A 57,671-nucleotide genomic window follows, 5' to 3' on the forward strand; every position below is an offset into this window, starting at 1 on the left:
AGACGTGGCTGCCGGGATTAAATTCGCCAGGGAATCTCATGAATTATGAAGTTGTGTGTAATGAGATGCCATAAAGGCTGTACGCAAATCCTGCGTGCCCTTCGATGTCGAGCGCCAGGGTCGTGTCGGTGTAGACCAGGCGTTCTACGTCAAACAATTTGTCGTTCGCATCCCGCAATGGCACCAAATCCTGGGAGGAGAATTCCGCCAGATTCCCAGATCGCACATACTGATCAAATGCCCCTGAAAAGCTGACCCTGTCGATCTGCGCCGAACCCGTGATCTGATCGTCTGTCACTCGCGAATACGTCGATGGCTGTGCTTCGGTTAAGTGGATTTCATAGATTGGGCTCACCTCGAACGAGCTGTAGAAGATCTTTCCGTCCGGATCGATGTACTGATTGATTTTATGCCCAGTGCTCGTGTCCTCGACGGCCAGTCCCTGATTAGCCCCGATGGGCTGTCCAGTGATTGTGTTGCGCACGACCTGGCCATCGACTTCAACGTATGAGACGAAGGAGGCCGCAGTAAAATCATGCGTGATATCGACCGTCTGGTCCGAGCTGGGCACCGTGAAGGGTCCGCGAGGATTGTTGTCGGGATCGTTGCCGGGACCGCCGGGATTGTAGACTGGTGAATAGCCATCGCCTGAAGGCATCCGAACCGACTGAAGCCGCTCAATCGCGGCCAAATCACCACTCAAGATGATGTCGTACTGGTTGTCATGGTCTTCGATGTAGGCCGCGTTGTATGAATCCTGAGCCAATCCGGTGTCGGCGATGCCGAGAATACGGACCGAGCCAAACCCACTGATGACATAATCGACCCCTGTTTCCAGCAGCAGTTCGCGACCATCCTGGTCAAGCGCCGTCAACTGAAAGAAACGAGAAAAGTCATCCGGCGAAATGCTGGCGATGCCGTCCGGGGAAAACCCAGCGCTGGTGTAGATCCGCAAGCGATACATCGCTTGATCCCCATACAGATCATCCCCGCTATTGGCCGTCGAACTACCTTGCCAAGCCGGGCTGCCCTCGCCGAGATCAGAAAACGCATTGAGCTTGGCCGCCAGGATGCGCGGACCATTGCCCTCAACGTAAGGATTTTGGCTTTCGACTCTCAATCCGACTGCTGAGATCAATCCCGTGTCGGTCACAAAGCGCAAGGGCGACCCGTCATCCACGATGCTGACAGTGACCGGGTAACGCGCTCCAGGTTCTCCCGGAGCGATACGGTTGCCCCATTCACCCGAGATGACGACGGTCTGCCGTTCGTTGAACTCAAGGTTTGGCAGAAAGCTCGCGGTAATTGGCGTGATAACCTCGCCAGTGTTCAGTGTGACCAGGAAGTCTTCCGGGTTGAGTGTCTCACCCAAGACCGGATGGCTGAAAACCACGGGAATCGTATCCGCCAGCAATGCCGGAACGCCGTACACCGATAAAAAGGCGGCTGAGCCAACGGCGGAGTAGTACGCGCGTGCGGCAGCACCGAGCGCGGGATCGAGCGCCTCCCAGGAAACGTTGAACTGGTATGCCGCGGACTGTGCCGTCGTGTCCACGCCCACCAAGCCGGGCACACCCATGTATCCGTCAAAGCCAAAGTTGGCGGTCAGGATCTGAGGCCGCTTCGCAAAAAAATCCGCCGACAGCGTCAGGTCGACGTTCAAACTGTCCGACGTGCCCGATGCCTCGGCCTCAACCGCACTGACGTAATCCAACAAAGGCTGAGCCAAATCTGTGTAGATAATCATGGATATGATTTCCTCTTCATGCTGTTTTGCCTACGCCCTCTGAGGTTCCCTCAGCTTTTTCTTCCAAGAAAAGGAGGCATGCCGAACTCCGCCTGGACCGGAATGCGTAGGTCGATGGCGTTTGCACAGTCGCTCACGTGTGCGGCCAATTCCTCGGCGCTCGCGAGACAGTGGTGGTAGGCAAAGTCCTCGCGCAACCGCTGCCAAGGTGCTTCGACCGGCATGAAGTCTGGGGAGATTCTTGTCTGGATATCACCCAAGGTGAGGTTCTCCTGACATTCAGCCTTCCAAGACCGACCTACACGTTCAGTCTGACTCAACAGAACGAAGTGGTTGATCTACCCGATGCACAGGCTGTGCGCGTAGTTAAGAGGAGATCCGGTTACGACGGTTGGCTCAGTCCCGACGAAACTGGATCTCCAGCCGAACCGCAAAGGTCGGTTCGCCCCGGTAATCGAGACTCTCGGGCCAGGAGAACCCGGGCTCCAGCTCATAGAACAGCCAGGGGCGCAGGAAATTGCGCCGATAGAGAAACTTGAGCCAGCCCTCGCCCAGAACGCTGTTCGGCTCGGTCTGACCCTGGAAGCCTGCGCGCACGTTGATGGCGGTCTTGCTGTCCAGCCGTTTTGCCCATTTCGCCTGGGCGGACCACTCGAGACCACGGATCTCTTCTTTGTAATTTCCGAACAGCGTGGTGCGCCACAAGGTATCCGCATCGGGCGACCATTCGTAGTCGAGCAAGGTGCTCACGCCCGGCCCATCCTCGGACTTCCAATAGACGGTCGAGGTGACATGGGACGCCGTGTTCGTCGTCCAGTGTCTTGTATGGACATAGCGGCCGGCCAGCAAGAGGGCGGGCGACAGACCGCCCGAAAGGCCGCCGCCGAGAGAGAATTTGTGTCCGGGCCGATCGCGAAAGAGATAACTCAAACCGACGGCCCCATCCGTATCCTTGACATCGTCCTTGGCGGTGCCGGCCAGCTCGCGTCCGGTGACGGTGGAATCCGCATCGCTGGTGACCAGCAGACGCAGCCTGCGATCGAGCTTCGGAAGATCTACGCCACCGCGAAACCGGACTCCGTTTTCGCTTTGGTCCTCGACGCCGGAGTAGAATGCATCGAGCACGACATGCATGTAGGCGCTCGCCTGCTTTTCTTTCTCGGCCCGAGGGTCGCCGAAGAAATCGTCGAGCCAAACGGCCGCCCGCTGCAACCGGTCGGTGACATAGTCGTGTCCCCCGTCGTACCAGGACACCCCCACCTCATCGCCAGAGCCCTCGGGGAGCCCGTCGTCGCCCTGCGCAGTGCTCCAAGTAACCATCAGCAATAGAGCGACCGCCTGAAAGGCAGGCGCGGCCCACTTCCCAACGCGCGAGAACTCCCCCATGACCTCTCCCGATGTCACTCGAAACGCCCCGATCGGCCAAACATTCCGTTGTTTTCCGCTCCATTCCTTTCTATCTACTATCGGACGCAGACCCGATCAACCTCAGAGAGCGCATGAAAACTACAGACGCAGCACCATCAGCGCAGGATGCCGCCACCCCTGGAACAGCCTCTATTGCGACGCGCAGCCTGAAGGTTGCGGCCGGGCTTTTCACCGTGCTGATCGGCTTGACCCTGTGCACCTTGATCGATGGATCGGAGCTCCAGGCGGCAGAACCCATCTGGTCGAACCAAATCACCCCCCTGTCTCGCAGACAAGGTGCCGAAATCCGGCCGGTGCGCCTGCTCTACGAGGTCAGCTGGAGCAAATGGCTACAGGCCGGCACGATTCGGATGAATTTCGATCCGCAGCAGGGCGCCGCAGTGCAGGCAAGGGCCAAAACAAGGAGCAGCGGCCCGGTTCGTGCCTTTTGGCCCTATGAAGGCTCGACCCGAACGACGATTTCGGCCAAAACCCTCTACCCCTCTCGCTTCGAGCACACCCAGCGCGAGCACGACGAAAGGGCGGAATATCGGGCGACCTACCGGAACGACAGGATGCGCGTCGAATCCTCTCTCACACCAACGGATGGACGTGATACCGAGCATGAGACACGCGTCTATGAGCTTGGGCAGATCCGGGACATTCTATCCACCCTCCTCTACCTTCAGCAGACCGAGCTGCGCGACGGCAAGGACATCGTGCTCCTGGTGCAGCCCTTGGACCGTCTCTATCTGGTGACCTTCGAGGTGGTCGGCAGCGAGGCGCGCATGGTGTTCGACAAGACCTGGAAGACCAAAAAACTGGAGATCCGAATCCGCAAGATCACGGACGATTTCCAGCTGGCGCCCTACACCAAGATGCGTCGGGCCACCATCTGGCTCAGCGATGATGACTATCGCGTACCCGTCGAGATCCAAGCCGACCTGCGCATCGGATTCGTCTCCGTTCGGCTCGCGAGTCTCGATGCGCCGCAACGGCGCTAGTCGCGCCGCAGAACGGCCATTGGTGCACGATCAAGCAAAGGTTTCGGCGCGCTCCTCATCGAGTCATGTAGGCCCACCGACCGCCGCCACCACGCGATCCATGACCGCCCGATTCAATGCCTCGTAGCTGCGCTCTCCCGGCTCGACGGCGGGTAGAAAGCTGACCTCGATCGGCGCAAACATTTTGGGCAACCAGGAGCCGCTTCGCAGGGCCTGCCAGGCACCCTTGATGGCCACCGGCACGACCGGCACCCCCAGCTCGCGGCTCAAGATGGCGTAGGTCTTGCGGAACGGAGCCACGGCGCCGTCCTTGCTGCGGGTGCCCTCCGGAAAGATGATGATATTGCAGCCTTGGCGCAGCACCTCCGAGAGGTTCTGCAAGGCGTGGCGCAGATCGCGCTCCAGATCCAGCACGATGACATTGTTGCGCGCAGCGAGAAAGCGGAGCCATGGCCGATTGACATGCTTGGCCTTGGCGAAGAAATAGGTCCGCTTCATCGTGGCATTGTCCAGGAAGGCGGCGACGAACAGGCCGTCGAGGAAGCTCTGATGATTCGGCGCCAGGATGCAGGGGCCGACGGGAAGATTCTCCAGCCCCTTGGCGCTCAAGCGAAAATAGGCGCGGGCCAGCAGGGCCATGCCGTGACGCAGCGGATTGTGCGCGGCCCAGCTCCTCGGCAAGTGGATTTCACTGCGCTGCTTCAGGATCTCGGCCCATTCCACCACCGAGACGGCCATCTTCGTCTTCTTGTCCCGGATGAACTCGGCGATACGCCCCACCGTCGGGTGGTCGATGAAGGTCTCGTCGGACACGCCGACACCAAAGGTCGCGTTTAGGAAGGACTGCAGCCCGACCCTGTCGAGGGAGTCGAGTCCAAGGTCCAGCTCCAGGTGATCCCCGGCATAGACCGCGCATTCCTTCTGCTGCTGGAGGAAGTGCTGAATCGTCTTGTACTCGGGATAGTCCGGCTCCTCGCCGCCAACCGTTCGGGTCTGATTCGACGCGACCATGTCGGGCAACAAAAAGCGCTTCAGCTTGCCCAATCGCGTCTTGGGGAGTTCTTCTCCAAGCAAATGCAATTTCAAAATCTTCTTGTAAGGCGTGACCGCTTTGTTATAGGGCGCCAGCACCTGCTCGTTGAGGGTTTTCTGGAGATCGGCGATGCCCTGCTCCCGCACCCTGCGAAAGTCCGGTACGACAGCGGCCTCCAGGCTGTCCTGATGCTGGAACACGGCCACCTCGCTGATGAGGTCGGTCGACTCGAAGAGCTTCGCCTCGATCTCGACGGGATTGATGTTCTTGCCGCTGGGCAAGACGATGATCTCCTTCTTGCGACCGGTGACATGCAAAGCACCAGACGCGTCGATATAGCCCAGGTCGCCGGTGTACAACCAACCGTCCTTGATTACCGCAGCGGTTTCTTCCGGACGCTTGTAATAGCCTTGCATGACGTTGCGGCCACGGTTGAGGATCTCGCCATCGACAATGCGTACCTCATTGCAGGACATCGGACGGCCAGCGGCGCCGAGCGTGGACTCGCCAGGGCGGGTGAAGGTGATCATAGGTGCGGCCTCGGTCATGCCAAAACCCTCCAGCACCTCGAAACCCAGGGTGGTCAGATCCCGAAAGACATCCTCGTCCAGCTTGGCGCCGCCGCTGACCAGAAAGCGAACCTGACCGCCGAAACGCGCATGCACCTTGGCGAAAAGTCGTTTGGAGAAGGCCCGTGAATTGATCTTGGCGGCCAGTTGGAACAGCAGACGGGTCAGGCGGCTGGCATTGATCTTGTCTTTGATGGATTTGGTGATCAGCTGATACAGGCGCGGCACGCCGATCATGATCGTCACCCGATTGTCGTTCAGCGCCCGAAGCATGTCCTCCGATGCCAGGGATGGCGAAAAGACGCAGGTACCGCCGGTGTACAGCGGCGCTATGAGCGCGCCGACCAAGGGGAAGATGTGGTGCAGCGGCAGCAGTGCCAGGGTGCGTTGCCCGGGGACGTAGATGGGCACGTCCTTCGAGATCGATTCGATATTGGCCAGCAGATTGTCCCAGCTGAGCATGACCCCCTTGGGGCTGCCGGTCGTGCCCGAGGTGTAGATCAGCAGCAGGGTCTTGTCGAGCGCAGGTGCCGGTATGGGCTCCGCCTTGCTATCGGAGGCGGCCGGATCCAGCTCGTCCAGCACCAGAACCAGAGGCTGACGACTGCTGGCTCCGATGGCTTGAGCCAAGACCTCGCGGGTGCCGTTGGAGCAGAACACCAGCGAAGGTTCGCAATCACGCAGAATATGAGCGACATCCTCCGCCGAACTCATAAAGTCGATCGGCACCAGGGTGCAGCCCTGCTTGAGGCCCGCGTAGAAGGCATAGACCCAATCGAGCCGATTTTCGGCGAAGATCGCCACCCTGTCGCAAGGAACAGAGGGGAACTGACGCGACACGGCGTCGATACGCGCCAGCAACTCGCGATAGCCGACGCGTTGTTCTTTCCAAATCAGGGCGGGTACTTCGTGTTGTCCAAGAAGCATGCGTAGCGGTCTTAATCTCTAATAACGAGTAGCGGATGATAAGCCAAAAAGGCAATTTTCTACCCCATACCGCCCGCGCAACGCTGATTTCGATCGACCGGAGCCGCAGGATGCGAGAGTCTTCCACCAACCGCCTATGCGACGGCGCCAACCCTCGATGTGAGCTGAAGCAACATGCCGATCAGACCAGGCGATGCAAGCGGCGATCCTCGAACCGATCCAGTTGCCGCATCAACGCACCCTCGAAGCACGCCTTTTCACCGTGACTTGGCGGCCTTGCCGCAAGACCGAGGCGACACAATCATGGGAGACGTCGCGACACGACCCCTCCCTGCCACATGAGTGCATCATCACCGCATGCTCGAGATTTCCAACCTTCATCGCCAATTCAACGGCCGCCCCGTCTTGCACGCGCTCTCGATGCGCCTCGAACCGGGCGAGTACGTCGCCATCACGGGCGAGTCCGGGGTCGGCAAGTCCACGCTGTTGAATCTCATCGCCGGACTGGATCGGCCGGACAGCGGTCGGCTCGTGCTCGACGGCGCCGACTACGCGGGTCTCGACGAGAACGCACTGACCCGACTGCGCCGAGACAAGCTCGGCTTCGTCTTCCAGGCCTTCCATATCCTGCCTCACCTCACAGTGCGCCAGAACGTGGTCCTGCCGCTGTGGCTCAAGGGACGGGACGGCACGACGGCTGACCGCCAGGCCGAGCGGCTGCTGGACGCGGTGGGGCTGGCCGATCGCGCCGGGAGCTGGCCGCGCGAGCTTTCCGGCGGCGAGATGCAGCGCGTCGCCATCGCCCGCGCCCTGGTGCATGAACCGCGCCTGGTCCTGGCCGACGAGCCCACCGGAAACCTGGATCCAGCCAACGCGGCCAAGGTGCGGGAGTTGCTGGCCGAGAGCATCCGCATCTCGGGGGCCATGGGCATTCTGGTGACCCACTCGCCGGAGGCGGCCAAGAGTGCCGATCGCGTTCTGCATCTCACATCCGAGGGGCTTGTCGGATGAGGCTGGCGCCCGTCTTCCTGGGTTCGCTCGCGCGACGACGCACCGCGACGCTCTTTTCATTCGTCGCCATCCTGCTGGGGATCGCGCTCGGCATGGCGGTGCATGCGGTCAACCAGGCCGCACTCGCTGAATTCGGCCGAGGCATGCGCAGCATGGCGGGGGCGGCCGACCTCCAGGTCGTCGGACCGCGCAGCGGCTTCGACGAGGGACTCTACGCCGTCCTGGCCGCGCAACCCGAAGTGGCGCAGGCGAGTCCGGTGCTGGAGGTGCGCACCGAGCGCATCGGCAGCACGGACGCGCTGCGCATCCTGGGCGTCGATCTCTTCGCGATGGGCGCCGTCACACCCGCGCTGATTCCCAGACCAAGCGAGATCGCGGGCCGCTCCGACCGGGACATCCGTTTCGCCGCGCTCGCGGAGGACAGCCTCTTTCTCAGCGCCTCGGCCCAGACCGCGCTCGGCGTCGCGCCAGGCGACCGGCTCCGTGTCTATGCCGGTTCCCAGCCCTTGGAGTTGTGGGTAGCCGGCGACCTCTCCGGCGTGCCCGACGACCGCCAGCTGGCGGTCATGGACATCGCGGCGGTGCAGAAGCAATTCTCACGGCTTGGGCAGCTGACGCGCATCGACCTGCGACTGGCAGGCGGTGTGGACGAGCGCGCAGCCCATGCCGCACTCGATCCATTGCTACCGGCGGGCGTGCTGCTGGAGGCACCCGAAGCCGCCGTGGATCAGGCGGCGAATCTCTCCCGGGCCTATCGCGTCAATCTCACCATGCTGGCGGCGATCGCGCTCGTCACCGGCGGCTTCCTGGTCTTCTCCGCACAGGCGCTCTCCGTCGTGCGACGGCATACCGAGCTGGCCTTTCTGCGTGCCATCGGCCTTGCCCGCCGCCAACTGTTTTTATGGCTTCTGGCGGAAGGTGCGCTCGTGGGGCTGATGGGCGGAATCGCAGGTGTCGCACTCGGGCATGGCATCGCCTGGGGTCTGCTGAAACTGCTCGGCGGCGATCTGGGCGCCGGGTTCTTCGCGGGCCTGTCCCCGACCCTGAGGTTCGACCCTTGGGCAAGCACGGCCTACGTGCTGCTCGGCATCGGCGCAGGTGCGGCCGGGGCCTGGTTCCCGGCGCGCGAGGCCGCCGCCGTCGCGCCGGCCCAGGCGCTCAAGTCCAACGACGACTCAACCCTGTCCAGCGGGCGCGGATTTCCGATGCTCGGGCTCGCAATGCTGACCGCAAGCCTTCCTGCCTGTTTCATCCCGCCGATCCAAGGACTCCCGATCGGCGGCTATCTGGCCATCGCCTGTCTGCTCGCCGGAGGCGTCATGCTGTTACCGACGCTCGCCTCGATGCTCGCACGGGCCGTGCCGCTACGCGGCCCGGTCCCAGTGCGGCTCGCCACCGCCCGATTGGGTGCCGTCCCCGGACAGTCCGTCATCGCGGCCACGGGCGTGCTCGCCAGCGTAGCGCTGGTAGCGGCCATGGCGATCATGGTCGGCTCATTCCGCGACTCGGTCGATGTCTGGCTAGGCCAGATCCTACCCGCCGACCTCTATCTGCGAGCCGGACGCGCCCAGAGCGGCCTTCTGGATGAAGGTCTACAGTCACGGCTCGCGGCCGTGCCCGGGGTTGCACGGGTTCAATTCACGCGTCATGAGAGCCTTCGGCTCAAGCCAGGTCAGGCGCCAGTGGCGCTGCTCGCGCGACCGGTCTCTCCAGACGGCCGCGAGTTGCCACTGGTCGGGGCCGCACGACCGACGGCAAGCGGTGAGACGGGGATCTGGATCTCGGAGGCCATACGCGATCTCTATGGCTGGCGTCCGGGCGATCGCGTCCCGCTCCCGCTCGCCGGCACCGAGGTGCCCGTTCAGGTCGCCGGCGTCTGGCGCGATTACGCACGCCAAGGCGGATCCATCATGATGAACCTCGCCGACTATCGGCGCCTGACCAGCGATGGCTCGGTCCAGGACGCCGCCATCTGGCTCGCGCCCGGTGCGGACGGCATCCGCGTGGGCAAGGCGCTCAAATCGCTGGGCGGCCCCGGTGCACTGGAAGTGGCCTTCCCCGGCGAAATCCGTGCCCGCAGCCTGAGTATCTTCGACCGCACCTTCGCCGTGACCTACGTCCTAGAGGCGACCGCCGTGGTCATCGGACTGGCCGGAGTGGCGGCGAGCTTCGCCGCGCTCACGGCCGCGCGGCGCCGGGAGTTCGGCATGCTGCGCCACCTGGGTCTCACCCGCCGCCAGATCGGCGCAATGCTCGCGCTCGAAGGAATCTTGACGGCGGGTGTCGGCATCCTCGGAGGGATCGTCGCTGGGGGCGCCATCTCATTGGTGCTCATCGAGGTCGTGAATCGACAGAGCTTCCACTGGAGCATGGATCTGCACGTCCCCTGGGTGTCGCTCGCCTGGTTCGCCAGCACGCTCATCGCCCTGGCTGGACTGGCTGCAGTGCTCGCTGGCCGGCAGGCGATGCGCGAGGACGCGGTGCTGGCAGTACGGGAGGATTGGTGATGAATCGACGCACCTGCTTGCTCGCGCTCGCCGGCTTGCCCATGACCCGAATCTTGGCGGCAACCGAGCCCGCCGCTGGACCCTCGAATCAGGATGTCGTCTTCGACTCGGTGCTCCCAGGCCGCACCCTCATCTTCCCAAACGACGAGGGCGCGCACCCCGGATTTCGCACCGAGTGGTGGTACGTGACCGGCTGGCTCGCCCTGCCGGACGGCAGTCCTCTCGGCTTTCAGGTCACCTTCTTCCGCGTGCGCACGGGGATTGGCGAGGACAACCCGAGCGCATTCGCACCGCGCCAACTGATCCTGGCGCACGCAGCGATCGCCGATCCTCGACTGGGTCGCCTGCGTCACGATCAGCGTGCCGCACGGGTCGGCTTCGGACGTGCCGGATACGCTACGGAAGAGGCCAGCGTCTGGCTCGGCGACTGGTCGTTCGAGCAGACCGGCGAGCGCTATGAAGCCAGAATCAACGCCGATGACTTTGCCTATACACTGACGCTCGTCCCGGACGGATCGCCTCTGCTCAACGGTGACGGAGGGTTCAGCCTCAAGGCGCCCGACCAAGACAACGCCAGCTATTACTACAGCCGACCGCAGCTCAAGGTCGAAGGCAGCGTGACCCTCGACGGACATCGCGAGACCGTCAGCGGACGCGCCTGGATGGACCACGAATGGTCGAGCGCCTACATCCCCGAAGGCGCGGACGGCTGGGATTGGGTCGGCCTGAACCTGGACGATGGCGGCGCCATCATGGCCTTTCGGATGCGCACACCCGACGGTGGAGCGCTCTGGGCGAATGCCACCCTGCGCTCTCCCGAGGGCAGCACGGAGACGCTCTCGCCGGAGCGGATCGCCTTTACCCCTCTTCGCGAATGGCGCTCGCCGCGCACCGGGATCGCCTATCCGGTCGAGTGGCGTCTGCGCCTTGGCACCCGCCAATTCATCCTGCGCCCGCTTATGGACGACCAGGAACTCGAAAGCCGCCGGTCGACAGGAACCATCTATTGGGAAGGCGCGGTGCGCCTTCTGGAGGCTGGCCGCGAGATCGGGCGCGGCTATCTGGAAATGACCGGCTACGGAGACCGAATCCAGGTCGGTTAGCGGCGCCGAACGCTGTCGGGGAGTGGTCCTCGGAGAGACTGCGCACCGATCGCCAGATATACGGCCTCCCCGATCGGCGACCAATGGCGCCCCAGATGTCCACTGAAGGCGATAGCGGCTATACGCTCACTGGCCCGCCGTTCACGCGGCATCCGATTTGACCACCTTGGCCATGGCCTCGGAGAAGGCGATCGAGGCGGTGAAGAGTGCGTCACCGGCGCGGTGCGCCAGTTGGGCGGCGACCATCTGTTCGAGGCGCTGCTCGACGGTCGGGATCGACGAGGGCCACAACTCGGTATCCTCCGGGAAGTGGCGGATGTGATGACCCTCGTGCCGATAGTCCGCATGGCTGGCCGGGTGGCCGTCGCCGCCCCGCCAGGAGATCCGCATCCGGTCGATGTGCGGCGGCCCCTCGTCGCGGCGGTTCACCTCGATGCGGACCGGCCCTCCGGGCGAGCTGAACTGCCAGACCAACTGTTTGCCCGATTTGGGCACACCCTTCTGGGGTCTCCAGTCGAGACGCGAGGACAGCCAGCCGAGCAGCAGCCAGGCCAGCGGCAGCGCATGGGGGCCGTGATGCAGCTCGATCGCCTCGATACGCTGTAGCGCACCGGGAACCACGCTCGGGGCCAGGCTTTGGGACAGGATCCGCCGCCAGGGCTTCAGCCGACGCCAGGCCAGATTGAAGATCACGGTGCGATGGTTCTTCGACCATTGGGTCATCGCCAGCACGCCGCGCGGCGGATCCGCCCAGCCGATGCTGTCGTAGATGATCTGGTTGGCCATGGGGGCGAATGCCTCGAACACCGCGCCGGTCAGCGCTGGCGGCCGTGGGCTGAGCCACCAGAGCGCGGACGGCAGGTCGCTGATCAGCAGCGAGCGCACGATGGATGCCGTGCGCGCCGCGCCGCCGGCGCCGAAGCGCAGCTCGATGTGCTCGGCGCACAGCTGCTGGCGGTCGCCGACCCGCCGCGAATGCGCGGTCACCCAGGCCCGCACCTCGTCGCCGGATTGCTCGCCGATCAGCGCCAGCACCAGCACCCGCGCCGGATGATGCCGCACCAAACGCGGGATGCGGTCTGCGGCGTCCACTGCCTGGTCCTCGCCGTCGCAGAAGATCATCACGTTCGACATGGAGGCCCGGGTCACGGTGTGACCGTCCTTCTGATGACGGTTGATCGAATCCCAGATCGCGGCCAGCTCGCGCTCGATCTCGACCGGGTCGATGTAGTGCTCGTCGGAACGGTTCATGGCAGTCCCCTCGTCAGAGCCGACGCCAATCGTAGCCGTCGGCGTGGATCAGGCGATCGGCCTCGATCGGCCCCCAACTGCCCGCCGGGTATTCCGGCAGCCAGCGCTCCCCGCTCGCCGCCCAGGCGTCGAGGATGGGCTGGATCCACTGCCAGGACGCCTCGACCGCATCGTCGCGCATGAAGAGCGTGGCGTCGCCGGCCATGACGTCGAGCAGCAGACGCTCGTAGGCCTCCGGGGATTGGTCGCCGAAGGTCGAGCCGTAGCGGAAGTCCATCTTCACCGGATAGATCTTGACCTTGGGACCGGGCAGCTTGGTGCCGATGCGCAGGGCTAGGCCCTCGTCCGGCTGGATGCGCAGCGCGAGCACGTTCGGCTCCAGGGGATGGTCGGTGTCGGTGTTGAACAGCATGTGCGGCACCGCCTTGAACTGCACCGCCACCTCGCTGACGCGCTTGGGCATCGCCTTTCCGGTGCGGATGTAGATGGGCACGCCGGCCCAGCGCCAGTTGTCGATGAAGAGCCGCAGGGCGACGAAGGTCTCGGTCGTGGAGTCCGAGGCGACGCCCTCCTCGCGGCGATAGCCCGGGGCGTTCTTGCCGAGGAAGAAGCCCGAGGCGTACTGCGCCCGCACCACATGCTGATCGACCTCGTGGCGGCGCATGGGGCGCAGACACTGCAGCAGGTCGAGCCGACGGTCGCGGATCACGTCGGCGCGCATGCTCCAAGGCGGCTCCATCGCCACCAGGGACAGCAGCTGGAGGATGTGATTCTGCACCATGTCGCGCAGGGCCCCGGCGGTCTCGAAATAGCCGGCGCGAGTGCCGACCCCCTCCGCCTCGGCCACAGTGATCTGCACGTGATCGATGTGCTTGGAGTTCCACAGCGGCTCGAAGATGGCGTTGCCGAAGCGCATGGCGAGGATGTTCTGGACCGTCTCCTTGCCGAGATAGTGATCGATGCGATAGAGCTGATGCTCGGCGAAGCAGGCCTGCAGCGCCCGGTTCACCCCGCGCGCGCTCTCGAGATCGCGCCCGATCGGCTTCTCGACGATGAGACGGGTGAAGGGCAGATCCTGATCTGCGGGGGCGACCAGCCCGCCCTCCCGGAGACCGAAGACGCAGGTCTCGATGAAGCTCGGCGGGATCGCAAGATAGTAGAGCCGGCTGCCGCCGATACCGAAGTGCGGCTCGATCTCCTCGGCTCGCGCCTTCAGCGCGGCATAGTCTGCAGCCTCGCTGAAATCCCCTTGCTGATAGAACAGATGCTGGGCGAACTCCCGCCACTCCTCCTCGTCGATCTGGCGACGCGAGAAGCGCTCGATGCCGTCGCGCGCGAAGTCGCGAAACGCCTCGTCGCTCAGCGCATCGATAGCGAACCCGATCACGGCGAACTGCGTCGGCAGGAGGCCGTCCAGCGCCAGATTGTAGAGCGCCGGAATCAGCTTGCGTTTCGATAGATCGCCCGCACCGCCGAATATCACGATGGTGCAGGCCTGCGGAAAGGACTCCTCGCTCCGCTCGGTCATCAACGGGTTCGCGTCAGCGTTGGTCTCAGTCATGACTGGCTACCTGTTGCCTGGTGCGACCGGCGCCTCTGCACATCGACGGCGGCGTCGCGGTAAGGACGCTGACCTGAACCGCTGCATCGATCACGCCGACGGGCGCAACGCAGCCGGTTCAGGCACTCTCCAGTGGGCAGGTTGAGGCAGATCCTGTCGAGGCAAGGCCAAGGGACGCACGAAATACAAAAGACCGCAAAACGCCCATCAGGCTTCTGCGAAAGCACGTGTCGAAAAGGCTCATACCAGGTGGCACCGAATCGATGATGGCCACCAGGTACGCAAAGCCATACGCCAGACGGACATGGCCGGCGGCGATGGTCGGCCCGATCGGGCTGGTGATGCGAATGGCGCCCGATGCTCCGCCTGACAGGCCCAGGGAGCCTATTCCTTGTCGCCCACTTCCACCGGCATCCGCGAGATGTAGTCGATGACCTGCTCGATCTCGTCGTCCGAATAGGGCTTGATCGCCTCGACCATGTCTGGATTGGCGTTGCGACGCACCCCGTCGCGGATGTCCAGCGCCTGGCGCAGCAGATACTGATAGTGCTGGCCGTTCAGACGCGGATAGAACTGCTCCGCATCACCCTCTCCATGCGTCTTGTGGCAAACCCGGCAGTCCTTGCGATAAAGGCTCGCCGCTCGATCGAGGTCGACTCCAGGTCCCTGGCCATGCGACTCGGGAACCGGCAGGCTGTGCAGATAGGCGGCGATGTCCGCCACCTCCTGAGTGGTGATGACGTGCTGGCTGGCGAAGGGATACATCTTGGGATTGTCGCGCCGCCCCTCGCGCACGTCGGTCAGCTGCTTGATGAGGACCGAGGCATGCTGGCCCGCAAGCCGGGGATAGAAACCCGCTTCGTCGCCCAGCGCCTGGCTGCCGTGGCAGCCCTCGCAGACGATGAATGCCGCCTTGCCGCGAGCGGCGTCGCCCTTGGCGCGCAGGGCGAGCAGCTCCTCGCCCTTGAGGTCGTTCCAGATGTAGCCGGGCGACTCGATGCCGGGTGCATAGGGCTGCTCGGGAACATCGGTCACATGGTTCGCCGTTTCGTCGTCGGCATGGATGGAGCTGGCGATCAGCAGGAGTGTCAGGATCAGGTATCTGTTCATGGAGGTGACCTTCCTTCAGCGCGCAGCCGGGGGGACCGGCATGGAGGCGACATATTGAGCGACTGCCAGGATTTCGGCCTCGCTCAAACGCGACACCACGGTGCGCATGAGCCTGCCCAAATCGTTGGCGCGCTCGCCGTCACGAAAATTTTTCAACTGCTGAACCACATAGTCGGCATTCTGCGCCGCAATCATGGGAAACCGGGGCGCACCGCCACCATCCGGGGTATGGCAGCCAGCGCAGGCCGGCACACCGTGCTCCTTGTTGCCTTCCCGATAGATGCGCTCGCCCTCCTCCACCAGATTCGGATGGGTGACGATTCCAGGAGTGCGCGGCTGGCGCGCGAAATAGTCGGCCAGGGCATTGATCTGGCCACGTTCCAGCTCGGCCATGATCGGCCCCATGATGTCGCTCTTGCGCACCCCGCTGGCGACATCGCGCATCTGCTTGGCGAGATAGCTGGGGTCCATTCCGGCCAGCTTGGGAAAGGGCGGCGCGACGCTGTTGCCGCTCTGGGTATGACAGGCCGCACAGCTGTCCTTGACGATGCGCCCGGCATCGACCGTCTCGGCGGTCGCCGAGGTGACGCCCAGGATCAGGATCGGGGCCAGCATCGCCCCCTGGATGGCACGACCGAGCAGCGCTCGACCGCTGACGGCCCCGAACGGGCCGCCATGAGTCTCAACGAAATTGCGCACGATGGATCTCCCCGCGAAGTGCGACGACCAGGCCCGGACACCGCATCGGTCCCCGGACCCGCATCGCATGAGGTTCAGAAGTTCACCTGCACCAGCAGGCCCAAGGTGTTGTCGTGATAGTCCTGGGATCCGGCATCCAGGTAGACCGCCTGGCTTCCCGAGTCAGTGGGTACCGGGTTGGCGGCCACCCCGGCATAGTGCCAATCGTCGACGCTGCCCTGTTCGTAGCGGTAGATGGCGCGCAGGGCGACCGACTTGGAGATGGGGAAGACCAAATTCAGGCCTAGGGTGTGCTGGTTGTAGTCTGAATCGGGCATGCCGCCCCCGGCCAGCGCCACGATGGTGGAACTCAGGCCGAGCGCCGCATCGTTGTAGTTGTAGTCCAGGCTGGAGGTGCCGGTCACGTAGCTGTAGTCCAGTTCCAGCCGCGCGAAGCCGAGATCGTAGCGCCCACCGAGACCGATGGCATGATTGGTGTCGTCGTAGTCGACGGTCCACTTGCGGCTCTCCGTCCATAGCGGACTGTTGGCCGCATGATCGCCGCACTGAGCGCTCCACTCGCCGGACGACACCAACACCGTATCGACCAGGCTCGCGCCGCTGCGCGCCGGGGCGGTTGGAGTGGATCCACTGCCGACGGCGCCATCGCTGTAGAAGTAGTAGTAGTTGCCGATGACGCAGCCGTTCGGCTGGATGCTGGACTGGGTCATGGAGGAGCGCTGATAGCTGTAATAGCCATAGAGCCCCAGCTTGGCGGACGGTTGCCAGTTGACGTCCAGCGAGGCGGTGCCGAGCGTCTGATTGTCCTTGCGCCCGAAATCGGAGTCGGGAAAGCGGTTTTGGCGATACTGACCGCTGATCCCCACGTCCAGATCGTGCCGTGCGATGAAGTCCAGACGCAGGTCGAGCGCCAGACGATCGCGGTCGGCGAGATCGAACTTGCGGAAGGATTTCATGGCATGGATCCAACTGAAGAGATTGGTCGTGTCGGCAGTCGGCTCAGGCCCCAATGAGACACTGAAGAACTCTTTGTAGGGGTCGGGATCGTAGCTGTCGCCGCGCCGACGACCGACTTCGGCGGAGCCCCTGATGGTCCCCCATTGGTAGGCCCGATTCAGATAACCGATCTTGAGCATGTCCTCCCAGGTCGAATCGCGCTCGCGATACTCGCGATGGTATTGCTCGCGCTCGATGTGGCCGGTGATGGTCTGACCTCGGGCCAGCCGGTATTCGCCGCCGAACTCGACGTTGGTCTTGCTGTACTCATAGGGAACGTTGCGGATGTTGGACGCGCCCGAACTGGGGACCAGCCCCAACGCCTTGACCGCATCCAGGTTGCAACCGGCCGAGTCGTAAGCGGTGGCCAGGGTTCCCGCCGGATTGTTTCCAGCCGTGGTGTCGGGGAAGGCGAAGGCGCCGCCGGTGCCATCGTTCAGCAAGCGGCCCCACTGCCCGGTGAGCGGGTTGCAGGCCAGATACTCGGTCTTGTTGTCGGTCTCGTAGTAGCGGATTTTGGTGTCGAGCCCGAGCTTGTCGGTGGGACGCATCGAGAAGGCTACGTCGAACAGCCGGGTATCGATCTCGGCGCCAGAACGCTGACGACTCAGCGCGGACGTGGTGTTCCAATTGTTCTCGGCCGAAACGCCGTTGATCGAGATGCCGCTCAGATCGCTGGTCGTGGGCGCGATCAGATGATCATTCTGCTTCATCTTGCTCAGCGACACGGTCGCGGTGAGACGACTGTGGTACCACTCCGGCATCGAACGACCGTATTCGGCCTTGATGTTGTAGAAATCGTTATCTGGGTAGAGATCGTAGCGCCCGCCGGTGAAGCGGGTCGGATCCAGCACACCCGAGGATGCGGCGACCGTGTTGGTCGAAACGTAGAGCGGGTTCTCGAAGGTGAGCGTGTCGATATTGTTGCGGAACAGCGAGACGTTGGTCTGCAGATTGAGGCTGTTCTTGCCGTCGTCGAAACGCAGCATGGCCAGAATGTCGTGGGTGTCGTAATCGATCGATTCCGGGATCTCCACGCTTCCGCCGCCGCCACCGCCGCCGAACACGGCACCGAAGGGGCGCGAGCCGTCGCGATGTTCCAGGCTGTAGCGCCCGATGAAGCGCCACTTGCTGGAAATGTATTTGTCGAAGCTCACGCCACCGGTCTCGCGAACCAGACTCAGCTCCGAGTCCTCCACCGCCTCGATCGCGTTTCGCAGCCCCGAGACGGTCGCGGTCTGGCTGGCCGTCGCGTTCATCGTGCCGTCCGCGTTCTTGACCCCGACCCCACCGGCCGGCACCCCGTTCAGGGTGAGATTGCTGCTGCCCACACCGCTCCAGAGGCTGCGATAGCGGTTGGTGAAGACGTGCGGGGTCTCGTTATAGAAGAACTTCACCGACCAGTCGTTATAGCGTCCGAGGCTGATACCCTCGAATTGATCGCGATAGCCGACACCGCCGCCCAACGCCTCGAAGAAGTAGCCCTTACCCTTGCCCAGTTGCTCCGCCTGCACGGAAAAATTGTTCAGATAGAGCCCGGAGTTCGGCAGATCCTTGTAGGTTCGGAACCAGGCATTCTCCGTATCGCCGCCGGTCGCCATGCCGCCGATCTCGATCTGGCCATGATAGTCCCACCCATCCCCGGCGGAGCTGGTCTCCGGCACCTTCGCCGGCCAGCCCAAAAGCTTGCCGGTCGGGGTGCGCTCGTCCGGCCAGGCATCCAAACCGTCCGGATCGTGCTCGGGAACGGTCTTGAGCGTCAGAGGATTGAGCGCATTGCCCAGATGCTCGCCGACGCCGGCCGCCGAATCCGCTCGTACCGGGGCGGCGATCATCTGCGCGACCGCCGCTGAGACGCAGAGCGCCAAGGTCTTTCGCCACGGTGTCATCTCGCTCCTCCCCGTCTTGCGTCCGCATTGACCCCGAAGCGGGGCATGACACAGTCCTTCGGTGAGTGTTCGGTTCATCGCTGCCACCTCGCACCGGAGGGATGATTGCTGCCGTGGACCTGGGTATGACAGTTCTGGCAGGAGCGCCCGATGACGCGTTGGCTCTGGGCACCACCGATCAAGGCGGATGCCGCCGTCTGGCTGTTGTTGAACAGCTGACCGGGATGACCGATCGAGGCGTCGTGGCACTGCTGGCACAGCCAGGGACGCGGCGCGACCAGCAATTTCTCGTTGTTCGAGCCGTGCGGCAGATGGCAGTTGGCGCAGTTCTCGCGCACCGGGGCGTGCTCCCAGATGAAGGGACCGCGCTTCTCGGCGTGGCAGGTGTAACAGACGTCGTTGACGCTATCGCCCTTGAGCAAGGGACTGGTGCTCGAACCGTGCGGATTGTGGCAATCGACGCAGCTCATCTTGCCCTCGGGCAGCGGCATGTGGGATCGCTTGTGGAAGTCCGCTCGCTGTTGCTGGTGGCAGTTGAAACAGGTCTCGGAAACGGTCGAACGGACCAGTGCGCCATTCAACGAGTTCTTCACCATCGGGTTGTGACAGTCGCTGCAGGCGACGCCAGCCCGATCATGGGCCGAGCTGGTCCAGTGCATCTGACCGCCACCCTTGTGGCAGGTCTGACACTGGGCATTCTGAACCGCCACCGGCGTCCCCCAGTCACGGGTGTAGCCGATGATCAGCGAGCGGTTCAGGCTATCGTCGGCGTGCTTGGACCCCGGCCCATGACAGGCCTCGCACATCTCGGTCTGGGCCGGCGTGCGCGGATTGGAGCGAAACGCCTTCAGATGCTTGCCCATGCTGGCATGCTCGTTCGCATGTGCATGGCACTCGAGACAGGCCTTCTCCCCAATATAGGTCGAATCCTGATTCATCAGATCCACCTCCGTCCCAGGATGGGCCGAGTTGGATTCGTCGGGGACCGTCCCCTGGTGGCTGGGCGAACAGGAAACGGCCAGCAGCGCCAACACAGTCGCAGCCGCCAGCCGCCCTCCCGCGCGAGCGGGCACAAGCAAGGAATAGATGCTCATTGCACTCCTCGATCTTCTTATCGTTCTGATCGAGCACCAGGACCGGCGCCCGTCTGTATTTCTTATCGCCCTGAGGTCGTAGCCCGGAGGGAGCCATCAGGGAGCGGCCCTCCGAAATTCAGGGGCCTGAGGACACGGGTCTAGTCTGACAAAGAGGCCGGCGGCATTATTGACGCAAAATGACAGGGGTTTTGACTCTGCGTGACACCCGAATGAATAGGACGCAATGCGTCCTGCCGGGGGCCGGGAAGCCACCAGCACCCGAGGTCGCCCTGAGAGCGACGACGATCAGTCGATGAGGAGTTCGGAGGAGGCGCGGCGGCGCGCGTCGCGCGGAGACAGACCGAAATGCTTACGGAAGGCCCGGCTGAAATGGGCTTGGTCGTTGAAGCCCCAGGTGAAGGCGACGTCGCTGATCGACCGGCGTCCCGATGGCTCCTGGCACAGCTCGCGGTAGCACTGCTCCAACCGCTGCACCCAAACCCAGCGCATCAGGGAGGTTCCTTCGTCGGCGAAAACCCGGTGCACCTGACGGGCAGAGAGCCCGACCGAAGCGGCGATCAGATCCACGTCCAGGTCGGGATTGCGCAGATTGCTCAAAACGACCTGTTTGATCCGATCCTTTTGCAACAGCGATTGCCGAAGGCAGTCTTGGTTGACCGGAACCGCGAAACAGATCAGGGCACCGATCAGATTGATGATGACATCCGCCAGATGATCGCTCCCTGCCGAAACGCTCAACGAATCCTGCCAGCGATGCAGCGAACGCACGGCATCGCAAAAGACCGCAGGGACACCGCTCGTGCCACGGATCGGCGTCATCATGGCCGCGCGCCACAGCGGAAAACGATCGACGACTTCCTCCTCCGACACCTCGACCATCGCCATACGGTAGGGCCCGACGACATCGAGCGAGAGTGGCCGTCCGCTGCGCAGCAAACAAAGATCCCCTGCCTCCAACTCGACCCGGCGCTCGCCCTGACGGATGACACCCGCGCCTTCGAGCAGGACCAACGCCGCAATACGGGCCGCGTTGCCGCATCCTGCTGCGTCGATGGCAAGTGCGGTGCCTTTGATCTTCAGCATCTCGACCCGCCCCACGCCACAGCGCAGAACGCTCTGACGCTGGCACACCTTCGCGGTTGACTCATGTAGCCCAAACGCATCGACGCCTTGGGCCAAGGCATCGAAAAGGGTTGCACTCGCCTCGATCCGCGACGGATCAATCACGCCAAGGAGTTCATTTCGCTGCGGCAACCGCTTATGGCGGCTGAAATCAGATCCATCCATCGGCAATTCCAGGCAGACCGATCTGCCGATTTTTTACACATTTATTTTTCAATGTGATCGACGTGAGATGCATCGTCAATGACTTACATCAAATCAAGAGTAAATATAAATTTACACTATTGACGTTTGTCATTCACAAACGCAAATCGATATGTGTACAAAAATCCCTTCCAGTCTCAAGAAGACAGGAAGACGCGTCGAGGCGCAGACGAGGATCAGAATCGATCTGTCCGGCAGCGAGCCTAGACTTAGAAAGGCGAACGCCAGCGACGACTGAGCGCAATCAGCACCCGAACGACTGACATTCGACTAAACCGAATACACGAATCGAAATGCAGAACCGACCACTATCTCGGGTTGAAAGCGCGGCCTGACGAAGACGAGAATGAGACAGAAACGGGTGCGCGGAAACATGCCTTTGTACATATCGCCAGCCGAACATGTCGGCCGCCAGGGTGCGCGCGCAAGGAAGGAGCGATCTAGGCGGAGATCCCGTTGGCAGCGATGACGCCTGCCGCTATAGGCAAAACCGAAAATCAAGACAAAAAAGAAGGGCTTAACCTTGCGGCTAAGCCCTTCTTTTGTTTGGCTGGGGGACAAGGATTCGAACCTTGGTTGACGGAGTCAGAGTCCGTAGTCCTGCCGCTAGACGATCCCCCAATAAACTGCTTTTCAGCGCCAGATCCGGTGATCTCCACTGGGACGGTAATTATAACCGTTGTTTGCCCAAGAGAACACCAGATACAGGGGCGAAAATTAACGCTTGGAGAACTGCGGACGCTTACGTGCCTTGTGCAGACCCACTTTCTTACGCTCGACTTCGCGCGCATCGCGAGTCAAGAAACCAGCGCGACGCATCGGGGAGCGCAGTTCCTCGTTATAGAGAACGAGTGCGCGGGCGATGCCGTGACGGATGGCGCCGGCCTGCCCGGTGTTACCGCCACCGGACACGGTGACATTGACATCGAGACGGTCGACGAGACCGGCGGTCTCAAGCGGCTGACGCACGACCATGCGAGCGGTTTCACGACCGAAGAACTTATCGAGCGGACGACCATTGATGGTGATGGTACCGGAGCCCACCGACAGGAAGACCCGTGCTGCAGATGTCTTGCGGCGACCGGTAGCGAGTTGCGTTTCGGACATTCCAGAAATTCCTATACGTTGAGCTCAAGGACCTGAGGCTGCTGTGCCTGATGACCGTGGTTCGGTCCGGCATAGACGCGCAGCTTCTTGAACATGGCGCGTCCCAGCGGGCCGCGTGGAAGCATGCCCTTAACGGCCAGCTCGATCGCACGTTCCGGAGCGGTCTCAAGCAGCTTGCTCAGATTGGTGGACTTGAGGTTGCCGACGTAACCGGTGTGACGGTAGTACATCTTGTCCTGCAACTTATTGCCAGTCACACGAATCTTCTCGGCATTGACCACGACGAGATAGTCGCCAGTGTCCACATGGGGGGTGTACTGGGGCTTGTGCTTGCCACGCAAGCGAAGCGCCAGTTCACTGGCCAAGCGACCGAGGGTCTTACCATCGGCGTCAACCAGATACCAGGCGCGGCGAACCTCGGCGGGTTTGGCGCTAACAGTCGTCGTCATGATCCTTCGCTCCGGGGGAGCCCGGCGCACTGTGTTATGATTGCGCGCAGGCCGTAAATTCATTGCTTTCGAGAAAGACCGCGAACTATACACGATCAAAATCACGGACGCAACTAGGTAAATCGTCAAGGGTAGCGACTCCCATTTAGAGTCTCTTACTCCCCGTCGACGGAGGGGCAGGCTCTACCGAATCGCCTTGCGTCTGTGGCGCCCAGCGCTGAATTCGACTTCGGCATCCGGGCTGGCGGCCTGTTCGCGTAGCCGACTATTCTCTCCGAATGCCGCACCGAATACAAGCCAGCAATCGGCGCGCGACGCGTCGGCCTAACCGGGCAACTTCAGCCGCTCGACGACACGTCCGTGAATGACGTGCTCCTGAAGAATTTCCTCGGCGTCATTTTCGTTCGCGAAGCTGTACCAGACGGCTTCCGGGTAGATCACCATGACCGGCCCCTCGCCGCAGCGACCGAAACAGCCCGCCGCGTTGACCCGCGTGCCGCCCGGCCCGGCCAAGCCGAGCTCCTTGATGCGACGTTTGAGGTAGTCCCGCACCGCGCTCCCACCGGAGGCGGAGCAACATTGGCGGCCATCGTCGCGCTGATTGGTGCAAACGAACAGATGCGTTTTGTAGTAAGCCATCGTCAATAGCCTGAATTACACTCGTGACACGGCTTCGAGGTTACCATGACTCGGCGCGACCAAGGTCGCCTAACCCTTGGACGTCCTCTCGCCCCGACCACGTCTCTCATCCTTATCGATCCTTCGCGAATCAACCGCTCCCTTGCTTGCCCTGTGAAACAACTGCTGCGAAACGGTCGCGCCGAACGACCGATCCACTCTCATTGCCCCACGGACCGATCCGGTCCCTCGGATCAGGAACTGCTCAGACTCGCCGATCAATGCGTGAAATGCGGACTCTGTCTGCCGCTCTGCCCGACCTACGCCCAGACCCGCAACGAGGCGGATTCGCCGCGCGGACGGATCTCGCTCGTCCAGGGCTGGGTGAACGGCGACTTGGCGATGACGTCAAAATTGGCCGGCCATCTGGACAGTTGCCTGACCTGCCGAGCCTGCGAGACCGGCTGCCCATCCTTAGTGACATTCGGCCGAATCATGGATGGCGCCAAGGCACGCAGGGTGGCCAGCCTGTCACGCTGGCGCCGCGCGCTCAACCAGACCTGGATCGCCGCCCTGTCCAATCCGCGCATCAACGCGAACCTAGGACGCTTCGCCAGAAGCTATGCGCACAGCGCATTGGCTCGGCTGGCTCGATGGCTGCGGCTCGACCGGCATCCGAGGCTGTCCCCCTTCTTGCGGCTCACGGGGGCCATCGCGGTCAATGCCCGCACCTTCATTCCAGAGACTCGGGAATCGAGCGACATCGAACTTTTCGTGGGCTGTAGCGGCGAGACGGCGCAGGGTGGAGCCATCGCGGCGGCGATGGAGGTCTTCGAGCGACTAGGCATTCGCGCCGACCTTCCCGGCACGGCGTCCTGCTGCGGGGCCATGTTGCGGCACAACGGCTTCTCAGATGCCGCCCAGTCGCATCGCAATGCACGGATCGAGGCGGGCTCGAATCGCCCATTGGTCGGACTGTCGAGCGCCTGCATCGCCGAGCTGCGCGAATCGCCCGAACCCGCCGACGCCTGGGAGATCTGCGATTACCTCGATCGACAATCCTGGCCCGAGGCGCTCCAATTGCATCCGCTGCAGGCACGGGTACTGGTTCACGAACCCTGCTCGCACCGCAACCTGCTGGGAGGAAACGCCTCCGTGCATCATCTGCTGGCGCGAATCCCGGAGTTGGAACTGGCTCCGATGCCGGAGAATCATCGCTGCTGCGGCGCCGCCGGAACCTATCTGCTACAACAGCCCGAAATGGCAGCCGCCCTGCTCGCCGACAAGCTAGACCCAGCGCTGGCCGCCGCCCCGGATATCATCGTCACGACCAACTCCGGCTGCGCCCTGCACCTGCTCGCCGGCGTCCAGGAGGCAGGACGTTCAGTCGAGGTCATCCATCCGGTGGAGTTGCTGGCTCGACAAATGCCGAGTTGAAAAGCGACGATCCGAAACTCAGACTCTTGTGCATCGCATCATTCAAACGGTTTATTTCGACATGACGACACACACCCATCAGGCCCGACGCTACTCGTCGGTGGACCGTCTGCTCATGAATGCCGACCAGGCATTGCGCACCCTCTTTGGCCGCCCCCAAACGACCGAGCGCCCGAACCCCGCCGACGTACATCTGGAACCGGAACTGCGCAACGACCAGCGCCGACACATCGCGCGCCTGATGCGCATCAATCACACCGGCGAGGTCTGCGCCCAGGCCCTCTATCAGGGTCAGGCACTGACCGCCAAACTTCCCGAGACGCGCGACCGCATGGAGCGCTCGGCAGCCGAGGAGAACGATCATCTCGCCTGGTGCGCGGAGCGACTGAATGAGCTCGGCGACCGCAAAAGCCTGCTGAACCCGCTCTGGTACGCCGGATCCTTCGCCATGGGCGCTACAGCGGGGCTCGCCGGGGACAAGTGGAGCCTCGGATTCGTGGTCGAAACCGAGCGGCAGGTGGAGAACCACCTGGCCGGACATCTGGAGCAGATCCCAGCCCTGGATGGCAAGAGCCGTTCGATACTGGAACAGATGAAGGCCGACGAGGTCCACCACGCCCAGGTGGCCAAGACGGCCGGAGGCGTGGATCTGCCGGCCCCGATCCGGGCCGCGATGAAGCTGACCTCGCGCATCATGACCCGCACCGTCTACTGGATTTAAGCACCAGGACCCGCAACGCGCGCACCATAGCCCGGGTGAAGCATCGCGAAACCCGGGAAGACCTCAATGCCGGGAAGTCACCTCCGAGCGAAGCGCTTTGGAAAAACCGACCGACCCTCCCAAACCCGCCCATTCAGACAGGGGCGAACGCAACGCCCGACGACAAGGTGCACCTTCAGGCCTCGCGTACCTCGAAATCGTGCGTCACGGTGGCCGACGCACCGAGCATGATCGAAGCCGAGCAGTATTTTTCCGCGCTAAGACGGATCGCATGCTCGACCCGTGTGGGATCCAAACCTTTGCCGGTAACGATGAAATGGGCGTGTATGCGCGTGAATACCTTGGGGTCTGACTCGGCCCGCTCGGCCTCCAGTTCCACGACACAATCGGTGACCTCCTGACGCGCCTTGCGCAGGATCAGAAGCACGTCGAACTGGGTGCATCCCCCCATCCCCAGAAGCAGCATCTCCATCGGCCTGACACCGACATTACGTCCTCCCAGCTCCGGCGGACCGTCCATGACAACACCATGCCCCGATGCGGATTCACCGAGCATGGCGGCCCCATCGATCCACTTAACCCTCGCCTTCATCAACTAACCTCTTTGATTATCCGATCCAGTCTTCGCTGGATGAAGATCGCATTCCGGTCCCCAGGTTGCACCGACGACCGCAAAACTGTACACAGGACACTGAGGAGCGACGTGTCTCGCCTCCCCCCACGTCGACCCAAACGCCCCTGTTTATCAAGACCTCGGGCGAGGCTAGCACAGTTCGACAAGGCGCCATACCACGCCTAGAATCTTTCAAAAACGCGGCCCGGACGACACAGCAACCTATGACTATTCTGAGACCCCTGAAGGAAGATCCTAAGTGGCTGGAACCCTTTCTGGCTCAGTGCCATACCAAAAGCTATGACAAGAACGTCGATTTCATTCGACAGGGACAGGCTGCGGAAAGTCTCTACTACCTGATCGAGGGTTCGGTGTCCGCCCTCATCTTCGATGAGGAAGAGCGTCGCGAATTGATGCTCGCCTATATCAACAAGGGTGAATTCATTGGCGAGATGGGACTGTTCGTTCCTCAGAACACCCGTAGCGTCATCATCCGCACCCGGACAAAGTGCAAGGTGGCCGAGATCACCTACCAGCGTCTCGACCGTCTGCTGAGCGACGAGTTGCGCGACGTTGCCAAGGAGTTTCTCTACAGCATCGGATTGCAGCTTTCACAGCGCCTGCGGATCACCAGCCGCAAGGTCGGACATCTCGCCTTCCTGGACGTTACCGGCCGTATCGCCGGCACATTGCTCGATCTCTGCAAGCAGCCCGACGCCATGACCCATCCCGACGGGATGCAGATCCGCGTCACCCGCCAGGAACTCGGCCGCATCGTCGGCTGTTCGCGCGAGATGGCGGGGCGGGTGATGAAGAACCTGGAAGAACAGGGACTGGTCAGCGTCAAGGGCAAGACCATCGTGGTCTACGGGACCCGATAGCGCTTTCCGAAACCGGCGTAGGGCGCAATAGCGACAGCGTATTGCGCCGCATGGCAGGCAAGCGATTTGGTCCGCACAACGGACCCTACATCCTTACGAACGGCGCAATACGGCCGCCCCCAAGATCGAACGACGGCAGCTCATCGAACCCTTCACCGGCCACAAAGCGACGAAGCCACCCTCGAAGGCGGCCTATTGCGCCCTACAGGCATCAGAAGAACAGACTGGCGAGCTGCGCACCCGGATCCGGTGCACGCATGAAGGCCTCGCCGACCAGAAAGGCGTTCACCCCGTTCTCCCGCATCAGGCCCACGTCCTCGCGCGCCAGGATGCCGCTCTCCGTGACCAGCAGCCGATCCTCGGGAACGGACTCCAGCAGACCCAGCGTGGTCTCCAGCGAGACCTCGAAGGTGCGCAGATTGCGGTTGTTGATGCCGATCAGACGCCCGGAAACCGCCAAGGCACGCTCAAGCTCCTCCGCGTCGTGCACCTCGACCAGTACGTCCATCCCCAAGGAGTGCGCCAGCGCGCTCAGATCGGCGAGCTGGGCGTCCTCGAGACAGGCCGCGATCAGCAGAATGCAGTCGGCCCCGATGACCCGGGCCTCCCGGACCTGATAGGGATCGATGATGAAATCCTTGCGGATCACCGGCAGGTCGCAGGCCGAGCGGGCCTCGATCAGATAGGCGTCGCTGCCCTGGAAGAAATCGATGTCCGTCAGCACCGACAGACAGGCCGCGCCCGAGCGCGCATAGCTGGCGGCGATCTCGGCCGGACGGAAGTCCTCGCGCAGCAGCCCCTTGCTGGGACTCGCCTTCTTGACCTCGGCGATCACCGCCGGCTGTCCGGCCGCGACGCGGGCGGCGAGCGCATCGGCGAAGCCGCGCACCGGCGAGGCATCAGGGATCCGCGCCGCGAGCTCGGACATGGGCAGACGCTCGGCGCAGGCACGCACCTCCTCCACCTTGCGCCGCACGATCTTCTTGAGGATATCCGGGGTCTCTGCCATGTCGTTCTACCGTTGTGGGATAGATGGGAGCTACCAGCCTCCAGCTGTCAGCTTCCAGCTTGATGTCGGGTGCCCTCGTAGGATGCGGTGAGGAACGAACCGCACCGATCGCGAACGATGCGATTCGCGATGCTCATCGCATCCTACGCGGATGCTCGCCCCTTGCTCAGTCTCTACGCAACCGATGCAAGTGGCCAACCAGATGAGAAAACAGCCAAGTAATCCTGCACGCTCCGCTGAAGGCTGGCGGCTGGAAGCTGGCAGCTACAAACCACTCGTCAGCGCCACCAGCTGCTCCAGACGTCTCGCCGCCTCGCCGCTCGCGAGCACCTCGCCGGCGGTCGCGACGCCCTCGGCCAGGGTCTCCGCGCGGCCGGCCGCATAGATGGCGGCACCGGCATTGAGCTGGACGATGTCGCGGGCCGAACCGGCATCACCGGCCAGGACCGAGCGGACCATTTCCAGGCTCTCGGCCGGATCGCGGACGCGGATCGCATCAAGCTGGGAGCGCACCAGACCGAAGTCCTCCGGGCGGATGGCATAGCGGTGGATCTCGCCATTCCTGAGCTCGGCGACGTCCGTGATGTCGGCGATGCTGATCTCGTCCAGACCGTCGCGCGAATGGACGACCAGGACGTGACGGCTGCCCAGGCGCTGGAGCACCTGGGCCAGGGGCTCCAGCAAGGAGTCGCTGAAGACGCCCAGCACTTGGTTCGGGACCCCGGCCGGATTGGTCAGCGGACCCAGCACGTTGAAGATGGTCCGCACGCCCAGCTCGCGGCGCGGCCCGATCGCATACTTCATGGCGCTGTGATGGCCGGGTGCGAACATGAAGCCGACGCCGACCTCGCGCACGCAGCGGGCGACCTGATCCGAGGTCAGATCCAGACGCACGCCGGCCGCCTCCAGCACGTCGGCCGCGCCCGACTTGCTCGAAACCGAGCGGTTGCCGTGCTTGGCGACGCGACAGCCGGCGGCGGCGGCGACGAACATGCTCGTGGTCGAGACGTTGAAGGTCCCGGACGAATCGCCCCCGGTGCCGACGATGTCGACCGTGTGATCGAACCCGTCCAGCTCCACGCCGCTCGCCAGCTCGCGCATCACCGCGGCGGCGGCGGCGATCTCGGCCACGGATTCGCCCTTCATGCGCAGCGCGACCAGGAATCCAGCGATCTGCGACGGCGCCGCACCACCCGTCATGATGGTGCGCATCACCCGGGTCATCTCGTCGCCGCTCAGATCCCGACGCTCGATGCAACGGGCGATGGCATCCTTCATCTCCATATCAGACTCCTCGCTGATGCGCTCAGCGGTCCTCGATGAAATTGCGCAGCATGGCGTGGCCGTGCTCGGTGAGGATGGACTCGGGGTGGAACTGCACGCCCTGGACCGCCAGTTCGCGATGACGCACGCCCATGATCGCCTCGCGCTCGCCATCCGGGGTCTGGGTCCAGGCGGTCACCTCCAGACAGTCGGGCAGACGCTCGGGGTCGATGACCAGCGAGTGATAGCGGGTCGCCTCGAATGGATTGGAAAGACCGGAAAAGACGCCCTGGTCGGTGTGATACACCTTCGAGGTCTTGCCGTGCATGACCTCGGACGCCTTGACGATATGGCCGCCGAAGGCCTGACCGATGGACTGGTGTCCGAGACAGACGCCGAGGATGGGCACGCGCCCGGCCATGGTCCGGATCAGCGGCACCGAGATGCCGGCCTCGTTCGGGGTGCAGGGCCCCGGGGAAATGACGATGCGCTCGGCCTGGAGCGCGACCACCTGCTCGACGCTCATCTCGTCGTTGCGCACCACCCTCACCTCGGCCCCCAGCTCGCCGAAATACTGCACCAGGTTGTAGGTGAAGGAGTCGTAGTTGTCGATCATCAGCAGCATGTTGCAGCCATCCCTAAAATTCGTTCAGCACCAAGGAGTGGACGGATCGACCGCCCTCAGACCCGCTTCACGCCGCAGCCGTAGCGATCGACGCCCATCTCGGCGGCGGTCACGGCGCGGAAGACGGCGCGGCCCTTGTTCATGGTCTCCTGCCATTCCATCTCCGGCTGGGAGTCGGCCACGATGCCGGCGCCGGCCTGGATGTGCAGGGTTCCGTCCTTGATGACCGCGGTGCGGATGGCGATGGCGGTGTCCATGTTGCCGCCCCAGGAGATGTAGCCGATGGCGCCCGAGTAGACCCCGCGCTTGACCGGCTCCAGCTCGTCGATGATCTCCATGGCGCGGATCTTGGGCGCGCCCGAGACGGTGCCGGCCGGGAAGGTGGCGCGCAGCACGTCGATGGCGCTCATGCCCTCCTTGAGCTCGCCGATCACGTTGGAGACGATGTGCATCACGTGCGAATAGCGCTCGACGATCATGCGGTCGGTGACCCGGACGCTGCCGATCTCGGCGACGCGCCCGGCGTCGTTGCGGCCCAGGTCGATCAGCATCAGATGCTCGGCCAGCTCCTTGGGATCCTCGAGGAGCTCGGCCTCGAGCGCCTTGTCCTCTTCCTCGGTCTGGCCGCGCCGGCGCGTTCCGGCGATGGGACGCACGGTGACGATACCGTCCTCGAGCCGGGTCAGGATCTCGGGCGAGGAGCCCACGACCTGGAAGTCCTCGAAATCCATGAAATACATGTAGGGCGAGGGATTGAGCCCGCGCAGCGCCCGATAGAGGTCCAGCGGGCGCGCCTGGAAGGGGATCGAGAGCCGCTGGGACAGCACCACCTGCATGCAGTCGCCCTCGAGGATGTATTCCCTGATGCGCTCGACCGCCTGCTTGAATCCGTCCTCGGTGAAGCCGGAGACGAAGTCCGACTCGTCGACCTTGCGCTCGGATCCGCCGTTGACGTTCGGCATGCTGTGACACATGCGGTCGGTGAGCTCGGCGATCCGGGCCTCGCCCGCCTCCAGGGTGTCGCCCGCAGTCGGATCCAGATGCACGACGATGTACATGCGCCCGCTGAGGTTATCGAACACCACCACCTCGTCCGAGACCATCAGCAGGATGTCCGGGGTACCCAGCTGATCCGGATTGGGACAGTCGCCGAGCCGGGGCTCGATGTAGCGGATGGTGTCGTAGCCAAAATAGCCGACCAGTCCGCCGGTGAAGCGCGGCAGACCGGCCATGTCGGCGACCTGGAAGCGCTGCTGGAATTCCTCCAGCCAGGCCAGCGGATCCGCGCTCTCGACCTCTTCGACGACCTGACCGTCGCGCTCGACCCGGATCCGACGTCCGCTGATGCGGATGCGGGTGCGGCAGGGCAGACCGATGATGGAGTAGCGCCCCCATTTCTCGCCGCCCTGGACCGATTCGAGCAGATAGGAATAGGGACCGTCGGCCAGCTTGAGATAGACGCTCAACGGGGTCTCAAGGTCGGCGAGCACCTCGCAGGAGACGGGAATACGGTTATAGCCCTGGTCGGACAGGGCACGAAAGGTCTTCGGGGTCATCGGGATCTCCGAGCAAAAAACGAAATCTAGGGTTGGCGGAGGCGTCCTAGCGTCGCCATCGCCGCTCCAACATTGCTCGTCTAGCCGGTATGCTCATGCTGGCAGCCCCCGATCAGGCCGCCGGGGCCAAGAGGCCTTGGAGTTCGGTGAGTGAATCGATCACGGCATCTGGGTTGGAATCGCGAATGTCCTGGCCGTGATTGTAACCGTAGCTGGTGCAAATAATCCCGAAGCCGGCGGCCCGCGCCGCCTTCACGTCGCTGATCGAGTCGCCGATCATCAGCGAGTCCTCCGGCGCGGCAGCGAAATGACCGGCCGCATGCAGCAAGGGCAGTGGATCCGGCTTCTTGCGCGGCAAGGTGTCGCCGCACACGAGAATGCCGAAGTCGTCGTAAAGCCCGACATGCCTCAGCAATGGCTCGGTGAAACAGCGTGCCTTGTTGGTGACCAACCCAAGCGGATACCCCGCCGCCTTCAGAAAATCGATTCCCTCGCGCACGCCCGGATAGAGACCCGAGCGCTTGAAGGTATTCTCGGCATAGAGTTCGAGGAAGATGGGATAGGCGCGCTGGTAGTCCACTTCCTCGGGCTCGCCGTCCAGCGTGCCGATCAAGGCGCGACGCACCAAACGCTCGATCCCGTTGCCCACCCAGGTCCGCACGGCGGCCTCGCCTCGAACCGGGCGACCGAGCCGCGCCATCATGGCGTCGACGCAATAGGCGAGATCCGGAACGCTATCGACGAGCGTTCCATCCAGGTCGAGCAGAATCATCTTCGGCCGCAGCATGCGGTAACAGCTCCTTGGTTAGGCGTGGCGTTTCAGCAATCGACGGAGGCCAATGCCTCGCGCATCTGACGGATGATGCTGTCGTAGCGGTGTGGATCCGTCTCCTTGGCCTTGCCGAAGATACCGGATCCGGAGACGAAGGTGTCGGCGCCCGCCGCCTTGATCTCGGCGATATTGTCGGCCTTGACCCCGCCGTCGACCTCGAGCCGGATATCGAAACCCGAATCGTCGATGATCTCGCGCACCTCGCACAGCTTGTCCAGGGCGGATGGAATGAAGCTCTGACCACCGAAGCCCGGATTGACCGACATCAGCAGGATCATATCCACCTTGTCCAGCACATAGTCCAGGTAGCTCAGCGAGGTCGCCGGGTTGAAGACCAGGCCCGCCTTGCAGCCCTCGCCGCGAATCAGTTGCAGGGTGCGATCGACGTGTTCGCTCGCCTCGGGATGGAAGGTGATGTAGGTCGCACCCGCCGCAGCGAAGTCCGGAATGATGCGATCGACCGGCTTGACCATCAGATGCACGTCGATTGGTGCCGTGACGCCATGCTTACGCAGCGCCTCGCAGACCAGCGGGCCGATGGTCAGATTGGGCACGTAATGATTGTCCATCACATCGAAATGGACGATATCCGCGCCCGCCGCCAAGACGTTGTCGACCTCTTCGCCGAGCTTGGCGAAGTCCGCCGAAAGAATCGAAGGTGCAATGAGATCAGCCGCCATCTGTCGTGTCCCCCAGGATGCGCGTGACGGAAGCCCAAGCGCCGCCGCCCGAATCAGGATGTAGTCGTTATTGGAATCTCGAATCTGGTGCCGTCTTGAGGCGGACGACGCCTCTAGCAGCGAGCAACTCTACCCCATGCGCGCGAGATTTTCACTCGACCGCAAGGTCTGGATCGCGGAATGAAGATTCAGAAACCACGGGTCTGGGCGATCGCCTCATAGGCACGGCGGATCTCGTGGGTCTTGCGTGCCGCCATGCGCAGCGCCTCCTCTGGCAAACCGCGCGAGGCCAGCTTGTCCGGATGGTGCTGACTCAGCAGACGTCGATAGGCCCGCTTGATCTCGGGCACGCTCGACTCGGGCTCGATGCCAAGCGTGGCATAGAATTCGGATAGGGGATGCGCCCTAGGCGCCTCGTCCGTCGCACGTTCATCGGTTCCCCCGCGCTCGCGCCCAGCTGCCGCCTGCACGCGACGCTGCAGCATCACCAGATGCTCCAGTCCCTTGAACTCGACCGCAGAAACCTTCAGAGCGCGTCGCACCTGATCCAGCAGATCCCGCTGCGCCCGGGTCGGTGCCGACTCGACATAGGCCATGCCCAGCAGAACCTCCAGTAGCAACCGCAATAGCGCGCGCTGCCCGGAACAGGAGCGGCTCACCCCCTCGACCATCGCGAAGCAGTCGAACTGCGCCGACTTGCCTTGAGTGAAGAGATCGATCGCGCTACGACGCAACGCGGGCGACAGATCCATGCGATCCATCACCGATTCGGCATAGGCGATCTCGGCCTCGCTGACCCGACCGTCGGCCTTGGCGAGATGCCCCAGGAGGCTGAAGGTGGCCTCGAAGAACCGCTCCTGGATGCGTCCACGCTGCTCGGCCGACAGATCGGCGCGGAGATAACCTCCGGCCAAACCTCGGTCGACGCCCTGCCCCAAAATGGCGCCGAACATAGCCCCGACCGGGCCGCCGAACAGCAAGCCCAGGGCGCCACCAGCCGCCGTGCCCAACCAACGCATGATCCACCCTCCCACAAATCCCTTACCCGTCGCGCCCGGCCATGAGCACCGCGAGGAGTACAATCGCAGTCACGACACCATCGAGCCGCCATTGAATCGAACCTGGCTCGATCGAGGAAACATATCACGCCCATCCCGAGAGGAGACATCATGCAGCTCAGACCACTAGGACGAACCGACATCCAGGTCAGCGCGCTCTGCCTCGGCACCATGACCTTCGGCCAGCAGAACACCGAGGCCGAGGCTCACGCCCAACTGGACCGCGCCGTGGCGGCCGGAATCAATTTCATCGACACGGCCGAGATGTATCCGGTGCCCCCCATGGGCGAGACCCAGGGCCGCACCGAGCAGTACATCGGAACCTGGCTGAAATCCAGAGGATGCCGCGACCGATTGGTGCTGGCGACCAAGGTCACCGGACCGGGCGACTGGCTGCCCCACATCCGGGGCGGCAGCCACCGGCTCGACCGACCCAATATCGAGGCCGCGCTCGACGCCAGTCTCAAGCGGCTGCAAACCGATTGGATCGATCTCTACCAGTTGCACTGGCCAGATCGCAAGACCAACTTCTTCGGCAAGCTCGGTTACACCGAGAGCGCGGAGGACGAGAGCATCCCCTTGCTGGAGACGCTGGAGGTGCTGTCCGATCAGGTGAAGGCGGGCAAGATCCGCCACATCGGCGTCTCCAACGAAACGCCCTGGGGTCTGATGCGCTTTCTCGCGCTCGCCGAGCAGCAGGGGCTGCCGCGCATGGTGAGCATCCAGAATCCCTACAACCTGCTCAATCGCAGCTTCGAGATCGGGCTGGCCGAGGTCGCCATCCGCGAGCAGTGCGGATTGCTGGCCTATTCGCCTCTGGCGTTCGGCGTCCTGTCGGGAAAATATCTCAACGGCCAGCGACCCGCCGATGGCCGGATCACACTCTTCTCACGCTTCAGCCGCTACTCCAACCCACAGACCGAGCGCGCGGCCGGCGAATACGTGGCACTGGCCCGTCGCCACGGACTGGACCCGGCCCAGATGGCGCTCGCCTGGGTGACGAGCCGCCCCTTCACCACCGCCAGCATCATCGGCGCCACCACGCTGGAGCAGTTGGAGAGCAACCTGGCGAGCATCGATCTGACGCTGGATGCCGACCTGATCGCCGAAATCGAGGCGATCCACGTCGAGCAGCCCAATCCGGCGCCCTGATCCAAACGACGAGACGTCGCCGCCATCACGCAAGCACCAGTCCGGCTCGGCGCGCCTCCTCGACGAGTCCGTCGAGCCCGACGCGACCACATTTGAACCCGGCCAGCCGCACGGCCCGCTCGACCGCCGCACACGGCTCAAGGCCGCGCATGAGCGCGTCAATGACGCCCGCATTGAAGGTATCGCCAGCCGCCAGGGTATCGAGCACGCGCGGCGGCGACACGGCCGGGACATGCGCGATCGCGCCGTCGCGCACGGCCAAGGTCGCACCCGCAGCGCCCCAGGCCGCGACGCAGAGCCGAGCCCGGGTGCGCGACATCAGGTCGACCAAAAAGGCATCGGGCGAAGCGAAACCCAGCGCCTCGGCATAGGTGCGTCCAGCGAGGATGAGATCGGGTCGATCCAGCAAGACCTCGATCCCATCTCGGCGCTTCTCCAACTCCAGCGACACCCGAATACCGGGCGCGAGCCGACGCACGCGATCGATCATGCGGCCGGTCTCGGCCGGGTTGCGGCCCTCGAAATGCACCCAACCCAATCCGTCGAGCGGAACCCGCGCGAACGCGTCCGCATCCAGTTCGGGCAGATCGCGATGGTGAACGATGGTCCGGCTCCCGGTGGCACGGCTCAACGCGATGTACGAGGTCGGCGTCGCCCCGCCCGGATGGACGACCGCATGGACCGTATCGATGCCCTGGCGCGCGAAATCCGTGCGAACCCAGCAACTGGCGTCGTCGTCGGCCAGGGTCCCGACCCAGCGACAGACATGCCCCAGTTGGCTCAGCACACCCAGGCTGTTGGCCACGTTGCCGCCGCGCGTCCGACGCTGACTCAGGGCGCGGATCTCGGCATCCTCGACCGGATAGGTCTCGACCTGATTGACGAGATCCAGCGTGACGATACCGACGCCGAGGATCGCACCGCCGCCGGTCGGGAACATGCCGTAGGGATCAGAGATCGCGGGCAACCCGAAAGCCCAGCATATCGAGCCGCGCTTCCGGCGCGAAATGCGCCCGGATGAAGGCACGCATGGAGGAGGAAGGCTTGTTGAAGGCACCCCCGCGCGCGACCCGCTCGGCACAGCCGGGAACGCGCCAGGAGCGCCCATCGGTCGGGGCGCCGCGATAATTGGGGGTGTAGCAGTCGTCAACCCACTCCATGGCATTGCCGGCCGTATCATGAAGACCGAAGGGGTTGGCAGGAAAGGATCCGACCGGAGCGGTGGAGCGGTTGTCCCAGCGCGAGCCGCAGTCGAAACAGACGGCCCGACCCGGTTCGATGCCGTAGCCCCACCAGAAAGGCGTATTGGTTGACGCCCGAGCGGCATATTCCCACTCGGCCTCGGTCGGCAACCGATACACCCTGCGGGTCTCCCGCGAGAGCCATGCTGCGTACTCGCTGGCATCGTCCCAGCTCACCCCGACCACCGGACGCGAGCCACGTCCCCAACCGTAGTCGTCGGGTGGCGCGCGGCCGGTCGCGCGCGTGAATCGGGCATAGTCCTGAAAGGTCACCTCGTTGAGACCGATCAGAAAGGACGCAACCGTCACCTCGTGCGGCGGGCTGAAATCCGCCCCCGCAAGGCTGGCGTTGCCCATCTTGAAGCGACCGCCCTCCACCAGCACCATCGTCGGCCCCAGGGCACCACTGCGCAAACGGTCGTTGCGCACCCGAGGCGACGCGGGCCGCGTCGCGGCGACCTCGGGCGAAGACGACGCCCCAACCGCAGCCGGAGCCTCCGGCGCCGCAACCGGCGCACTGGCCGGCTTCGGGTCCGGGGCCTGGACGGCGATCGACGTCGGCGGACGCTCGGCGATGATTTCGACCGGGACCGCACCGCCGAGCTGAAGCCCCGGAAGCTGGATATGGATCCGGTCCCAGAAGAGATAGAGGAAGCTGAGCATGGTGGCCGACAGCAGCACGAACATGACCAGCGCCCCGATCACGATCCAGGCGGTCTGAATCTTCGGCGGCTCGGAAACAACCGGGGCGGACATCACCACCGGAGAAGGCGGCTCCTCCGGTCGGGCCTTGAGCATGGCGACCTCGTCGCGCAGCCGGTCGAGCTCGGACTGGAGTTCCTGGACGGCCTTGTCCTTGCGCTCGACCTCCTGCTTGAGACCGTCGAAGGCCATGTTCTGGTCCTCAAGCTCGTCTTCGAGTCGGCGACACTCCTCGGTGATGTGGTCGAGCGCCTGCTCCTTCGCCTCCAGGGTCTGCTGCAGAACCGTCATCTCCTGCTGCATGGCGAGACGCTCGGTCGCGGTCGCGACCGAGCTGTCCTGCTCGAACTCCCGTTCGGCGAGCCGGCGATTGAGGCGCATGACTTCCTCCTCCGCCTCCTTGCGCATCCGCTCAAGCGTCTTGCGCAAGGACTCGGTTTCGTCGTCATATTGTGTTTGCGAGTCGATTTGTTCGGTCATCCCGAGAGACATCTCAATGCGTGTATTCATCCAGCCACCCGAAGTGCCGGCACCCGTTCTGGCGCACGGCTCGATCGATCCACTGCGCGCAAAGGCCCATGATCAGCTGTACTTATCCACCAAAACGCGAGTCACTTCAACAGCCCCCGAAAAGGCGGCGAAGAATTCGCCCACCCCAAACGCCAGCGCCCTGGACCGACAGAGATCACGACTTTGTCGGGTCATGATTTCCCGCTAATCTGTGCGGCCCATCGTCGCCAGGAGCTGCTTCACCATGCCATTGCCGTTCAAGGAACATCCGCTGCGTCATCAGGCCGTCGCCGAACTGCATGCGCGCAACTATGAGCCGCTGCATGCGCCCGAACGCGTTTCGCATCTGGCGGCCATCTGCGGCGAGCGCGGCAGCGGTCGCAACCTGCGGCACCTGTTCCGCCTGCTCGAATGCTATGGACTGCCGATCCCGGATCAAATCGACCAGCACTACTCGGCCATGCTCGGCGACATCGGCCTGCTCTGGGAGCGTCACACCGAATTCGTCACCTACACCTTCACCAAGCACGGCGCCTTCATCCACCCCTTCGCACAACCCGTATTGCGGGAGCTGCCCGAGGCATGGCTGCGCGACATGCCCGGCGAGGTCGTCACGGCGACCTCGCTCGCGCTCGAATCACGCGACATGCCGGAACGCAGCCAGGAGGAACTCGACTCCTTCTTTTCGGGCAATCCCATCATCGGCTCGGAGGTGGTCGGTGGGGCCGGACGTGCCTGGTCGGACATGCGCATCCACAGCGACGGCTACTCGCGCATTCTGGTGCGCGACCAGGGGCTATCCAACAGCCAGGCCGGGCGGCTGGTCAAACGCATCCTCGAACTGAACGCCTATCGGGCCATGGCGCTGATTGGACTGCCGATCGCCCGCGAGGCGAATGTCATCCTGAGCCAAGGCGACCGTCGGCTGGTCGCGGTCGCCGCGCGCATGACCGAGAAGGAGGCAGCGGGATCGAGCGCCGAGAGCGAATTGCTCGACGACCTGACGACCCTGGCCTCCGAGATCGAGGCCGTCGCGGCGCGCACCGACTCTCGCTTCGAGGCGTCGCGCGCCTACTACGGCGTCGTCCAGCAGCGACTGGAACAGCTTCGCCAGAAACGCATCGAGGGGCTCCAAACCTTCACCGAGTTCCTTGAGGCCCGACTCGCGCCGGCCGTCGCCACCTGCACCTCGACCTCCAAGCGCCAGCAGGGCCTGGCAGAACGGGCTGCGCGTCTAACCAGCTTGCTGCGCGCCCGCGTAGAGGTTGGGCTTCAGGAGCAGAACCGCAGTCTGCTGGAATCCATGAACCAGCGCGCCAAGCTCCAATTGCGTCTACAGGAGACGGTCGAAGGACTCTCGGTGATCGCCATCGGCTACTACGGGGTCGGTCTGATCGGCTATCTCTTCAAAGGGATCGAGGGCCATGGCTTTCCGATCGACGCCAGCTATGCGACGGGGCTATCGGCCCCGCTGGTGGTCCTGATCGCCTGGCTCGGCCTGCGACGCATGAAGGCGCGTCTGCTCGAAGCCGAGAAGCACCGTGGATAGCCGCAAACGGATCGCGCCTCAGGGACGCTCCGCATAGGGACGCAGGGTCATCTCGCCGCCGGCCAGCACCACTTCGAGATGCCTCAGATAGGCCATGCCGAGCAAGGCCTGATCGCCCTGCATGTTGGGCAGCACGGTCGCCTTGACCCCGTTGACGACCAGCCCTCCGATGTCGACACGATCCAGCCAGGCGGTCCAGCTCTGCACGTTGCCGTTGCCCGTCTTGCTGACATGCCCTGGGGTCAGGTGGAGTTCGAGCCGCTCGGCGACACGATATGGCATGGCGACATCGACCGAGCCCGTGTCCACGAGGAAATCGACCCGCCGGTCATTGATCCGACCGGTAGTGACGAACTGGCTGAAGTCGTTCTGTTTCAGAACCACCTGTGGGACGTCGCCCTCACCGATGAAGGCGACCGGATATGGATTGGGATTGCCCCGACGGCCGGTCTGAGACATCACCACCACCATCGCGACACCGAGCAGGCCGACGATCGCGGTCCCCACTCTCCCCTTGTTCACCGGATTCTTCAAATCCAAGCACCTCTGACCGCAATGAAGATGCACGTCGAGCCCCTCGGGGCGCCCGAGCGGGGCGAGCTTACCGCGAATCCGAACCCCAGACGAGCGGTGCGCCCGACGCCCGATCGATCAGGGCGTGGAATGGCGGCGCAACGTGAGCGTATCTCCGCGCTGGACAAGTTCGAGATGCTTGAGATAGCTCATGCCCAGAAGCACCGAATCGCCCGGCATGTTCGGCAGCACGCTCGCCCGAACGTCGCGCTCCACCAGACCGCCGATCTCGACGCGATCGAGCCGCGCGCTCCAAGTCCGCACCACACCGTTCGCGGTCATGCTGTTCCCGCCTGGGCGTAGCGTTAGATCGAGCTGGCGGGCGAGATCGATCGGCAAGGCGACCTGGGTCGCCCCCGTGTCGACCAGAAAGCGCACCGGCCGGCCATTGATGGTCCCGGTCGCGACATAGTGACCCGAACGATTGCGCCGAAGGACCACCTGCCGCGTCCCGCCCGGCCCCTGCGTGGCGATCGGATCGGGATTCGGATTCTCCTGGCGATCGATGACGCCCTCGAAGAAACCGAACAGGAGCCCCAACCCGACCACCCAGGCGCCCAGCAGCATGAGACGCCCGATACGGACGTTCGGATCGCTCCCGCGCGAGCCCCGCCCCTTCATTGCAGACGCGCCCGACGGCTCACGAGGCCAGCCGGGGCATGAGCGCAACGGACCTCATCGAACGGCCGGCTCACCCTGCACAGACCCCGCCATGCGCTGGAACTGAACCCGATAGTAGGAGGCAGCGCTCCGACCGTTGGCGACCACATCGTAGACACGCCACCCCTGGTCCGATGGAGCCATGCGGAACTGCAGGGTCGACGGATACTCTCCCGCCCGCAGGATCGCCACATTGATGTTGACCGTGCCGCGCGGGCCGTGCCGAGGCTTCAGCATGCGGACCTGCTGCCCCTGATAACCGACCAGATTGCTGGCCAACACGCTGAGAAAATCGGACTCCAGCCAGGCGGTCAGATCCGAACGCTCCTTGGGCGACATGGAGCGGTAGGCCGGACCCGCGACCCATTGCGCCATGGAATCGAAGTCGAAGTAGGGGGCGATCTCGCGATCGAGAAAGGCCGCGACCTGAAGCTTGTTCATCGAATCCTGCTCACCGAGGAACTTGAGCAGACGGTCCATGCCCTCCTTGAGTCTGGCGCCGGCCTCGGCCACCGGGCCGGCGGGTCTCGCGGGCAGCGATCGCGCCCCATCGCCATCCCCCGGCGCCGCCGATCGGGACTGCCCGCCATCCTGCAACCCCGGCGCCGTCTCGAACGGATAGGCCTGCGCGCCCCAGGGCGCGACGGTCGGGGGCGCATAGGGCATCGGTGCAGGGCCGTAGGGCGCAGCCCCGGGTACTGGTGCGTAAGGATAGGGCTGGGCCGCCAGCCCCGCAGAGAGACCGAGAGACAGGACGGCGAACGACATCAGTGACGCTTTCATCGAATTCCTCCGGTACATTGTGATCTGGGCGGGATCGATCGCATCCGACGACTGCGACGGCACTGGGATCGGGGCACATCTGGAGCGGAGCCTGTCGCCGCACGCATCGGACCAACGGAGGTTGCCAACGCGCTCTATGAAAAGCAAGCCGGGCCGAGCATCGGGGACGCGTCAGAGCCCCGGATGCGTTCTGACGCCCCGCCCCGGAGGCGATCCGACCGCCGAGAGATCGAAGACGAGCTGAGACGGCGCAAGCGGAGCCGAGAACGGATAACCCTGAGCGGCATGGCAACCCTCACGGGCCAGAAAATCCAGCTGCTCATTCGTCTCGACCCCGTCGGCCACGACCCTCACCCCCAGCCCCCGACCAAGCGCGACCAGGGTCCGCACCAGAAGCTCGGAGGTCGAATCGCGACCGATCTCGCGCACCAAGCTCCGATCGATCTTGAGCGTATCGATGGGCAGTTGCTTCAGGAGCGAGAGCGAGGAATAACCCGTCCCGACATTGTCGACGGCCACCCGCAACCCGCGCGCTCTGAGCAAAGCCAGGGTCTCGATCCATCGTGTGTCGCGCGTCAGCAGCAAACGCTCGGTGACCTCCAACTCGATCGCTCCCGCAGGGCATTCCTGTGACAGAGCGACCAACTGCTCGATCAAACGCTCATCGCTGAACTGGCAATCGGAGAGGTTGATAGAGATCGGCCATGCAGACCCCTCGCGCAACCAGAGCGCGCGCTGGCGACGCAGCTCATTCATCATCCAGCTCCCGATCGGCACGATGAGTCCCGATTCCTCGGCGATGGAGATGAAATCTGCGGGCTCGACCAACCCATTCTCGCCATCCTCCCAACGCAGCAACGCCTCCAGCCCGAGAACCTCCCCGGAGCCGATATCCAAGGTCGGCTGATAGAGCAGCTTGAAATCACCGCGATCCAGGGCGCAACGCAGACGCGACTCGATATCCAGCTTGCGCGAAGCGGATTCGCCCATCGAGGCGGTGAAGAAACGGTAGGTGTTGCGCCCGTCCAGCTTCGCCGCATAGAGGGCGGTATCTGCGTGCTTGAGCAGCGTCTCGGGCGTCTCCCCATCGTTCGGGCTGAGTGCAATGCCGATCGACGCAGTACAGACGATGCTGTGACCGGAGCACAGGAAGGGCTCATTGAAGCGTTCGATGACATGCCCGGCGACCCGTTGCGCCACGCGCTCGACACCCTGTCCCTTGAGGATCACCGTCAACTCGTCACCGCCCAAGCGCGCCACGGTATTGGCAATGCTCCCGACCCGCAGCGTGGCGCCAGTGGACGCCTCATCGACGGCATCCTGCAACCGCTGCGCCGCGCCACGCAGCAACTCGTCGCCGATACCATGTCCGAGCGAGTCGTTGATCCGCTTGAAGCGATCCAGGTCCAGAAACAGCAGGGCGATACGGTCATCGCGGCGGCGGTTGCGCGTCAGCGCGGAGTCGAGATCCTGATTGAACTGGGCGCGGTTGGCCAAACCGGTGAGGCCGTCCTGATAGGCGAGCTGATGGATGACCCGCTGACGCCGACGTCGCTCGGTCATGTCGCGCAACAAGAGAATCACCTGCTCCGAGTCGACGGCGATGAGACGCACATCGAAAAACAGCGTCTCCTCGCGATCGTTGGACAACTCGACCTCCAGCTCGCGCACGCCGTGCTCGGCCAGCGTCGTGTCGAGCTCGCGCTGTATCAACGCGCAAGCGGACTCGGGCAGCAGATCGGACAGGACGGTCGGCCTCGATTCGACCGTCTCCCGAACCCTCTTGAGGATCCGGCCCAGCTTGAATTGCAGCACCCGACCGCGCCGATCGAGCCGCATGAGCGCATCGGGGATCGCCGCGATCAGGGCGGCGTTGCGCGCCTCGCTGAGATGCAGCGCGTCGAGCGTCGCGTGGTTGCGCAGCAGATAGCGGATCCGATGAACGAGCAGGCGCCAGTTGACCGGCTTGGAGTAGAAATCGGTGGCACCCGAATCATAGGCGGCCTCGACGGCGGACAGATCCTCCAGTCCCGTAAGCATGAGAATCGGGAGCAGCTCGAAACCGGCCAGACTCCGGAAACGCCGACAGGTCTCGTAACCGTCCATCACGGGGATGCCCGCATCCAACAGAACTAGATCCGGGCGTTGGAAACGCACCGCCTCCAGCGCGCCCTGTCCATCCCAGGCGCCGGCGAACCTGAGCCCGGATTCTTCGAAGGCGGTCTGGGCGAGCAGGTGTGTCGACGGATCGTCATCCACCACCAGAATCAGCGGGCGGTCGCGCACGGACGGCCGATCATCGACCTCGACGAACTGCCCTTTGGACAGCGGCATTGGCACGAGCGAATCGAACTCGCGCATCGGCGTAGCGACCGAGGACCGATCGGCGATCGCAATCTCACGGGGCCGGTCACCGGTACCGCCAAAGCGCTCGCCAATCGCGATGCGGGTCTCGGCAGCCGTCTGCTCCAGAGTCGAGGTCACGCGCAGCGGAGGAACCTGAGCGCCTCCGGCACGCGAGGAGCGCTCCAGCCGAGCGCAGAGCGTCGCCAACCGAGCCGCTCCAAGCGTCTTGGCCGCCGAACAGAGCGCCCGAGCGGCCTCGGCGACCCCTTGTGGCTGGCCGGCCTCGATCCCTGCGCGGATACGGGCGACCAGTGTCGATTCGGAGTCGAGATAGCTGGCGATCATCCGCATCACCAGCGCGGAGCCGGAGCGCGGATCGATCGAGCCGATCTCGTCGAGCGCCCCAGGGTTCAGGACCGGGACGGCCTCGAGATCGTCGAGACAGAAGGGATCCGGCCCGAGACGCGCTGGCATACCCAAATCGACCGTCACACCCGGCTCGCACGCGTCAAGATCGGAGACCGGCCGGACCCTCCCGCCAACCCCGCGCAGCAACGCGCGGTGCAGCGATTTCATCGAAATGGGCTTGGTCAGATAATCGTCCATGCCCGCCGCCTGACACCGCTCCTGATCGCCCTCCATCGCATGTGCGGTGAGCGCGATGATCCGCAAACGCCGACCCGAACCACCGGACTCGCGCAGCCGCAGACGACGTGTCGCCTCATAACCGTCCATCAACGGCATCTTGCAGTCCATGAGCACCGCGTCGAAGGACTCCGCCGTACAGGCATCCACCGCAGCCTGGCCATCGAAGACCGCGCGGGATTCGCATCCCAGCGCCGACAGCATGGCGACCGCCAGATCCTGATTGATGGCGTTATCGTCGGCGACCAGCACCTTGAGACCGAGCGGCTCCAACGCACCGTTGTCGGCCGTCACCGCCTCGGTGGAACCGGGCGCGACCCCACCACCAGATGTCACCCTAGCCAGAGTCGCGATCAGTTGACTGCGACGCACCGGCTTGACGAGATAGGCATCGACACGCAGCGCAGCCGTGCTCTCGCCACCCCAGTCGTCGATCGTCGGGACCAGCAGAATCCGCGCAACCTGGTCGAGCGCTGGCGTTTCGGCGAGCACGGACGGCGAGACCAGCAAATCCAGGTCCTTCAGCTCCGAATCCATGACCAACAGATCGAAGGGAACGACGCCATCGTGCGCCTCGGACAGGACCTCGCGCGCCTCGCCGGGCTCGGTGCACTCGTACACCAGGACCCCAGCCTCGCTCGCATAGTCGCAGAGCGTCGTCAGCGCCTGACTCCGGGGGCCGAGCAGCACCATCCTCATGCCCTGAAGCTGGGCGCGTGCCACCGACCAGGGCGCCTCCCATTGGGTGACGGTCACGGGGAGTCTGAACCCAAGCCCCTCACTGCGTGCGGAATCCCCCAATGTGCTCGCCCCACCCATCAGCTCGATCAGGTCTCGCGCGATCGAGAGACCCAAATGCGACCCGCTCCCGGCCAGTGTCCTCCCGCCGAGAGCGGCTGAGTCAAACTCGCCGCCGAGCCCCCCCTTCCCGACGACCTGGACCTCGACCCGAACCACCGCCCGATCGCCCTCGCGCTCGTCCAGTCGAACCATCAGCAGCAGCTCCCGACCGAGGACGCTGCGAATAGCCGCCGCCCCGAGTATCCCGAGAACCTGAGAGATACGGACCTGATCGCCACGGATGGCGTGCGGCAGATCGGGATCGAGTCGAATGACCAGCTCGACACCCCGCTCCCGAGCGCGGTCGGCGAGCGCGACCAGACTCTCTTCGATGCAATCCGCCAGCACGAAATCGCCGGTGCCGAGTCGAATTCGCCCCGCCTCGATCTGGGCGACATCGAGCATGTCGTTGATCGCCGTGCGCAAGGCCCCACCCGAGCGGACCAGGGCGGCTGGAAGACGCCGCTGCTCGCTTGGCAGATCCTCCGCGATCAGCAATTCGCCGATTCCCATGACACCCGCGAGATGGGTATGGATCTCATGGCTCATGTTCGAGAGGAGCTGAGACTTGGCCTGCTTGACCTGGTCCGCGACCTCCAGCAGACGCTCTGCGGCGCGCCTGGCCGACTCCGACTGGCGAATCTGTTGCTCCAGCTCGACATTGGCCTGCGCCAGGTGGCCGCATCGTTCATCGAACTCGTGCTCGATGCGCTCGCGCTGGCGGAAATACCAGCGATCGCGCTGCCCCAGCTGTTCGAGCCGTTCGAGCAAGGCGTTGAAACCGACGGCAACACGCGAGAGTTGGATGTCCTCCAGCGGGGCCGCGCGCAGTCCGTAGTCGCCCTCGCGCAGGACGCGCTCGATCAGGGACGAGAGCGCGACGAGCGGGCGGGTAACGCGCCGCTGCCAGCGATCGGCGACCAGCAGCCCCATGGAGATGGCCAGCAGCACGACGAACATCAGGAGGGCGGCGTTCGCCACGATCCGGTTCGGGTTCGACTGGATGACCACGACCGCCGGGACCAGCAGTAGAAGCGAGGTCAAGATCGCGGCGCCTCGGATGCGCCGGAATGCGTCGCCAAGCGGCGAGCAGGATGCAGACTTCATTCCGACGGCTCCTCCATCGCTTCGAGCAGTCCCGTATCGAACGTTTCGGTAAAAATTAAGGCGTCCGCTGTCCGCTACAGCACGACGAAACCAATCATCCAGATGCCGTCCAGCGCCGCAGCATCTTGGCCAAATCGGCCAGCTTGAACGGCTTGACCAGATAGTCATCCATGCCAGCGGCCATCGCCCGCTCGCGATCGCCCTCCATCGCATAGGCCGTCAGGGCGATCACAGGCAGATGGCTCCCGCGTGTCTGCTCCCTCGAACGAAGACGCCGGGTCGTTTCGTAACCGTCCATCAACGGCATCTGACAATCCATCAGGACGAGGTCGTAATCCGAGCGCGCCAATTCGGCGAGCAGGGCCTGACCGTCCGCGCACATCACCGCCTTGCAACCCAGCACGCTCAGCATGCTGTCGATCACGTCCTGATTGACCGGATTGTCCTCCGCGACCAGCACCCGCAAACCCAGACTTGGCCGCTCGCCTCCCTGCCGGTCCGGCGCTGAAAACGCCCTGTCCTCGCCCAGAGGCGAGCTGTGTATCATAGCACCCAAAGCGCGCGTCAAAACGTGACACTCCATGGGCCTCACCAGGCATTCCAGCCCGTCCCAGCCAGGTGGCTTCGCGCCCCCCGATTCGCGCTCGCACAGCAGGACGGCCCCCATCGCCTGGTCGATCAGGTCGCGTAGCACCCGACCGACGGGCAGATCCAGCGGGGGTAGCTGCGCCTCGTCGAGAACGAACAGGGAAAAGCCGTTTCCACCAGCAGCCTGGGTGAGCGCCAGCGCCATCGCCTCGCCCAGATGGGGAATCTGCAGCACCTCGATACCCAAGACGCTGCAATCGTCGATCAGCCGAGCCGCGCCATCCCGATCGCCGTCAACCAGCAGGACACGGAGTCCCTTCAGATCCAGAGCCTGACCGGACGGCCCTGGACTCGCCTTCGGCAGGTTCAACTCGATCTGGAACAGGGAACCATGACCGGGCAGGCTATCCAAGGTCAGCGTGCCATGCATGAGCTCGACCAGCTGCTTGCTGATCGCCAGCCCGAGCCCGGTTCCGCCGTAGCGTCGCGATGTCGACGAATCGGCCTGACTGAAACGGTCGAAGATCCGCGACTGTTCCTCGAACGAGAGCCCGATGCCCGTATCCTTAACGGCGATACGAATTCGAATTTCGTCATCGGTCTCCTCCAGGCAGCTCAGGCTCAACTGCACATACCCCGCCTCGGTGAACTTGACCGCGTTCGAAACCAGATTCATCAGGATCTGGCGCAAACGACCGGGATCGCCCAGGACCCGGCTCGAACAATGCGGCGAAATACGCGTTATCAGTTCCAGGCCCTTGCGGCGCGCCGTCTCGGAGAGTAGGTCCGAGATCCGCCCCATGAGAGAGTGCAGATCGAACTCGACGCGTTCCAGCTCCAGACGGCCGGCCTCGATCTTGGAGAAATCCAGGACGTCGCTGATGATGTCGAGGAGCGATTCGGCCGAGACCTGGATGGTGCGCACGAAGTGCCGCTGGCGCTCGTCCAGTTGCGTTCCCGACAGCAGCTCGGCCATGCCGATGATGCCGTTCATTGGGGTGCGAATCTCATGACTCATCACGGCGAGGAACTGGGACTTCGCCAGACTGCCCGCCTCCGCCGCATCGCGCGCCTGACGCAGATCCTCATCGCGCAGCTGGATCTGCTCCAGCATCCCATTGAAGGCGCGAATCAGGGTGCCGAGTTCGTCCGCTCGACCAACATCGAGCCGGATCGAGTAGTCGCGCCTGGCGGCGAGATTCTCCATCGCACCCGCCACCGCATTGAGCGGCATCGAGATCAGACGATGCAGCCCCACCGCCAGCAGAAAGGCCAACAGAATTCCGCACAGAAACACCACCGAAGTCAGCGCTACCTGATAGAAAATACGCTGTCGCAACTCGCCCGTGTCGTACTGCAGGTCCATCACGCCAAGCGCTTTGCCCTTGACCGACACCAGCAGGCGCACGTCCAGATAGTCATCGCAAAAGCGGGTCAGCGGCTCTCCGGCCAACAGCCGGCCGAGCGCCATACTCTCGGGATGCGCGGCCTCGTAGCGATCGATCCGACGGAGCCGCAACTCATGTCGCACCTCTCGGCTCCGGTAGCGGGCGAAGAGCTTGCCGTCGAGTGTACGGATACGGATCTGCAGCACGTCGCGCTCGCTGCCCAGCGCATTGAAGACCTCTTCGGCCGCCTCCTCGTCCATGAAGGCCAGTGCTGCGGCCGTATTGATACTCGCGACGCGAGCCAATGCCGTGACCCGTTCCGCCAGCCCCGAGCGCATGCTGACGACGTCGGTGACCATGACCACGCAGGTCGAGAGCAACAGCACGGGAACGATGACCAGCATCACCACCGAAACGACCTTCCAGCGCATGGAGAGGTCGCGAAAAAACTGAATCATGGCGCAACACCTTCGCGGATGCCGGAGACGAGGGTCGAAAGACGCAGCAGCTTCGAGCTGATGCGGATACCGACGCGCTCGGCCGCGTCCCGGTCGACGATCGCTCTCAGACGCTGACCGCGACGCACCAGACCGATCATGCCGCCTTCGCGAACGAACTCCTCCGACGCACCGATCGTGAGAACCGCCGCCCCCCGGACAGCCGTCAGGATCTGACGCGCACGCGTCTTGGCGCCATGTCCGATATAGAGCAGATGACAGCGACGCCAATTCAGCGGCTCGGTTGCCGGCATGAGCTGCAAGGCCCGCCCACCGACATGCTCGTCGTCCAGCACCAGCTCCAGACTGGCGCGCAGCGCCTGAGAACCGACGACGCAATAGCGGATGGGGCTGGTCGAGGATTCGAACGCGGAGGAAGGCCAGTCGACGAAGACGGCGAAATTGAAGAGGTAGACGGCGCGAACGTCGACCTCGGAGAAGGTCTCGGCGTGCGACCGAGCCAAAACGAGACAAAGAAGAACGAACCATGCCCAGGACGCGAGGGGACGCCCTCCCAGCGACCGCCCCGCGACGCCGGAGTCGGCCTTTGACTCAGGCGCGGGAGTGATTTCCAAAGGAACCTGTCTCATCGACTCGCCATCGTCGACATCGCCCTCAATCCTATCCAGGCGATCGATCTGCCAATCGACCGACTAGCCGCCGATCTCTAGAAGAACCACTTGGCTTGTAGAAGAAGACTGCGCTCCACCTGGGTATAGATCAGGCCACTCGACCCTGAGCCGCCGTGGAAATTGGAAAGCTCCCCATGACGGTCGTCGCCCAGATTCCGTCCGACCAGACTCAATTCCATGTCCGGCGCCAATCGCCACCCCAGACGCACGTCGACCCGGAGATAGGCGTCGGTGTCATAGTGCTCCAGCCCGTCGACAAAATATAGGTTGGTATCGAACTCCAAATTCGGTCCGAGATCGACCCAGGAGCGCAGACTCAGCTGATGGTGCGGGGCCGAATCGTAGATATCGATCGAGGCGATCGAGGCGCTGTCATCGGAGTCCAGCTCCATCTGCAGCCAGCTATAGGCCAGCTTCAAACGCCAGGCGCGCGTCAGATCCCAGTTGCTCGCCAGTTCCACGCCATAGCCGATCCCGTCCCCCCCGTTGTCGTAGGTGAGCACGAACCCGCGTCCGGCCATCTTATAGGTCTGGAGATGATCGTACTGATTGACGAAGGCGGTGAGATCGATCGAGAGATTCTCGCGCGGGCGGGCGCGCAACCCGACCTCGTAGGCGGTCAGACGTTCCGACGTCATCTCCGGGTTGCCCGAGATGACGACCGGGCCGGTCATGATGGCGGAGTCGCTCTCGAAGCGGGAGCTGGTGCGCACCGCGCGCGAAACGGCGGCCCAGAGATTGGTGTCGGCCGCCATGTTCCACAGCACGCGGATGTTCGGCTGCAGCTCCCACTGGGTGTAATCGTTGTGTTCGAGTTTGGTGCCGACGATCAGGTGCAACCGCCCATTGGCGAGCGAGAGATCGTCCTGAATGAAACCGCTCAGAATCGTATCCTGCCGGCGCGAGGGATCGAATCGGAGCGCCGAGCCATAGTCGGTCGAGAGATCGTCACGGGTCATGCGATAACCCAACCCCCAAACGAGCAGGTGCCGGCCCGCAAGGTTCAGGTCCTGTTTGAGATCGATATCCAGGGTGTCGCGGATCTCGGTCAGGGTCCAGTTGGCACGACGCGTCTGGTCATAGTAGATCTGGAGTGCCAGGGTCGAATCCATGCCCTGCTGACGCGACCAGCGGCCCAGCAGATTGCCTCCGGAGATGTCCGCCTCGGCGCTGGTCGGCCCGGATCCACTGGCCAGGTTCGCTCCGGCGTCGCCGTTGTAATAATCGCCCTGCAGGGTCAGCGTGTCTTCGGACGAAAGATCCAGATCGGCGCGAAACCCAAGCTGCCCACCGCGCCAATCATCGGCGCCCTCCTCGCCCGAGCGCGTAATGCTGCCATCGCGGTCGAAGCCCTTCGCATAGACGCGCACCGCCTTTCCATCCCCGAGCGGCAATCCATAGCGGATGGCGCCGGAGGCATGCTCCTCGTTGCCCACCGCGAGGTTGAGCAGCCCCCCCTCTGTATCGTGCGCCGAGCGGGTGATGATATTGATGATGCCGTTGACCGCGTTGGCGCCCCAGAGTGTCGCACCCGGTCCTCGGATGACCTCGATACGCTCGATATCATCGAGCAGGGTATCCTGGGCATCCCAGTAGACGCCCGAATAGAGCGGCGTATAGAGGGTCCGTCCATCCAACTGCACCAGCAACTTGCTCGCGTAACGCCCGTTGAAGCCGCGCGATGAGATGGCCCATTTGTTGGCGTCGATCTGAGCCACCTCGATCCCAGGCACCATGCGCAAGAGTTCGGGGATACAGGTAGCCCCGGAGCGGCGGATGTCCTCGGAGGAGATGACGAACAGGGCCGCTGCCGCATCCGCATACTTCTGGGGACGTCTGGAGACGGACGTCACCGAGACGTCGAGCAGCTCCTGGATCTTCATCCCCTTGAGCCGCTGCAGCCGATCCGAAACCAAGAGGTCGTCACCCTGGGCTGGCAACGCACCGAGACAGAACAAACAGACAAACGACCGGAGCAGACGCGAACCGGGGGCCTCGGGACGGGTGCGGAATAGCTCCAAGGTCATTGCGACTCCTGGCGTAACGGGGCGCGATCATTGAGCGGAAGAGTGCCGGCTTGCATTCTAGCCCCAGGCTCGCGACCTTACGATACGTCTGGAACCCTCATCCAAAGCGATACCCGAGAGGAGATCCCATGAACGCGCTGACCGTGGAACGCTATATGGGGAACGCCATCGCGCCCCATGTCTCTGCCCTCGCCGAGCTGAGGATCCGCGTCTTTCGCGAATGGCCCTATCTTTATGACGGCGACCTGAACTATGAGGCGCGCTATCTGGAGACCTACAGCCGCTCCCCCGAAAGCCTGTTCGTCCTGGCCCTGGACGGCGGACGGGTCGTCGGCGCCTCCACCGGGTTGCCCATGGCCGACGAAACCGAAGAGTTCAAACGCCCATTCCTGTCCCAGGGTTACGATCCGGAACGGATCTTCTACTTCGGCGAATCCGTCCTGCTCCCCGAGTACCGAGGACGGGGACTCGGCGTGCGTTTCTTCACCGAGCGCGAGGACTATGCCCGCCGACTGAAGCGCTTCGCTCAAGCCGCCTTCTGCGGCGTCCAGCGCCCGCTCGATCATCCGCGCCGCCCGGCCGATTACGTCCCACTGGACGCATTCTGGACCCGCCGAGGCTACGTCAAGCACCCGGAGCTGGAAACGACCTACACCTGGAAGGATCTCGACGAAACCGAACAGAGCCCCAAGCCCATGACCTTCTGGCTCAAGACCCTGGAGCCACTCGAAGGGGCCTGAGGCCAAACCCCACGGACCAACGTCAAACGGAGAAAGACCCGATGCAGCACACAGCAGATCTCAACCGCAATGCGCGCCGACTCGGCGCCGGAGCCATCGCGCTCGTCATGCTGATCGCCGCCGGATGCGACCAAAGCGAACCGCCACCGCCACCCGGCCCAGCGGAGCGCGCCGGCAAGCAGATCGATGCAGCCATTCAGGAGGGCTCCGCCCGCGCCCAGAGCGCGCTCGATCAGGCCAACGACAACATGGAGAAGGCGGGCGCCTCGATCGACAACGCCGTCGACCGTGCGAAGGAAGGGTTGGCCAAGGCCGCCGACGCAGCGGCCGCGCGGCTCGAAGCCGCCAGCGAATCGCTGGACTCGAACCCCGCCGACGAGGGCGCATCCCAGTAGCCCCTTCCGCGTCCCCAAGTGCGAACCTGGGGACGTAGCCCGTCCGAGCAGTCAGCGACGGCGCGTCCCGCCTCCCAGCAGGGATCCCATGATGCCGCGCACCAGCTGGCGGCCGATCTGAGTGCCAAGCGAGCGCATCGCGCTGGTCGCAAAGGCCTCGATCGGACTCTGACGCGCGCGTGAAGCGCTGCTTGAGCGGCGCCTGGGCGATGGCGTCTCGGGCTCCGATGCGCCTGAGCCAGAACCATCCCCATAGGAAATATCCAATCCGCGCGAGGCGGCTGAAGCATCGGCCGCCTCCTGCCCGCGCCGCTCCAGAATCTCATAGGCCGACTCGCGATCGACCAAGGTGTCGTAGACGCCCGCAACCAGCGAATCCCGCATCAGGGTCTCGCGCTCGGCCATGCTGATCGGCCCGAGCTGGCTCCTCGGCGGAGCGATGTCGACCCGCCGCACCACACCCGGCACGCCGTCCTCGTCCAGCGTCGAGACCAGCGCCTCCCCGACCCCGAGCGCGGTGATCACCGCCTCGGTGTCCAGCTCCGGATTCTCGCGGAAGGTCTGGGCTGCAGCCCGCACCGCCTTCTGATCCTTCGGGGTATAGGCACGCAATGCGTGCTGCACCCGGTTGCCGAGCTGACCCAAGACGTCTTCCGGGATGTCGAGCGGATTCTGGGTGACGAAATAGACGCCGACGCCCTTGGAGCGGATCAGACGCACCACCTTTTCGATCGTATCGAGCAAAACCTTGGGGGCATCGTCGAACAGCAGATGCGCCTCATCGAAGAAGAGCACCATGCGCGGCCGCTCGACATCGCCAACCTCGGGCAATTCCTCGAAGAGTTCGGAGAGCAGCCACAGCAGGAAGGTGGAGTAGAGCGCAGGCGTATGAATCAGCTTCTCGGCGACCAGGACGTTGACATAACCGCGCCCCTGCACGTCGGTCTGCATCATGTCCTGCAGGGCCAGAGCCGGCTCGCCGAACAGACGCTCGCCGCCCTGCTGCTCCAGTGCGAGCAGACGCCGCAGGATGGCACCGACGCTGGCCTTGGAGACGTTGCCGTAACGGGTCCGTAGGCTCTCGGCATTGTCCGAAACGTGGGCCAGCAAGGCGCGCAGATCCTTGAGATCGAGCAGCAGCCAGCCATGCTCGTCGGCGACCTCGAAGACGATGTTGACCACCCCCTCCTGCACCTCGTTGAGGTTGAGCAGGCGCGAGAGGAGCAGCGGCCCCAGCTCGCTGATGGTGGTACGCAGCGGATGCCCTCGCTCGCCGTGGATGTCCCAGAACATGACCGGATTGGCGGCATGAACGAAACCTTCGCGCGCCTCCAGGGTCAATTCGGCCACCCGCTGGGCGACACGCGGATTGTCGCCGCCCGGCCGGCCGATTCCGGCGAGATCGCCCTTCACGTCGGCGAGGAAGACCGGCACGCCCATGCGGCTGAAGCCCTCGGCCAAACGCTGCAGCGTGACCGTCTTGCCGGTCCCCGTCGCCCCGGCCACGAGACCGTGCCGATTGGCCATGCGCCCGAGCATGGAGACCTCTTGAGAACCGCTCATGCCGATGAGAAAGGCATTCGTCATTGACAGCACTCCGTGTAATTCGGCGATAAGGCGTTCGGCGATGACAACGTCAACGAGTATACCCATTGCATTCGGCACGCCAGTGCCAAATCATCTGCGCCGAGCCATTCCCAGGCCCGCGCCGGCACAGCCCGACATCGGCCACATCACCCTTCAGGAAGAGACGCATGATCAAGCTGTATCGATCCATTCCTTCACTCGCCATCATCCTCGGCACCGCCCTGCTCTTCATCGGCTGCTCACAGGCCGCAGGGCCGCAACTCTCGCCGCCTGAGGCGCTCGACATGGCGAACAAGGGCGAACTCACGCTCATCGACGTCCGCACCCCGATGGAATGGCGCCAGAGTGGAGTCGCCCCCATGGCCCATCGTATCGACATGCACGACCCCAAGGGGCCGGACGGGTTCGCCCAAGCGGTTCTGCAGACGGTGGACGGCGACCGCTCGGCAACCATCGGGCTCATCTGCCGCACCGGAAACCGCAGCCGACACATGCAGCAGGAGCTGATCTCACGCGGATTTACCCATGTCTACGATGTCAAGGAAGGCATGATGGGCAATCCGAACGGCCCGGGCTGGATCCGTCGCGGTCTGCCCATCAAGCCCTGCCCCAACTGCTGAGGCCGACAGGAGGATGATCTTCGCCATCATCGCCCGCTCACTCGCCCCATTCGTGCCCCATCGCACGCGCTGCGGTGAGGGCACCCGCCGCAACAGATCCATCACACATCACCGAGGAATAGAGAGATGATCAAGGTAACCACGATTTGCGCCAGCCTGATCCTGGCCGCGACCGCCACCTCCGCGATGGCGGCCAACCCCAAGGTCGCCATGGACGTCAGCATCGACGGCCAACCGGCCGGCACCATCACCCTGGAATTGTTCGCCGACAAGGCGCCCAAGACCGCCGAGAACTTCCGCGCACTCTGCACCGGGGAGAAGGGTGACGGCCTCGATTTCGCCGGAAGTCCCTTCCACCGCATCATTCCTGGATTCATGGTCCAGGGCGGCGACATCACCAACGGCAACGGCACCGGCGGCAAGTCCATCTACGGCGCGCGTTTCGCGGACGAGAACTTCGACCTCGACTTCACCGGACCAGGCCAGCTCGCCATGGCCAACGCCGGCCCCGACACCAACGGCTCGCAGTTCTTCATCACTCTGGCCGCAACCCCCTGGCTCAACGGCCATCACGTGATCTTCGGCCAGATGGTCGACGGCATGCCGGTCCTGCGCGCCATGGAGGAGCAGGGAACGCGCTCGGGTCGCCCAAAGACCGACGTCACCCTGACCGCCTGCCGCCAGCTTTAAGAGACATCCCCGGATGAGGCTTTGCCCCATCCGGGCTACGGGTCTTCACTCGGGATCGCAACGGCGCAGATAGCTGGCAAAGCGTGGCAATCCGCTGCTCGTGTGGCCCCGATAGCGGAAGGTCACGCAGCTCCCGAGCGGTGGCGGATCGTCCCGCTCGGCATCCGAGAACCCGGTCCCGATCCGAAACCGCCGCCCCTGTCGATCCTCGACCAGCAGCGAGCCCAGCATTCCCTCGTACTTGCCCCGTCCCGGAAGTTGTCCGAGGACAGTGGCCTCGTCATCCAGATAGGGCTTGAGCTTGAGCAGGTCGGAGGTGCGCCCCTCGCGGTAGAAGGCATCCTCGCGATGCAGCATCAGCCCCTCGCCGCCCGCCGCCTCCAAGGACGCAAGATGCTCCATGAGCGCCTCATGATCGGAAACGCGGAACTGATCGACCCCGCGCAGATAGGGGGCGTCCGATGCGCCGATCAGGGATCTCAACTGCGTCAAACGGCCCCCGAAAGACTCGCCGGAGGCCGGCAGGTCGAAGACCATGAAGCGCACCTCGCGCCAGGCGTCCTCGTCCGGTTGCTGATGGCGGACGGTCCCGGACAGACGCGCGAAGTCACCCCGCCGCATCCAGAGTTCGCCATCCAGCGGAACGCTCGGAAAACCGGCTGTGAACCAGGCCGGCGCACGAATCTCGTGCCCTCCGCGACTGACGAGACGCGCCCCGTCCCAATAGGCACGCACCCCGTCGAGCTTCTCGCTCACCCAATAGCGGGAGAGGTCGACACCTTTCTCGTAGACCTCGGCCAGTTGCAGCGCCGGCCTGAGAACCGTGTCGGCCGTCTTCGGATCCCCGAGGGACACGGATAGGGATTCAGCGTGCTCCGCTCCAAATCCGATCGGCGCCTCGACCGCCCGCGCCGTATCGAGCGCCAGCAGAAACGCGACCAGCGAGATCGCCGACGATATCCCCGTTGCATAGCCCATGATGGCACTCCCGGATGTCGATGCTCGGATGGACCCAAACTATCCAATTACATCGCATCAGACAACCAATCGTGTACGAGCGTGCGCCGGGAAGGACGCCGCGCAAGGTTAGCAAGCTCAAGCTGCCGGCGGTCGACGACTCAAGATCGATGGCGTGTGCCTTCGGTCGATCGGCCAAGGATGCCGCATTGAGCGGGCGGGGGATTACGGCGAAGAAACTGGAGGGGATGCAGCGAACGGCCAGTGGGGAATATCGTCCACCCGAACCGGGTGGAGCGACCACCCGAAAAAAGCGTCCAAGGCGACCGAATCCCTAAGTCACCTCGGAATGCGGTCTAGATCGCGATCGGACGGTAGAACAGGTGGCTGCCAATCCGTGTCGTGCGGCGGTAAGCACTCGACCAAGAGGGCTTGCAGTAACTCGCATGGTAGTAAAGCGCGCCACGGGTCGGATCAGGGACCGCGTCATCCAGAACCTTCCGCGCGATATCCATGGCCCGCCGCCAAGCACGTGCATTCTTGGGGCGATCCGATCGTCCGTCGCACCACCAAGAGAACTGGCAGCGGTTACGCTTTGTTCCGCCTTGCTTCACGACGGCGCAAATGGATCCGGGAAACGCCTTGGAGCCGACGCGATTCAAGGTCACCCTGGCGACCGCGATCTGGCCGGCTTCCGGCTCCGAGCGGGCCTCGTGGTAGATATTCAACGCCAAGCAGCGAAGATCCGCGTCCTCTTTCGACAAGGCCGCAACCGGCTCGACACCCTCGTCGGCCGTCGATTCAACGTCCTCGATGACGGGAATCGCGGCAACGACCTCCGGCTCGCGATGCTCGATGGACGACGAGGCCAGTAGAGAGGGAAAGATCAAGGCGGGCAGGGCCGCGAAAGTCAGCACTTGCATGTATTTGGGATCTCGATGTGCTCGGCATGCAGGAAATTATCCCCTGCATGATATAGCAATACCCCTAATAGGGAAATCCCTAATACACGTGATCGTGTGCTTGCGCACACATCATGCAACGCAATTGACGGCTATGGAGAACCAGCGCGAGCTTCCTTTGTCTCTGTAGATTACACCAAAACTGCATTACACTATTTTCGGTGTAAAATATTTTTGATGTAAAAAAGCAGGGATTAGACCATGCGTACAGTGATCGGTAGCCCCGTCGAGGGTGATGACTTTTTCGATCGCGAATCGGAGCGCCGACGGATGTGGCGCCGTTTGGAGACCGACAGTCTGTTGCTGCTCGCGCCGCGACGGATCGGCAAGACCTCCTTGATGCGAGCGCTGTGCGCCGAGGGCGCGGACCACGGCTTCCAGGCGGTGAACCTCA

48 protein-coding genes and 1 tRNA gene (1 of these 49 running past the window's edge) are annotated in these 57,671 nt (G+C 63.7%); 14 read left to right on the forward strand and 35 right to left on the reverse strand.

Translation table 11 applies throughout. The annotated features are described in order from the left end of the window. Nucleotides 1–43: 43 nt before the first annotated feature. From ACFSJC_RS18315 to ACFSJC_RS18325, 3 genes are all read right to left on the reverse strand, one after another. Nucleotides 44–1,747, reverse strand: coding sequence for a hypothetical protein (locus ACFSJC_RS18315; RefSeq protein WP_386028641.1), 1,704 nt, complete (start codon nucleotides 1,745–1,747; stop codon nucleotides 44–46). A 50-nt stretch (nucleotides 1,748–1,797) separates the two neighbouring features. Next, entirely contained in the window at nucleotides 1,798–2,007 is a 210-nt protein-coding gene (locus ACFSJC_RS18320; RefSeq protein WP_386028642.1) for a hypothetical protein, read from the reverse strand. 136 nt (nucleotides 2,008–2,143) lie between these two features. Further along, a complete protein-coding gene (locus ACFSJC_RS18325; protein ID WP_386028643.1) occupies nucleotides 2,144–3,133 on the reverse strand; it encodes a hypothetical protein in 990 nt (329 codons plus the stop codon). Between the two features lie 113 nt (nucleotides 3,134–3,246). Here ACFSJC_RS18325 and ACFSJC_RS18330 point away from each other — a divergent pair, with 113 nt between their 5' ends. Next, on the forward strand, nucleotides 3,247–4,158 hold the full coding sequence (locus ACFSJC_RS18330) for a DUF3108 domain-containing protein (protein ID WP_386028644.1): 912 nt from the start codon (nucleotides 3,247–3,249) through the stop codon (nucleotides 4,156–4,158). A 63-nt stretch (nucleotides 4,159–4,221) separates the two neighbouring features. On the opposite strand, the gene ACFSJC_RS18335 is transcribed toward ACFSJC_RS18330, so the two are convergent. After that, nucleotides 4,222–6,687 (reverse strand): AMP-binding protein, encoded by a 2,466-nt coding sequence (locus ACFSJC_RS18335; protein WP_386028645.1) that lies wholly within the window; start codon nucleotides 6,685–6,687, stop codon nucleotides 4,222–4,224. A 357-nt stretch (nucleotides 6,688–7,044) separates the two neighbouring features. Here ACFSJC_RS18335 and ACFSJC_RS18340 point away from each other — a divergent pair, with 357 nt between their 5' ends. From ACFSJC_RS18340 to ACFSJC_RS18350, 3 genes are read left to right on the forward strand one after another with little or no spacing between them, the layout of a single operon-like run. Continuing rightward, nucleotides 7,045–7,698: an ABC transporter ATP-binding protein gene (locus ACFSJC_RS18340; RefSeq protein WP_386028646.1), complete on the forward strand. Its 654-nt coding sequence runs from the start codon at nucleotides 7,045–7,047 to the stop codon at nucleotides 7,696–7,698. Next, the gene (locus tag ACFSJC_RS18345) at nucleotides 7,695–10,205 is read left to right on the forward strand and encodes an FtsX-like permease family protein (RefSeq protein ID WP_386028647.1); all 2,511 of its coding nucleotides are present in this window, start codon (nucleotides 7,695–7,697) and stop codon (nucleotides 10,203–10,205) included. The genes ACFSJC_RS18340 and ACFSJC_RS18345 overlap by 4 nt, the downstream gene beginning before the upstream one ends. Next, nucleotides 10,205–11,308, forward strand: coding sequence for a lipocalin-like domain-containing protein (locus ACFSJC_RS18350; RefSeq protein ID WP_386028648.1), 1,104 nt, complete (start codon nucleotides 10,205–10,207; stop codon nucleotides 11,306–11,308). The genes ACFSJC_RS18345 and ACFSJC_RS18350 overlap by 1 nt, the downstream gene beginning before the upstream one ends. A 141-nt stretch (nucleotides 11,309–11,449) precedes the next feature. Here ACFSJC_RS18350 and ACFSJC_RS18355 read toward each other — a convergent pair whose 3' ends face one another. The 11 genes from ACFSJC_RS18355 to ACFSJC_RS18405 all read right to left on the reverse strand — a co-directional run bounded on the left by ACFSJC_RS18355 (nucleotide 11,450) and on the right by ACFSJC_RS18405 (nucleotide 23,432). Further along, the gene (locus ACFSJC_RS18355) at nucleotides 11,450–12,559 is read right to left on the reverse strand and encodes a glucose-6-phosphate dehydrogenase assembly protein OpcA (protein ID WP_386028649.1); all 1,110 of its coding nucleotides are present in this window, start codon (nucleotides 12,557–12,559) and stop codon (nucleotides 11,450–11,452) included. Nucleotides 12,560–12,572: 13 nt separating this feature from the next. Then, complete coding sequence (gene zwf / locus ACFSJC_RS18360) at nucleotides 12,573–14,120, reverse strand: glucose-6-phosphate dehydrogenase (RefSeq protein WP_386028650.1); 1,548 nt, start codon at nucleotides 14,118–14,120, stop codon at nucleotides 12,573–12,575. Nucleotides 14,121–14,504: 384 nt separating this feature from the next. Then, entirely contained in the window at nucleotides 14,505–15,230 is a 726-nt protein-coding gene (locus tag ACFSJC_RS18365) for a c-type cytochrome (RefSeq protein ID WP_386028651.1), read from the reverse strand. A 15-nt stretch (nucleotides 15,231–15,245) separates the two neighbouring features. After that, nucleotides 15,246–15,929, reverse strand: a complete 684-nt coding sequence (locus tag ACFSJC_RS18370; protein WP_386028652.1) for a c-type cytochrome — start codon at nucleotides 15,927–15,929, stop codon at nucleotides 15,246–15,248. 74 nt (nucleotides 15,930–16,003) lie between these two features. Beyond that, nucleotides 16,004–18,814, reverse strand: coding sequence for an MtrB/PioB family outer membrane beta-barrel protein (locus tag ACFSJC_RS18375; protein ID WP_386028653.1), 2,811 nt, complete (start codon nucleotides 18,812–18,814; stop codon nucleotides 16,004–16,006). A gap of 74 nt (nucleotides 18,815–18,888) precedes the next feature. Next, entirely contained in the window at nucleotides 18,889–19,908 is a 1,020-nt protein-coding gene (locus ACFSJC_RS18380) for a DmsE family decaheme c-type cytochrome (RefSeq protein WP_386028654.1), read from the reverse strand. Nucleotides 19,909–20,196: 288 nt separating this feature from the next. Next, nucleotides 20,197–21,138, reverse strand: a complete 942-nt coding sequence (locus ACFSJC_RS18385) for a helix-turn-helix domain-containing protein (RefSeq protein WP_386028655.1) — start codon at nucleotides 21,136–21,138, stop codon at nucleotides 20,197–20,199. A 646-nt stretch (nucleotides 21,139–21,784) separates the two neighbouring features. Continuing rightward, nucleotides 21,785–21,858, reverse strand: a tRNA-Gln gene (locus ACFSJC_RS18390). Nucleotides 21,859–21,954: 96 nt separating this feature from the next. Next, nucleotides 21,955–22,344 carry a 30S ribosomal protein S9 gene (gene rpsI / locus ACFSJC_RS18395; protein ID WP_386028656.1) on the reverse strand — a complete coding sequence of 130 codons (390 nt, stop codon included), beginning with the start codon at nucleotides 22,342–22,344 and terminating at the stop codon, nucleotides 21,955–21,957. 11 nt (nucleotides 22,345–22,355) lie between these two features. Beyond that, nucleotides 22,356–22,793, reverse strand: a complete 438-nt coding sequence (gene rplM, locus ACFSJC_RS18400; protein WP_007039391.1) for a 50S ribosomal protein L13 — start codon at nucleotides 22,791–22,793, stop codon at nucleotides 22,356–22,358. Between the two features lie 324 nt (nucleotides 22,794–23,117). Further along, the gene (locus tag ACFSJC_RS18405) at nucleotides 23,118–23,432 is read right to left on the reverse strand and encodes a (2Fe-2S) ferredoxin domain-containing protein (RefSeq protein WP_386028657.1); all 315 of its coding nucleotides are present in this window, start codon (nucleotides 23,430–23,432) and stop codon (nucleotides 23,118–23,120) included. A 264-nt stretch (nucleotides 23,433–23,696) separates the two neighbouring features. Here ACFSJC_RS18405 and ACFSJC_RS18410 point away from each other — a divergent pair, with 264 nt between their 5' ends. Together ACFSJC_RS18410 and coq7 are read left to right on the forward strand one after the other, a co-directional pair. Beyond that, a complete protein-coding gene (locus ACFSJC_RS18410) occupies nucleotides 23,697–24,848 on the forward strand; it encodes a (Fe-S)-binding protein (RefSeq protein ID WP_386028658.1) in 1,152 nt (383 codons plus the stop codon). Between the two features lie 61 nt (nucleotides 24,849–24,909). Continuing rightward, complete coding sequence (coq7, locus tag ACFSJC_RS18415) at nucleotides 24,910–25,569, forward strand: 2-polyprenyl-3-methyl-6-methoxy-1,4-benzoquinone monooxygenase (RefSeq protein ID WP_386028659.1); 660 nt, start codon at nucleotides 24,910–24,912, stop codon at nucleotides 25,567–25,569. Nucleotides 25,570–25,744: 175 nt separating this feature from the next. On the opposite strand, the gene ACFSJC_RS18420 is transcribed toward coq7, so the two are convergent. After that, nucleotides 25,745–26,161, reverse strand: coding sequence for an OsmC family protein (locus ACFSJC_RS18420; RefSeq protein WP_386028660.1), 417 nt, complete (start codon nucleotides 26,159–26,161; stop codon nucleotides 25,745–25,747). 245 nt (nucleotides 26,162–26,406) lie between these two features. On the opposite strand from ACFSJC_RS18420, the gene crp reads away from it, so the two are divergent. After that, nucleotides 26,407–27,063 (forward strand): cAMP-activated global transcriptional regulator CRP, encoded by a 657-nt coding sequence (gene crp, locus ACFSJC_RS18425; RefSeq protein ID WP_386028661.1) that lies wholly within the window; start codon nucleotides 26,407–26,409, stop codon nucleotides 27,061–27,063. A gap of 211 nt (nucleotides 27,064–27,274) precedes the next feature. Here the strand turns inward: crp and trpC are convergent, their stop codons facing one another. From trpC to djlA, 7 genes are all read right to left on the reverse strand, one after another. Then, nucleotides 27,275–28,072, reverse strand: a complete 798-nt coding sequence (gene trpC, locus ACFSJC_RS18430; protein WP_386028662.1) for an indole-3-glycerol phosphate synthase TrpC — start codon at nucleotides 28,070–28,072, stop codon at nucleotides 27,275–27,277. A gap of 264 nt (nucleotides 28,073–28,336) precedes the next feature. Then, on the reverse strand, nucleotides 28,337–29,356 hold the full coding sequence (trpD, locus tag ACFSJC_RS18435; protein ID WP_386028663.1) for an anthranilate phosphoribosyltransferase: 1,020 nt from the start codon (nucleotides 29,354–29,356) through the stop codon (nucleotides 28,337–28,339). 22 nt (nucleotides 29,357–29,378) lie between these two features. Beyond that, nucleotides 29,379–29,960, reverse strand: coding sequence for an anthranilate synthase component II (locus tag ACFSJC_RS18440; protein WP_386028664.1), 582 nt, complete (start codon nucleotides 29,958–29,960; stop codon nucleotides 29,379–29,381). Nucleotides 29,961–30,016: 56 nt separating this feature from the next. Further along, a complete protein-coding gene (trpE, locus tag ACFSJC_RS18445) occupies nucleotides 30,017–31,516 on the reverse strand; it encodes an anthranilate synthase component I (protein WP_386028665.1) in 1,500 nt (499 codons plus the stop codon). Nucleotides 31,517–31,628: 112 nt separating this feature from the next. Further along, nucleotides 31,629–32,303: a phosphoglycolate phosphatase gene (locus ACFSJC_RS18450; RefSeq protein WP_386028666.1), complete on the reverse strand. Its 675-nt coding sequence runs from the start codon at nucleotides 32,301–32,303 to the stop codon at nucleotides 31,629–31,631. A 32-nt stretch (nucleotides 32,304–32,335) separates the two neighbouring features. After that, nucleotides 32,336–33,028, reverse strand: a complete 693-nt coding sequence (rpe, locus tag ACFSJC_RS18455) for a ribulose-phosphate 3-epimerase (protein ID WP_386028667.1) — start codon at nucleotides 33,026–33,028, stop codon at nucleotides 32,336–32,338. A gap of 188 nt (nucleotides 33,029–33,216) precedes the next feature. Beyond that, on the reverse strand, nucleotides 33,217–34,047 hold the full coding sequence (gene djlA, locus ACFSJC_RS18460) for a co-chaperone DjlA (protein WP_386028668.1): 831 nt from the start codon (nucleotides 34,045–34,047) through the stop codon (nucleotides 33,217–33,219). A 150-nt stretch (nucleotides 34,048–34,197) separates the two neighbouring features. Between djlA and ACFSJC_RS18465 the strand changes: the two genes are divergently transcribed. Continuing rightward, nucleotides 34,198–35,238: an NADP(H)-dependent aldo-keto reductase gene (locus ACFSJC_RS18465; RefSeq protein WP_386028669.1), complete on the forward strand. Its 1,041-nt coding sequence runs from the start codon at nucleotides 34,198–34,200 to the stop codon at nucleotides 35,236–35,238. 25 nt (nucleotides 35,239–35,263) lie between these two features. Here ACFSJC_RS18465 and ACFSJC_RS18470 read toward each other — a convergent pair whose 3' ends face one another. Further along, nucleotides 35,264–36,178, reverse strand: coding sequence for a PfkB family carbohydrate kinase (locus ACFSJC_RS18470; protein ID WP_386028670.1), 915 nt, complete (start codon nucleotides 36,176–36,178; stop codon nucleotides 35,264–35,266). Nucleotides 36,179–36,188: 10 nt separating this feature from the next. Continuing rightward, on the reverse strand, nucleotides 36,189–37,691 hold the full coding sequence (locus ACFSJC_RS18475; RefSeq protein ID WP_386028671.1) for an SUMF1/EgtB/PvdO family nonheme iron enzyme: 1,503 nt from the start codon (nucleotides 37,689–37,691) through the stop codon (nucleotides 36,189–36,191). Nucleotides 37,692–37,935: 244 nt separating this feature from the next. On the opposite strand from ACFSJC_RS18475, the gene ACFSJC_RS18480 reads away from it, so the two are divergent. Continuing rightward, nucleotides 37,936–39,240 (forward strand): DUF3422 family protein, encoded by a 1,305-nt coding sequence (locus tag ACFSJC_RS18480; RefSeq protein WP_386028672.1) that lies wholly within the window; start codon nucleotides 37,936–37,938, stop codon nucleotides 39,238–39,240. Nucleotides 39,241–39,258: 18 nt separating this feature from the next. Here ACFSJC_RS18480 and ACFSJC_RS18485 read toward each other — a convergent pair whose 3' ends face one another. The 7 genes from ACFSJC_RS18485 to ACFSJC_RS18515 all read right to left on the reverse strand — a co-directional run bounded on the left by ACFSJC_RS18485 (nucleotide 39,259) and on the right by ACFSJC_RS18515 (nucleotide 51,326). Continuing rightward, nucleotides 39,259–39,774 carry a retropepsin-like aspartic protease family protein gene (locus ACFSJC_RS18485; protein ID WP_386028673.1) on the reverse strand — a complete coding sequence of 172 codons (516 nt, stop codon included), beginning with the start codon at nucleotides 39,772–39,774 and terminating at the stop codon, nucleotides 39,259–39,261. Nucleotides 39,775–39,891: 117 nt separating this feature from the next. After that, nucleotides 39,892–40,434: a retropepsin-like aspartic protease family protein gene (locus ACFSJC_RS18490; RefSeq protein WP_386028674.1), complete on the reverse strand. Its 543-nt coding sequence runs from the start codon at nucleotides 40,432–40,434 to the stop codon at nucleotides 39,892–39,894. A 54-nt stretch (nucleotides 40,435–40,488) separates the two neighbouring features. Beyond that, nucleotides 40,489–41,256, reverse strand: coding sequence for an MlaC/ttg2D family ABC transporter substrate-binding protein (locus ACFSJC_RS18495; protein WP_386028675.1), 768 nt, complete (start codon nucleotides 41,254–41,256; stop codon nucleotides 40,489–40,491). A 171-nt stretch (nucleotides 41,257–41,427) separates the two neighbouring features. Continuing rightward, entirely contained in the window at nucleotides 41,428–46,194 is a 4,767-nt protein-coding gene (locus tag ACFSJC_RS18500) for an EAL domain-containing protein (RefSeq protein WP_386028676.1), read from the reverse strand. Nucleotides 46,195–46,288: 94 nt separating this feature from the next. Continuing rightward, nucleotides 46,289–48,628, reverse strand: a complete 2,340-nt coding sequence (locus tag ACFSJC_RS18505) for an ATP-binding protein (protein WP_386028677.1) — start codon at nucleotides 48,626–48,628, stop codon at nucleotides 46,289–46,291. Beyond that, nucleotides 48,625–49,131 (reverse strand): YfiR family protein, encoded by a 507-nt coding sequence (locus ACFSJC_RS18510; protein WP_386028678.1) that lies wholly within the window; start codon nucleotides 49,129–49,131, stop codon nucleotides 48,625–48,627. The genes ACFSJC_RS18505 and ACFSJC_RS18510 overlap by 4 nt, the downstream gene beginning before the upstream one ends. Before the next feature lie 203 nt (nucleotides 49,132–49,334). Then, on the reverse strand, nucleotides 49,335–51,326 hold the full coding sequence (locus tag ACFSJC_RS18515; protein ID WP_386028679.1) for a TOL_0244 family TonB-dependent receptor: 1,992 nt from the start codon (nucleotides 51,324–51,326) through the stop codon (nucleotides 49,335–49,337). Nucleotides 51,327–51,454: 128 nt separating this feature from the next. Between ACFSJC_RS18515 and ACFSJC_RS18520 the strand changes: the two genes are divergently transcribed. After that, nucleotides 51,455–52,066 (forward strand): GNAT family N-acetyltransferase, encoded by a 612-nt coding sequence (locus tag ACFSJC_RS18520; RefSeq protein ID WP_386028680.1) that lies wholly within the window; start codon nucleotides 51,455–51,457, stop codon nucleotides 52,064–52,066. A 41-nt stretch (nucleotides 52,067–52,107) separates the two neighbouring features. Continuing rightward, on the forward strand, nucleotides 52,108–52,461 hold the full coding sequence (locus tag ACFSJC_RS18525) for a hypothetical protein (RefSeq protein ID WP_386028681.1): 354 nt from the start codon (nucleotides 52,108–52,110) through the stop codon (nucleotides 52,459–52,461). Nucleotides 52,462–52,512: 51 nt separating this feature from the next. On the opposite strand, the gene ACFSJC_RS18530 is transcribed toward ACFSJC_RS18525, so the two are convergent. Beyond that, on the reverse strand, nucleotides 52,513–54,048 hold the full coding sequence (locus tag ACFSJC_RS18530; protein ID WP_386028682.1) for a helicase HerA-like domain-containing protein: 1,536 nt from the start codon (nucleotides 54,046–54,048) through the stop codon (nucleotides 52,513–52,515). Nucleotides 54,049–54,215: 167 nt separating this feature from the next. Here ACFSJC_RS18530 and ACFSJC_RS18535 point away from each other — a divergent pair, with 167 nt between their 5' ends. Together ACFSJC_RS18535 and ACFSJC_RS18540 are read left to right on the forward strand one after the other, a co-directional pair. After that, a complete protein-coding gene (locus ACFSJC_RS18535; protein ID WP_386028683.1) occupies nucleotides 54,216–54,668 on the forward strand; it encodes a rhodanese-like domain-containing protein in 453 nt (150 codons plus the stop codon). Between the two features lie 126 nt (nucleotides 54,669–54,794). Next, a complete protein-coding gene (locus tag ACFSJC_RS18540; RefSeq protein WP_386028684.1) occupies nucleotides 54,795–55,358 on the forward strand; it encodes a peptidylprolyl isomerase in 564 nt (187 codons plus the stop codon). A 45-nt stretch (nucleotides 55,359–55,403) separates the two neighbouring features. Here the strand turns inward: ACFSJC_RS18540 and ACFSJC_RS18545 are convergent, their stop codons facing one another. Both ACFSJC_RS18545 and ACFSJC_RS18550 read right to left on the reverse strand, forming a co-directional pair. Beyond that, nucleotides 55,404–56,336 carry a DNA ligase gene (locus tag ACFSJC_RS18545; RefSeq protein WP_386028685.1) on the reverse strand — a complete coding sequence of 311 codons (933 nt, stop codon included), beginning with the start codon at nucleotides 56,334–56,336 and terminating at the stop codon, nucleotides 55,404–55,406. 335 nt (nucleotides 56,337–56,671) lie between these two features. After that, nucleotides 56,672–57,238, reverse strand: a complete 567-nt coding sequence (locus ACFSJC_RS18550) for a cell wall hydrolase (protein WP_386028686.1) — start codon at nucleotides 57,236–57,238, stop codon at nucleotides 56,672–56,674. Between the two features lie 240 nt (nucleotides 57,239–57,478). Between ACFSJC_RS18550 and ACFSJC_RS18555 the strand changes: the two genes are divergently transcribed. Next, nucleotides 57,479–57,671, forward strand: partial view of an ATP-binding protein gene (locus ACFSJC_RS18555; RefSeq protein ID WP_386028687.1) — the start only. Its footprint extends 980 nt past the window's final position; only the first 193 of its 1,173 coding nucleotides appear in the window; its start codon is at nucleotides 57,479–57,481; its stop codon lies off the right edge, out of view.

The organism is Thiorhodococcus fuscus, assembly GCF_042682685.1.
GTDB lineage: Bacteria > Pseudomonadota > Gammaproteobacteria > Chromatiales > Chromatiaceae > Imhoffiella > Imhoffiella fuscus.

Coding starts and splice junctions, on each gene's coding strand:
- ACFSJC_RS18315 (WP_386028641.1), bottom strand. CDS start 1,747: ATGATTATCTACACAGATTTGGCTCAGCCTTTGTTGGATTACGTCAGT.
- ACFSJC_RS18325 (WP_386028643.1), bottom strand. CDS start 3,133: ATGGGGGAGTTCTCGCGCGTTGGGAAGTGGGCCGCGCCTGCCTTTCAG.
- ACFSJC_RS18330 (WP_386028644.1), top strand. CDS start 3,247: ATGAAAACTACAGACGCAGCACCATCAGCGCAGGATGCCGCCACCCCT.
- ACFSJC_RS18335 (WP_386028645.1), bottom strand. CDS start 6,687: ATGCTTCTTGGACAACACGAAGTACCCGCCCTGATTTGGAAAGAACAA.
- ACFSJC_RS18340 (WP_386028646.1), top strand. CDS start 7,045: ATGCTCGAGATTTCCAACCTTCATCGCCAATTCAACGGCCGCCCCGTC.
- ACFSJC_RS18345 (WP_386028647.1), top strand. CDS start 7,695: ATGAGGCTGGCGCCCGTCTTCCTGGGTTCGCTCGCGCGACGACGCACC.
- ACFSJC_RS18350 (WP_386028648.1), top strand. CDS start 10,205: ATGAATCGACGCACCTGCTTGCTCGCGCTCGCCGGCTTGCCCATGACC.
- ACFSJC_RS18355 (WP_386028649.1), bottom strand. CDS start 12,559: ATGAACCGTTCCGACGAGCACTACATCGACCCGGTCGAGATCGAGCGC.
- zwf (WP_386028650.1), bottom strand. CDS start 14,120: ATGACTGAGACCAACGCTGACGCGAACCCGTTGATGACCGAGCGGAGC.
- ACFSJC_RS18365 (WP_386028651.1), bottom strand. CDS start 15,230: ATGAACAGATACCTGATCCTGACACTCCTGCTGATCGCCAGCTCCATC.
- ACFSJC_RS18375 (WP_386028653.1), bottom strand. CDS start 18,814: ATGACACCGTGGCGAAAGACCTTGGCGCTCTGCGTCTCAGCGGCGGTC.
- ACFSJC_RS18380 (WP_386028654.1), bottom strand. CDS start 19,908: ATGAGCATCTATTCCTTGCTTGTGCCCGCTCGCGCGGGAGGGCGGCTG.
- rpsI (WP_386028656.1), bottom strand. CDS start 22,344: ATGTCCGAAACGCAACTCGCTACCGGTCGCCGCAAGACATCTGCAGCA.
- rplM (WP_007039391.1), bottom strand. CDS start 22,793: ATGACGACGACTGTTAGCGCCAAACCCGCCGAGGTTCGCCGCGCCTGG.
- ACFSJC_RS18405 (WP_386028657.1), bottom strand. CDS start 23,432: ATGGCTTACTACAAAACGCATCTGTTCGTTTGCACCAATCAGCGCGAC.
- coq7 (WP_386028659.1), top strand. CDS start 24,910: ATGACGACACACACCCATCAGGCCCGACGCTACTCGTCGGTGGACCGT.
- ACFSJC_RS18420 (WP_386028660.1), bottom strand. CDS start 26,161: ATGAAGGCGAGGGTTAAGTGGATCGATGGGGCCGCCATGCTCGGTGAA.
- crp (WP_386028661.1), top strand. CDS start 26,407: ATGACTATTCTGAGACCCCTGAAGGAAGATCCTAAGTGGCTGGAACCC.
- trpC (WP_386028662.1), bottom strand. CDS start 28,072: ATGGCAGAGACCCCGGATATCCTCAAGAAGATCGTGCGGCGCAAGGTG.
- trpD (WP_386028663.1), bottom strand. CDS start 29,356: ATGGAGATGAAGGATGCCATCGCCCGTTGCATCGAGCGTCGGGATCTG.
- ACFSJC_RS18440 (WP_386028664.1), bottom strand. CDS start 29,960: ATGCTGCTGATGATCGACAACTACGACTCCTTCACCTACAACCTGGTG.
- trpE (WP_386028665.1), bottom strand. CDS start 31,516: ATGACCCCGAAGACCTTTCGTGCCCTGTCCGACCAGGGCTATAACCGT.
- ACFSJC_RS18450 (WP_386028666.1), bottom strand. CDS start 32,303: ATGCTGCGGCCGAAGATGATTCTGCTCGACCTGGATGGAACGCTCGTC.
- rpe (WP_386028667.1), bottom strand. CDS start 33,028: ATGGCGGCTGATCTCATTGCACCTTCGATTCTTTCGGCGGACTTCGCC.
- djlA (WP_386028668.1), bottom strand. CDS start 34,047: ATGCGTTGGTTGGGCACGGCGGCTGGTGGCGCCCTGGGCTTGCTGTTC.
- ACFSJC_RS18465 (WP_386028669.1), top strand. CDS start 34,198: ATGCAGCTCAGACCACTAGGACGAACCGACATCCAGGTCAGCGCGCTC.
- ACFSJC_RS18470 (WP_386028670.1), bottom strand. CDS start 36,178: ATGTTCCCGACCGGCGGCGGTGCGATCCTCGGCGTCGGTATCGTCACG.
- ACFSJC_RS18475 (WP_386028671.1), bottom strand. CDS start 37,691: ATGAATACACGCATTGAGATGTCTCTCGGGATGACCGAACAAATCGAC.
- ACFSJC_RS18480 (WP_386028672.1), top strand. CDS start 37,936: ATGCCATTGCCGTTCAAGGAACATCCGCTGCGTCATCAGGCCGTCGCC.
- ACFSJC_RS18490 (WP_386028674.1), bottom strand. CDS start 40,434: ATGAAGGGGCGGGGCTCGCGCGGGAGCGATCCGAACGTCCGTATCGGG.
- ACFSJC_RS18495 (WP_386028675.1), bottom strand. CDS start 41,256: ATGAAAGCGTCACTGATGTCGTTCGCCGTCCTGTCTCTCGGTCTCTCT.
- ACFSJC_RS18500 (WP_386028676.1), bottom strand. CDS start 46,194: ATGAAGTCTGCATCCTGCTCGCCGCTTGGCGACGCATTCCGGCGCATC.
- ACFSJC_RS18505 (WP_386028677.1), bottom strand. CDS start 48,628: ATGATTCAGTTTTTTCGCGACCTCTCCATGCGCTGGAAGGTCGTTTCG.
- ACFSJC_RS18515 (WP_386028679.1), bottom strand. CDS start 51,326: ATGACCTTGGAGCTATTCCGCACCCGTCCCGAGGCCCCCGGTTCGCGT.
- ACFSJC_RS18520 (WP_386028680.1), top strand. CDS start 51,455: ATGAACGCGCTGACCGTGGAACGCTATATGGGGAACGCCATCGCGCCC.
- ACFSJC_RS18525 (WP_386028681.1), top strand. CDS start 52,108: ATGCAGCACACAGCAGATCTCAACCGCAATGCGCGCCGACTCGGCGCC.
- ACFSJC_RS18530 (WP_386028682.1), bottom strand. CDS start 54,048: ATGACGAATGCCTTTCTCATCGGCATGAGCGGTTCTCAAGAGGTCTCC.
- ACFSJC_RS18535 (WP_386028683.1), top strand. CDS start 54,216: ATGATCAAGCTGTATCGATCCATTCCTTCACTCGCCATCATCCTCGGC.
- ACFSJC_RS18540 (WP_386028684.1), top strand. CDS start 54,795: ATGATCAAGGTAACCACGATTTGCGCCAGCCTGATCCTGGCCGCGACC.
- ACFSJC_RS18545 (WP_386028685.1), bottom strand. CDS start 56,336: ATGGGCTATGCAACGGGGATATCGTCGGCGATCTCGCTGGTCGCGTTT.
- ACFSJC_RS18550 (WP_386028686.1), bottom strand. CDS start 57,238: ATGCAAGTGCTGACTTTCGCGGCCCTGCCCGCCTTGATCTTTCCCTCT.